Origin of the sequence: Mycobacterium colombiense, from assembly GCF_001672755.1 — a bacterium.
Taxonomy (GTDB): Bacteria; Actinomycetota; Actinomycetes; order Mycobacteriales; family Mycobacteriaceae; genus Mycobacterium; species Mycobacterium colombiense_C.
In genome coordinates this window covers 1-40,468 of record NZ_LZKI01000176.1, presented here as the reverse complement: position 1 = coordinate 40,468, position 40,468 = coordinate 1, and the positions used below count along the sequence as shown (strand labels likewise).

Here is a 40,468-nt window from a genome sequence, read left to right as displayed (position 1 = left end):
TCCCCATGACACGCCCACGAATTCGCGCGCGAGCGCCGCTGCGGATCTCGTTCGCCGGCGGCGGCGGAGCGTCCGGAGCCGGGGGCGGCGGCGGAGCGTCCGGCGCGGGGCCGGCGGCCGGCGCGTTGGGGTCGAAGCCCACCGCTTCCGGGTCCGCGTGCGCGGTGGCCGATGGGATGGTCACGAGCGTGCCCGTGACCGCGGCAAGAATGAGCGTCTTTCGGACGTTCTTCAAGTTTGTTCCTTTCGCGGTGCGCGCGCGCCAAAGCAAGCCCACGGATGTGGGCTGAAGCTGTCTGGTTGATGCCTGCTTTGAAACGTGCCGTCTGGGTCAGGCACGGCAGCGGCGGGCCAAGTCTGCCCGGTGGGCGTTACCCACCGACCACGGTCGGGCTTTCGCCGTCCGTGGCGCCGCTCGCACGCGGGTCCGTGGATTCAATTATCTGATTACTCTTCCGTAACCCGTTTTGGGCTAACACGGACCGTAGAAGACCCCGGCGCATTCGTCATCTTCGGAAATCGGATATCTCGTTTCGGTAACGCGCCGATCACGCCGTGATATCCCGATCATTTGTGCAGGTCATACGGGCTTTGTCGAATCGGCGCTCGGACGCAACGGCCAAACGAATGGTGAGCCGAATCACCTGCGTTTTGTGAGCTGGCGCACGTTTATTTGCCGTGCCGAGGCCGATTGGCCAGCGCTTCAACGGATCCGAACGCGCCGACCGCAAACCGGCGCAGCATACCGCAAGTCACGTTTGCCGCAACGCACCCACGCAGCCCGGCGGTCAAGAACGCCGGATGATATCGACTTCCACTGTGCACCAGCATAATTCGACTGAATACTTCGCGTGCGACCGCGTCTTCGACGCCGATAGCGCGCGCTCGACGTATTACCCTGCTCAACAACGACTTTCATTAATAACGCACGGCGGCAACGGCTTTCGAACGCCCCGAAGAGTCCAGGACTCACCATCGAGACCGGCCACGGCGCCGCCAACCGCCTAACGCCAATCGACAGCGGCGCGGAAGATTTCGAAAAGCCGATTTTGCTGAAACGGCTTACAGCTCTAGCGGAGGCTCCGGGCATGCTGCGCCGACCGAAACCGGCAGACACCATTGGTCGATCCTCAAATCGCTACTGCCGCAACAGATCACGATGACTGATCGGCAAATCTTCCGTATTGACGTCGTCGCCGCAATGCGGAAATTGCGCGGTGCGTATTTCAAGAATGGCGAAATAAACAAATGCCGTGTTTACGGCGCGGTGTCAGTGGCGTCGATTTGTCGAAACGTGGAGTCCGCCGGCTCGATCCGCCCGGCGCTCCGCCGTCAGCCCCGCGACTGCGCCAGAGCGAGCAGGTCGCTCTCCGTGTTGACGTTGGCCAGGAAGCGCGATTCAGGCAGCACGATCTGCTGGGCGTCCGACGCGTCGATCAGGGCACGCATGGAACGGGCGCCGCCGGCCACCAGGCCGTCGATCCGCTCGGCCAGATCGGTGCGGTACACGGCGGCCAGGTAGTGGCTGCGACCGTCCCACGGCAACACGATCTCGGCGTTGGTCTCGGTGGCCAGCTTCACCAGCTCGTCGATCAATTCCGCAGACAGCAGCGGCATGTCGACGGCGCAGACGAAGGCATACCGGGCGCCCGCCTCCGCGGCCGCCCGCAACCCGCGTCCGGTCGCCGGCAGCGGCCCCTGGCCGCGCACCTCGTCGCGGACGACCTGCGCATCCACCGCGGGCAACGGTTGGCCCGGCGCGGCCATCACGAAAACCGGCTCGCAGCGCTGCGCGAGGACCGCCGCAACGTGTTCGAGGAGCGTCGCGGCACCGCCGGGGCCGGGCAGGGTGGCCTTGTCACGGCCCATCCGCCGCGATTCACCGCCGGCCAGCACGATCCCCGCCAGCGACCCGGCCTTTTTCTCTGTGTCGGGCATCTGGTCGCCCACGTCAGTCGACGGTCCAGGTGTCGCGCCCGCGCAGCAGCGATTGCAGCGCGGCGGAGTCGAACGCCTTCGCCGACTGGGCCGCCTGCACCTGCGCGCGAGCCGCGTCGTCGTAGGTGGGCCGGCTGATGTTGCGGAAGATGCCGAGCACGGTGTGATCGAGGTTCTGGTCCGACAACCGGGACAGGGCGAAGGCGTAGGCCGAGTTGTCGCTGTGCGCGTCGTGCACCACGATCTCGTCGACCGACACGTCGGCCGTCTTGGCCACCTCCAGGCCGAAGCCGGACTTGACCACGCAGTATTCGCCGTTGGCGCCGAACACAATTGGCTCGCCGTGGCGGACGTTGATGACCCGCTCCTCGGCGCCTTCCTTGCGCAGCGCGTCGAACGAGCCGTCGTTGAAGATCGGGCAGTCCTGCAGGATCTCGACCACGGCGGCGCCCCGGTGGCCTGCGGCAGCGCGCAGCACCTCGGTCAGCCCGTTGCGGTCGGAGTCCAGCGCGCGGCCGACGAAGGTCGCCTCGGCGCCCAGCGCCAGCGATACCGGGTTGAACGGGTGGTCCAGCGATCCCATCGGGGTCGACTTGGTGACCTTGCCGACCTCTGACGTCGGCGAGTACTGCCCCTTGGTCAGACCGTAGATCCGGTTGTTGAACAGCAGGATGGTGATGTTGACGTTGCGGCGCAGCGCGTGGATCAGGTGGTTACCCCCGATCGACAGCGCGTCGCCGTCACCCGTGACCACCCACACCGAGAGGTCCTCGCGGGCCAGCGCCAGACCGGTCGCGATGGCCGGTGCGCGGCCGTGGATCGAGTGGAAACCATAAGTCTCGAGGTAGTACGGGAACCGGCTGGAGCAGCCGATGCCGCTGATGAACACGATGTTCTCGCGGCGCAGCCCGAGGTCGGGCAGGAAGTTGCGGATGGTGTTCAGGATGACGTAGTCCCCGCAACCCGGGCACCAACGGACCTCTTGGTCACTGGTGAAGTCCTTGGACTTCTGCGGCTGGTCCGTGGTGGGGACCCCGTCGTTTTTGGTCAACTTCGCGGTCACACCGAGGTCTTTGCCCGCCAGGTTGCCGATCACGTCAGTCACGAGCGTCGCTCCTCCTCATCGCTTCGCTCTGCATTGTTGCGGCGCATGTCACGAGCACCGCTCTGTCATCGCTTCGCTCTATGTTGTTGCCGGCCGGAACCACTGAGCTCATGCGCCGGCTCCAACCGTTACTGCCGCCATCTTGGCGACCATCGTCTTGTCGTTCTCCACTTCGGCCAGCGTCCCGCCCAGAGCGGCGCGGATGACGCGGCCGATCTCGTCGGCCAGGAAGGCGACGCCCTGCACCTTGCTCACCGATTGCACGTCCACCAGGTACTTGCCCCGCAGCAGGAACGCCAGCTGACCCAGGTTCATTTCCGGCGCCACCACCTGCGGGTAACGCCGCAGCACCTCACCCAGGTTGGCCGGGAAGGGGTTGAGATAGCGCAAGTGGGCGTGCGCCACCTTGATGCCCTTGCGCCGCGCGCGCCGGCAGGCCTCACCGATCGGGCCGTAGGAGCTGCCCCAGCCGATCAGCAGCAGCTCGGCGTCGCCGGTCGGATCGTCCACCTCCAGATCGGGCACCGAGATCCCGTCGATCTTCGCCTGCCGCAACCGGACCATCAGGTCGTGGTTGACCGGCTCGTAGGAGATGTTGCCCGAGCCGTTCGCCGCTTCCAGCCCGCCGATGCGGTGCTCGAGCCCCGGGGTGCCGGGCACCGCGAATTGCCGCGCCAGCGTCTCCGGGTCACGCGCGTAGGGCTGGAACGGCTCGTCCGCCTTGGCGAAGGTGTGCGTGATGCCCTGCAGCGTGCTGACGTCCGGAATGCGCCACGGCTCTGACCCATTCGCGATCGCCCCGTCGGACAAGACGATCACCGGGGTGTGGTAGGACACCGCGATGCGCGCAGCCTCGAGCGCGGTCTCGAAGCAGTCCGAGGGTGAGCGTGGGGCCAGCACCGCGACCGGTGACTCGCCGTTGCGGCCGAACAACGCCTGCAACAGGTCGGCCTGCTCGGTCTTGGTGGGCAGCCCGGTCGAGGGCCCGCCGCGCTGCACGTCGACGACGAGCAGCGGCAGCTCGGTCATCACGGCCAGCCCGAGCGCCTCGGACTTGAGCGAGATGCCCGGGCCGGAGGTGGTGGTGACGCCCAGCGCCCCACCATACGAGGCGCCGATGGCCGCGCAGATGCCACCGATCTCGTCCTCGGCCTGGAAGGTGATGACGTTGAAGTTCTTGTGCTTGGACAGCTCGTGCAGGATGTCGGACGCCGGCGTGATCGGGTAGCTGCCCAGCATGACCGGAATGTCCGCCAGCTGACCGGCCGCCACGATGCCGTAGGCCAGCGCGGTGTTGCCCGAGATCTGACGGTATTCGCCCGACGGCAGGGTCGCCCGGGACACCTCGTAGGTGGTGCCGAAAGCCTCGGTCGTCTCGCCGTAGTTCCAGCCCGCCTTCAGCGCCAGCACGTTGGTCTCGGCGACCTCGGGCTTGCGGGCGAACTTCTCCCGGATGAACTTCTCGCTGGTTTCGATCGGCCGGCCGTACATCCACGACAGCAGGCCCAGCGCGAACATGTTCTTGGCGCGTTGGCCGTCCTTCTTCGTGGCGCCGATCGTCTCGACCGCCCCGAGCGTCAGCGTGGTCATCGCGACGGAGTGCACCACGTAGTCCGACAACTCGTCGGTCTCGAGCGGGTTGGTGACGTAGCCGACCTTGGTCAGGTTCCGCTTGGTGAATTCGTCGGAGTTCGCGATCACCATTCCACCGCGGGGCAGGTCACCGATATTGGCTTTGAGCGCAGCGGGATTCATCGCGACGAGGACGTCGGGCCGGTCGCCGGCGGTCAGAATGTCGTAGTCGGCGATCTGAATCTGGAAGGACGAGACGCCGGGCAGCGTGCCTGCGGGGGCGCGAATCTCGGCGGGATAGTTGGGCTGGGTGGCCAGGTCGTTGCCGAACAGCGCCGCCTCGGAGGTGAAGCGGTCGCCGGTAAGCTGCATGCCGTCGCCGGAGTCCCCGGCGAAGCGAATGACGACTTGCTCCAGACGCTGACGTGCAGATCCGTTGGGGGAAGCCCCATGTGAGTCAGATCCGGCTCCGCTGCCGTTCGGATCCACGTCTTTGCCCTCCACTTTGCTCACCGGACAGACACTCCGCCGACGTTCCAGGTTACGCGCCATCGGAGCGGCCTCAGCGCACCAGCGCTTTATGTCACTGCCGGTATCAATTATGGCATTTCTTTGAGGGTTGCATGGCCGTCCCTTATGCGTGCCACGCCGCCGCATTGTCAGCAAAACCCGAAGTCAGCGACGGGCTACTGGCGAGTACCCGACCAAACTGTGTTGTTGGTCACGTATTGCGCGTTAGCTACTGTCGTCCATACCGTGCCCGCCTCCGGCTGCCGCGAATCCAGCGCCAGATCTTGTCGCCGCCGTTTCCGGCATCGCGATCAGATACAGCACGAAGCCGGCCGCGGCGACGGCACCCAGGAAGACGAACGCGGCGTCGTAGCCGGCCGCGACAACGATCGAGCCCGCGACGAGGTTCGACACCGCGGCGCCGGTGCCGGTCGCCGCCGTTATCGCCCCCAAGCTGATGTTGAATCGGCCGCTTCCGTGCGTGACATCCTGCACGACCAGGGGAAACAGCGCGCCGAACACGCCAGCTCCGACGCCGTCGAGCAGCTGCACGCCCACCAGCCAGTAGGAGTTGTCCGACCAGGTGTAGAGGAATCCGCGCGCGGCCAGGACGGCGAATCCGGCCAGGAAGATCGGCTTTCGCCCCCAGGAATCGGCCTTGGCCCCCGCGACGTAGGCCACCGGCACCATAACGACCTGCGCGGCCACGATGCAGCCGGCCATCAAGGCGGTCCCCACGTCCTTGTTGTGCAGCGCCAGGCGCTGACCGACCAGCGGCAGCATGGCCGCGTTGGCAAAGTGGAAGGCGATGACCGTCACGGCGAAGATGATCAGCCGCCGATTACCCAGCAGCGCGGTCAGCCGGGATGGCGGCGGGTGCGGTTCTCCGGCGAGATGGTCCATGCCCCGGGCCACGTCGTGGTCGATCGCGTCACCCGGAATCCACAGTGTCGCAACCACACTGGCCCCCGCCATGGCGGCCAGCACCCAGAACACCACCACCGGTCCGGAAACATAGGCCAGTGCGCCGGTGATCGCTGCGGCGCAGGCATTCCCCGCGTGGTTGAACGACTCGTTGCGTCCGATCCGCCGGGAGAAACGCCGGGAGCCGACAAGCCCCAGCGTGATGGCAGCCAACGCAGGCGCGAAAACGGATCCGGCGATCCCGGTCAGCGCTTGCAGCACCGAGATGGAATAGAAGCCGGGGAACAAGGGCATCGCCACCGACGCCGCCGTGATCGTCAACGCGCCGCCGATGATCAGCGCCCGCTTGGCGGTGGTTCTGTCCACCAGGGCGCCGGCCGGACCCTGCGCGACAATCGCCCCGATGCCCCCGACCGCCATGACGAAGCCGATCGACTCCTGATCCCAGTGATGGGTCAGCAACAGGTAGATCGACAGGTACGGGCCCAGGCCGTCGCGAACGTCGGCGAGCAGGAAGTTCAGCAGGTCCAGGCCGTGCGCAACGCGCTTGGGAACGCCACCGCTGGGTGTGCCGGTGCGCTCCAGGATCTACTTAAGCGCTCTTGTCGCGACGCTCGGAACGGGAAGGCTTGCGCGGCACGATCGTCGGCAGGACGTTGTCCTGGACGGTCTCCTTGGTCACCACGACCTTGGCGACGTCGTCGCGGCTCGGGATGTCGTACATCACCGGCAGCAGGACCTCTTCCATGATGGCCCGCAGGCCACGGGCGCCGGTGCCGCGGTGGATCGCCTGGTCGGCGATCGCTTCCAGGGCGTCGTCGGTGAACTCGAGCTCGACATTGTCCATCTCGAACAGCCGGGTGTACTGCTTGACCAGCGCGTTCTTCGGCTCGGACAGGATCTTGACCAACGATTCGCGGTCCAGGTTGGTGACCGAGGCGACGACGGGGAGCCGCCCGATGAACTCGGGGATCAGGCCGAACTTGATCAGGTCCTCGGGCATCACCTCGGCGAAGTGATCGGTGGTGTCGATCTCGGCCTTGGAGCGCACCTCGGCCCCGAAGCCCAGGCCGCGCTTGCCGACGCGCTCGTAGATGATCTTCTCCAGGCCCGCGAAGGCGCCGGCGACGATGAACAGCACGTTGGTGGTGTCGATCTGGATGAACTCCTGGTGCGGGTGCTTGCGGCCGCCCTGCGGGGGAACCGAGGCCTGGGTGCCTTCCAGGATCTTCAGCAGGGCCTGCTGGACGCCTTCTCCGGAGACGTCGCGGGTGATCGACGGGTTTTCGCTCTTTCGGGCGATCTTGTCGACCTCGTCGATGTAGATGATGCCGGTCTCGGCGCGCTTGACGTCGTAGTCGGCGGCCTGGATCAGCTTGAGCAAGATGTTCTCCACGTCCTCACCGACGTAGCCGGCTTCGGTCAGGGCGGTGGCGTCGGCGATCGCGAACGGGACGTTGAGCATCTTGGCGAGCGTCTGGGCGAGGTAGGTCTTGCCGCAACCGGTCGGTCCGAGCATCAAGATGTTGGACTTGGTCAGCTCGACCGGCTCGTGCCGCGAGTCCCGGCCCTTTTCACCGGCCTGGATCCGCTTGTAGTGGTTGTAGACGGCTACGGCCAGCGTCCGCTTGGCGGTGTCCTGCCCGATGACGTATCCCTCGAGGAACTCCCGGATCTCGATCGGCTTGGGGAGTTCATCAAGCTTCACGTCGTCGGCGTCGGCGAGCTCCTCCTCGATGATCTCGTTGCAGAGATCGATGCATTCATCGCAGATGTATACGCCGGGGCCAGCAATGAGTTTCTTGACCTGCTTCTGGCTCTTCCCGCAGAACGAGCACTTCAGCAGGTCACCGCCGTCTCCGATGCGCGCCATGGTGCTGAGGGCCTACTTCCTGTTCGCCGTTGGTCTTGCCTGTCCCCGCATGTATTCACCGACGCTACCCGTTTGTTCGGGCCCGACGCGACCATAAGGGCCGAATCGCGTCGGTGGTATTCATGCATGTCCGTATGGATGAAACATATAGCCAGACGGTGCCCGTCACTCGCGAAAGGCGCGCTTTGCGTGTCTTTGGCGTGTCGCGGTTGTGACGCGACCGAGGCTGGCCGCCCTCCGACCTTGCTTCGGTGTGGAGGTGCCAACCCAACGCCAACATTCACGCGAGGCCTGGGCGGACCCCCAAGATTTCACCCTACAGTGGCGTCGTGGGTTTGGCTGGGGGCTTTGCATGGCCCGGCGGATCCGTACTGCTCGATGGCGGCTTGGCCACCGAGCTCGAAGCGCGCGGCCATGACCTGTCCGACCCGTTGTGGTCGGCCAGGCTGCTCGCCGACGCCCCGCAGGCCATCGCCGCCGTACACGCCGCGTACTTCCGCGCCGGGGCCACGATCGCGACGACGGCCAGCTACCAGGCATCGTTCGAAGGGTTCGCCGCCCGCGGCTTCGATCGGCAGGACACCGCCAGGCTGTTGCGACGCAGCGTCGACCTCGCCAAAGCGGCACGGGACGAATCCGGCGGTAGTGGGCTGCTCGTCGCCGCCTCGATCGGACCGTACGGCGCGGCGCTGGCCGACGGATCGGAGTACCGCGGGCGCTACGGCCTGTCGGTCGCGGCCCTGGCGCGATGGCATCGCCCGCGGCTGGAGACCCTGGCCGACGCCGGCGCGGACCTGCTGGCGTGCGAAACCGTGCCCGACGTCGACGAGGCGCAGGCCCTGGCCGAGCTGGTGCACTCGGTCGGGAAGCCGGCCTGGCTGAGCTACACCATCGACGGCGACCGGACCCGCGCCGGGCAGCCGCTGGCCGACGCGTTCGCGGTGGCGGCCGGTGTCGACGAGGTCGTCGCGGTCGGGGTGAACTGCTGTACACCCGACGACGTGTTGCCCGCGATCGCGCGCGCCGCCGCCGTCGGGAAGCCCGTCATCGTCTACCCGAACAGCGGCGAACGCTGGGATGCATTGCAGCACAAGTGGATTGGCCCGTCACGGTTCAGGGCGGACCTGGCGGCGCAGTGGACCGCGGCCGGTGCCCGCATCGTCGGCGGATGCTGCCGGGTGGGGCCCGCCGAGATCGCCGACCTTCGCCGAAACCGCTAGGCCGTCTGCGCCGAAAGCTTCCGGTACTCCAGCACGGTGTCGATGATCCCGTAGTCCTTGGCCTCGTCGGCGGTCAGGATCTTGTCCCGGTCGGTGTCCTTGCGGACCGTCGCGGCGTCCTTGCCGGTGTGGCGGGCCAGGGTGGTCTCCATCAGCGTGCGCATCCGCTCGATCTCGGCGGCCTGGATCTCCAGATCGGAGAACTGCCCCTGGATCACGCCCTGCAGCGAGGGCTGGTGGATGAGCACCCGGGCGTTGGGCAGCGCCATCCGCTTGCCCGGTGTCCCGGCGGCCAGCAGGACCGCGGCCGCCGAGGCGGCCTGGCCCAGGCACACGGTCTGGATGTCGGCGCGCACGTACTGCATGGTGTCGTAAATCGCCATCAGCGAGGTGAATCCGCCACCGGGCGAGTTGATGTACATGGTGATGTCACGGTCGGGGTCCAGCGACTCGAGCACCAGCAGCTGCGCCATGATGTCGTTCGCCGACGCGTCGTCGACCTGCACGCCGAGGAAGATGATGCGCTCCTCGAACAGCTTGTTATACGGGTTGGACTCCTTGACACCGAAGCTGGAGTGCTCGATGAACGAGGGCAGGATGTAGCGCGCCTGGGGCTGGGTTTCGGGGTTCACTGGGCTTCTCCATTGGTGATGTGGGCGGCGCGGGTGATGATGTGGTCGACGAAGCCGTATTCCAGGGCTTCCTGCGCGGTGAACCACCGGTCGCGATCGGAGTCGGCCTCGATGCGTTCGATCGACTGGCCGGTGAACTCGGCGTTGAGCCGGAACATCTCCTTCTTGATGACGTGGAACTGCTCGGCCTGGATGGCGATGTCGGCCGCGCTTCCGGTCACCCCACCGAGCGGCTGGTGCATCAGGATGCGGGCGTGCGGCAACGCATACCGCTTGCCCTTGGTGCCGGCGGCCAGCAAGAACTCGCCCATCGAGGCGGCCATGCCCATCGCGTAGGTGGCGATGTCGCACGGCGCCAGCACCATGGTGTCGTAGATCGCCATCCCGGCGCTGATCGATCCGCCCGGTGAATTGATGTACAGCGAAATGTCCTTGGTGGCGTCCTCGGCGGCGAGCAGCAGAATCTGCGCGCACAGCCGATTGGCGATTTCGTCGCTCACCTCCGAACCCAGGAAGATGATGCGCTCGGACAGCAAGCGCTCATAGACCGAGTCCGTGAGGTTGAGACCCTGCGAGTTTGAACGCATGTCAGTCACGACTGGGTTACCTGCTTTCTCGAGATCCGTATTCACGACACTAACCAACCGAGCCCACTGTTTCGCGGCCACGCACCCCTGAAAAGGGCACGTTCGCTCACAGCGTCATGGCGCGGTCACTCCCCGGCGTCAGCCTCATCGGATTCGCCGGCCTCGCCCGAGTCCTCGTCGGCCCCGGCTCGCTTGCCGAAGAATTCACTGGTGTCGATGGCGTTTCCGGCGGTGTCGGTGACGGTCGCCGCCCGGATCACCTCGGCGATGGCCAGCGCCCGCCGCACATCGGCGAACATGGCCGGCAGCTGGTTGTTCTCCTGGAGGTAGGCCAACAGCTGCTGGGGCTCGATGCCGTATTGCCGCGACGTCGCCACCAGGCGCTCGGTCAGGTCGTCCTGGCCAACCTGCACCTCCAGGTCGTCGGCCAGGGCGTCGAGCAGCAGCTGCCGCTTGACGTCGGTCTCGGCCGCCGTGCGCGTCTCGGTCTCGAACTCCTCGCGGGACTTGCCCTGCTGGGCCAGCACTTCCTCGAGCTTGGACTCGTCGTGGTCGAGGCTGTGCAAGGCGTTGTGCAACGCGCTGTCGACCTGGGCCTTGACGATGGCTTCCGGCAGCGGCACCTCGACCTGCTCGAGCAGCGTGTCGAGGGCGGCCTCGCGAATGTTCTCGGCCTGCTGGGCGCGCTTGGTGCGGCCGACCTGCTCGCGCAGGTTGGACTTCAGCTCCTCGATGGTGTCGAACTCGCTGGCCAGTTGCGCGAACTCGTCGTCGGGCTCGGGCAGCTCACGTTCCTTGATCGACTTGACCGTGACGGTCACCTGGGCGTCCTTGCCCGCATGCTCGCCGGTCGCCAGCTGCGCGGTGAACTCCTTGGGCTCGTCCACGGACAGACCGACCAGCGCCTCGTCCAGGCCCGCGATGAGTCGGCCCGAGCCGACCTCGTGGGACAGGCCCTGCGCGGCGGCACCCGGAATCTCCTCGCCGTCGATGGTCGCCGACAGGTCGATCGAGACGAAGTCGCCGTCGGCGACGGGGCGGTCCACCCCGGTCAGGGTGCCGAATCGCGCACGCAGAGACTGCAGTTCGGCGTCCACGTCCTCGTCGCTGACCTCGATCGGGTCCACCGAGACCTTGAGCGCGCCGGGGTCCGGCAGGGTCAGCTTGGGGCGGACGTCGACCTCGGCGGTGAAGGCCAGCTCTTCGCCGTACTCCTTCTTGGTGACCTCGATTTCGGGCTGGCCCAGCGGGTGCACCTCGGATTCGGCGACTGCCTGCCCGTACCGCGCGGGCAGCGCCTCGTTGACGACCTGATCGAGCATCGCCTCGCGACCGAAGCGCGCCTCCAGCAACTTCGCCGGCGCCTTGCCCGGCCGGAACCCGGGCAGTCGCACCTGCCGGGCCAGCTCCTTATAGGCGCGCTGGAAGTCGGGCTCGAGTTCCGAGAAAGGGACCTCCACGTTGATGCGCACCCGGGTGGGGCTCAACTGCTCGACGGTGCTCTTCACGGGTGTGCTCCTCAGTGCTCGTTCTTTGCTCGTTGTTGGCGGTCGGTGGGTCGTGCGCATGGCACGGGGCCGGTCGTGCTGGTCGGGGTGACAGGATTTGAACCTGCGGCCTTCCGCTCCCAAAGCGGATGCGCTACCAAGCTGCGCTACACCCCGCGCTGACCTCGATGATCCTAAGGCCCCTCAACACCGGGTTGGCCACGGGCTGCGCAGCGACCTCGCAGACCTCACGGAGCGATCACAAAACCGAGTCGATTAGATTTGATCTTCGCCGCCAGCTACAGTCACGCTCGACTAAATACATGCGGGCGTAGCTCAATGGTAGAGCCCTAGTCTTCCAAACTAGCTACGCGGGTTCGATTCCCGTCGCCCGCTCGGGCTAACTATCTGCTCGATAGAAAGGCGCCATGAGCGACCTGACGACCGACGCGTCAATCCACGGGTCATGCGCCTCGGACTTTGCCGGAGTTCGCGACGCATTCGAGCGCAATTTCACGCTGGGCGATGAAGTCGGCGCCGCCGTCGCGGTGTGGTTCGACGGGTCTCTGGTCGTCAATCTGTGGGGTGGCTGGGCCGACGCGGCCCGCACCCGGCCGTGGCGGCAGAACACCCTGACCACCGTGTTGTCCGGCACCAAGGGCCTGTCGGCCACCTGCGTGCACCAACTCGCCGACCGCGGCGAGTTGGATCTGCAGGCCCCGGTCGCGCACTACTGGCCGGAGTTCGCCCAGGCGGGCAAACAAGACATCACGCTGGCGATGGTGATGAGCCACCGGTCCGGGCTGATCGGCCCGCGCACCCGGATGCGATGGGAGCAGGTCGCCGACTGGGACTACGTCTGCGAACAGCTGGCCGCCGCCGAGCCCTGGTGGGAGCCGGGGACCGCGCAGGGCTACCACATGACGACCTTCGGTTTCATCATGGGCGAGGTGTTCCGCCGGGTGACGGGCCGGACCATCGGCCAATACCTGCGCACCGAGATCGCCGAGCCGTTCGGCGCCGACGTCCATATCGGGTTGCCGCTGAGCGAGCAGCACCGGTGCGCCGAGCGGGTCAACAAGCCGCACGCCCGCGACCTGCTGGCCGAGGCGAAAGCCCCCGGCTACCCCACCAGCCTGGCCGAGCACCCCAAGGCGGGACTGTCCATCTCGATGGGGTTCGCCCCCGATGACGAACTCGGCTCGCACGACCTGAACCTGTGGCGCGAACTCGAGTTCCCCGGCACCAACGGGCAGGTCTCGGCGCTGGGATTGGCGACGTTCTACAACGCGCTCGCCCAGGAGAAGGTGCTCAGCCGCGAGCACATGGACCTGGTGCGGGTCTGCCAGGGCGGCCTCGACACCGATCTGGTGCTGGGCCCGCGGGTCGCCGACCACGGATGGGGCCTGGGCTACATGCTCAACCAGCGCTGCGTCAATGGACCCAACCCGCGGATCTTCGGCCACGGCGGGCTGGGCGGCTCGTTCGGGTTCGTCGACCTGGAGCACCGCATCGGCTACGCGTATGTGGCCAATCACTTCGACCCCACCAAGGCGAACGCGGACCCGCGCAGCCTGGTGCTGTCCAACGAGGTCTACTCCGTGCTGGGTGTCATCTAGCGACGCCGCACAGCGCTGAACGCAAACGCGCCCCGCCGTATCTTGGCGGGGCGCGTTTGCGTTGCGTGAGTTATCTCAGATCAGGGATGCCAACCGGGAGGCGGCGGCGGGCCGCCGGGCCCCCAGTGGCCGGGGCCGCCAGGACCCCACCCAGGGCCGCCGGGACCGCCGGGGCCCCAACCCTCACGGTGCCAGTCATGGCAGCCGTTCCAGTCCCAGTTGTCGCCCCAGCCCGGATCCCAATATTCACCCGGGCACCATTGCGGGAAGGGTCCGGGGTGGGCCTGCGCCTCAGTTGCGACGCCCAAGCCCCCCAAACCCAGCCCACCGATTGCGAGAGCCGTTGCGGCCAAACGTGGAAGAGTTTTCACAGGAGCTGTTTTACCCGCGTCGATGCTTTTGCTAAACAATTGGCACCAGTGTTTCGAGCTGAGAGTTTCCTGCCAATCCGCATGCTCTCCCCGGGGTGCGGCTCTGGACGGGCCCGGGCGGGTCACTTCTGGCAGGTCGGGCACCAGAAAACGTTTCGCCCCTCCAGCACCGTCGTGCGGATCGGGTCGCCGGACACCCGGCAGGGCTCGCCGGCCCGCCGATAGACGTAGGTGCGGGGCCGGTCGGGCCGGTACGACGGCGCGCCGTGGTCGTGTTCGGAGCGCACCACGATGATCTTCCCGCGCCGCAATCCGACCTTCATCAGCGCGACCAGATCGGTCCACGCCGCGTCGAACTCGTCCTCGCCGACGTCGCGGCCGGGCCGGAACGGGTCGATCCGGTGCCGGAAAAGCAACTCGCTGCGGTAGACGTTGCCCACGCCGGCCATCACGGTCTGGTCCATCAGCAGCGCGCCAATTGGTCTGCGCGACTTGGCAATCCGCTTCCACGCCCACGACGGATCGGCGTCGCTGCGCAACGGGTCGGGGCCCAGCCTGGCCAGGACGTCGCCGACCTGGCCCTCGTCGATGACCTCGCACACCGTCGGACCGCGCAGGTCGGTGCCGTAGCCGGCGCCGATCATGCGCATCCGCACTTGCCCGATCGCCTCGGGAAACAGGCCGTCGACGGGACGTTCCCATTCGGTGAAGGCGCCGTACAGGCCCAGGTGCACGTGCACGATCGGGCCGCCGGCGTAGTGGTGGAACAGGTGTTTGCCCCATGCGCTGGTGCGCTGCAACACCCGGCCGTCCACGATCGCGGCCGAATCAGCGAAGCGACCCTGTGGGCTGGACACCGCGACGGGCGCGCCGGCGTACCGGCGTTGGTGCAGCCGGGCCAACCGGTGCAGGGTATGCCCTTCGGGCACGCGCAGACCTTTCCGGCGTCAACCCACCGCGCCGGGAACCGGCGGGGCTTGGTGGGTGCGTTCGTATTCGGCGAGGATGTCGATGCGCCGCTGGTGGCGTTCGGCTTTCGACCACGGCGTGGTCAGGAAGGCGTCGACGATGGCCAGGGCCTCGGCCACGGTGTGCATGCGCCCGCCGATGCCGATCAGTTGGGCGTTGTTGTGCTCGCGGGCCAGCGTCGCCGTTTCGACGCTCCAGGCCAGCGCGCAGCGGGCTCCGGGCACCTTGTTGGCGGCGATCTGCTCTCCGTTGCCCGACCCGCCCAGCACGACGCCCAGGCTCTCCGGGTCGGCCACCGTGCGGGTCGCGGCGGCTATGCAGAAGGCCGGGTAGTCGTCTTCGGCGTCGTAGCTGAAGGCGCCGCAATCGATCGGCTCGTGTCCGGATTTCTTGAGGTGGTCGATGATCTGCTGTTTGAGCTCGAATCCGGCGTGGTCAGAGCCGAGGTAGACGCGCATGCCCGCAATCCTTACACAGCCACCCGCCGGGCCGGCGGCGGCGATCGCGGTGGATCGCCGCCCGACCGGCCTAGTCGAATTCGGGCTTCTCGGTGCGGCTGCGCTTGAGCTCGAAGAAGTGCGGGTAGGACGCGAAGGTGACCGAGGCGTCCCACAGCTTGCCCGCCTCCTCACCGCGCGGAATCTTGGACAGCACCGGCCCGAAGAACGCCACATCGTTGACGTGGATGGTCGGGGTGCCGACGTCGTCGCCCACCGCGTCCATGCCGGCGTGGTGGCTCTTGCGCAGCGCCTCGTCGTACTCCTCGCTGGTCGCGGCCTCCGCCAACTGGGCCGGCAGGCCGACGTCGTCGAGCGCCAGCTTGATCACGTCGTCCAGATCTTTGTTGCCCTCGTTGTGGATCCGGGTGCCCATCGCGGTGTACAGCGGCGCGAGCACCTCGGCGCCGTGGGCCTGCTCGGCGGCGATCGCCACCCGCACCGGACCGAACGCCTTCACCATCCGCTCGCGGTATTCGTCGGGCAGACCCTCGCGGTTTTCGTTGAGCACCGCCAGGCTCATCACGTGGAAGTTCACGTCGATGTCGCGAACCTTCTCCACCTCGAGGATCCAGCGCGAGGTGATCCAGGCCCACGGACACAGCGGATCGAACCAGAAATCGGCCTTGTTCTTCGCGGCGGCGGTGTCAGGCATGGCGGATCCTCTCGTCGATTGAAAGTCTGATCTGCACAACCGTAGGCGTCTGCATCCTGTTCCCGGTTTGCCCGACCCGTAAGTTGGACACGTGGCTCTCCCCAATCTCACCCGCGAACAAGCCGTCGAGCGCGCCTCGCTGATCACGGTCGCCAGCTATCAGATCGACCTCGACGTCACCGACGGCGCCGGCGCTCCCGGCGAACGGACCTTCCGCTCCATCACCACGGTGGTGTTCGACGCGCTGGCCGGCGCCGACTCGGTCATCGACATCGCCGCCGACACCATCCGCGGCGCCACGCTCAACGGGCGCGATCTGGACGTCTCCGGGTACGACGAGTCGACCGGTATCCCCCTGCGCGGGCTGGCCGACCGCAACGTCGTCGTGGTCGACGCGGACTGCCTCTACTCCAATACCGGTGAGGGTCTGCATCGGTTCGTCGACCCGGTCGACAACGAGACCTACCTGTACTCGCAGTTCGAAACCGCCGACGCCAAGCGCATGTTCGCCTGCTTCGACCAGCCCGACATGAAGGCGACCTTCGACGTGCGGGTGACCGCGCCCGCGCACTGGAAGGTGATCTCCAACGGCGCGACGGTGTCGGTGAACGACGGCCTGCACACCTTCGCCACCACGCCGCGGATGAGCACCTACCTGGTCGCCTTGATCGCCGGCCCCTACGCCGAGTGGAACGACGCCTACACCGACGAGCACGGCGAGATCCCGTTGGGCATCTTCTGTCGCTCCTCGCTCGCCAAACACATGGACGCCGACCGGCTGTTCACCCAGACCAAGCAGGGATTCGGCTTCTACCACAAGAACTTTGGCCTGCCCTACGCGTTCGGGAAGTACGATCAGCTGTTCGTCCCCGAATTCAACGCCGGCGCAATGGAAAACGCGGGCGCGGTGACGTTCCTCGAGGACTATGTGTTTCGCAGCAAGGTCACCCGAGCTTCCTACGAACGGCGCGCCGAGACCGTGCTCCACGAAATGGCGCACATGTGGTTCGGCGACCTGGTCACCATGGCGTGGTGGGACGACCTGTGGCTGAACGAGTCGTTCGCGACCTTCGCCTCCGTGCTATGTCAAAGCGAGGCAACCGAATTCACCGAGGCCTGGACGACGTTCGCGACCGTCGAGAAGTCGTGGGCCTACCGCCAGGACCAACTGCCGTCCACACATCCGATCGCCGCCGACATCCCCGACCTGGAAGCGGTCGAGGTGAACTTCGACGGCATCACCTACGCCAAGGGCGCCTCGGTGCTCAAGCAGCTGGTCGCCTACGTCGGGCTGGAACACTTCCTGGCCGGCCTGCGCGATTACTTCCGCGCGCACGCCTTCGGCAACGCCACGTTCGACGATCTGGTCGCCGCGCTGGAGCAGGCGTCCGGGCGTGATCTGTCCGACTGGGGTCAGCAGTGGCTGAAGACGACCGGACTGAACACGCTGCGCCCCGAGTTCGATGTCGACGCCAACGGCGATTTCACCCGCTTCGCGGTGACCCAGAGCGGCGCCGCCCCGGGCGCCGGTGAGACCCGGGTGCACCGGCTGGCGGTCGGGATCTATGACGACGACGGGACCGGGAAGCTGGTGCGGGTGCGCCGCGAGGAACTCGACGTCGAGGGCCCCGTCACGGAAGTTCCTGCGCTGGTTGGTGTTTCGCGGGGCCAGCTGGTTCTGGTCAACGACGACGATCTGACGTATTGCTCGCTACGGCTGGACGGCGATTCGCTGCGCACCGCGCTGGAGCGCATCGCCGACATCGCCGAGCCGCTGCCGCGCTCGCTGGTCTGGTCGGCCGCCTGGGAGATGACGCGCGAGGCGGAGCTGCGGGCCCGTGACTTCGTTGCGCTGGTGACGGGCGGCGTGCACGCCGAATCCGAGGTCGGCGTGGCGCAGCGGCTGCTGCTGCAGGCCCAGACCGCGCTGACGTCGTACGCCGAGCAGGGCTGGGCTCGTGAGCACGGCTGGCCGCAGTTCGCCGACCGGTTGCTGGAATTGGCGCGCGGCGCGCAGCCCGGCTCGGATCACCAGCTCGCCTTCATCAACACGTTGTGCTCGTCGGTGCTGTCGGTCGGCCATATCGAAACGCTGGCGGACCTGCTGGACCGCGACCCCACCGAGTTGGGGCTGGCCGGCCTCGAAGTCGACACCGACCTGCGGTGGCGGATTGTGACGGCGCTGGCCACCGCGGGCAGTGTCGACGCCGACGGACCCGCGACGCCGTTCATCGATGCCGAGATCCAGCGCGACCCGACCGCCGCCGGCAAGCGCCACGGCGCCCAGGCCGCGACGGCGCGACCGCAGCCGGCGGTCAAAGAGGCGGCCTGGACGACGGTGGTCGAGGACGACACCCTGGCCAACATCACCGCCCGCTCGATCATCGGGGGCATCGCCCCGCCCGGGCAGGCCGAGTTGCTCAAGCCGTTCACCGCGCGCTATTTCGAGGCGATCTCCGGGGTCTGGGCGCGCCGGTCCAGCGAGGTGGCCCAGACGGTGGTGATCGGGCTGTACCCGCACTGGGACATCAGCGAGGACGGCGTCGCCGCCGCGGACAGGTTCCTGTCCGACCCGGAGGTGCCGGCGGCGTTGCGACGCCTGGTGCTCGAGGGGCAGGCCGGGGTGAAGCGTTCGTTGCGCGCGCGCCGGTTCGACGCCGGCGAGGGCTGAGCCTTACGCCGCGCCGACGGTGGCGACCCGCCGCGCCCGGCTTACGCCGCGCTCGCGATCGCCACTAGGCGGGCGAAATCCCGGCGCTCAGCACGCGGATCGCGCTGACCAGGCCGTCGACCAAGTCGCCACGCTCGAACGCCGAGGACGCGGCGGCGACACCCAGCGGTGCGGCCGACTCGGCGCCCCGGCCGCGCACCTGCGTGCCGTAGACCACCTCGATGACCTTCTGGTCGGGTGAGACGGCCAGCAGCACCGCGTTGTCCGGCGTCGGCACGTCGGCCAAGATCTCGCGGGCCCGCGCGGCGGTGTCGCTGCCCAGGCCACCCAGGTAGATCGCGAAGCGCGTCTTGGACGCCCGGGAGCCGAATTTCAGCGCATCGTCGATGGCGACCAGGTCTTTGGTCGAAAACGGGAAATGCACCGACAGCTCGCCGGGCTCGGTGACACCGGAGATCCGTCCGCTGGTGGTGATGACCGAGCCATGCGGGAGCTCGGTGGGTTCCCTCGTCGCTACCTCACCACGTGCCACTGGCGCCACCTCCGACTGAGAATTCCGACGTGCCGTGCCCGCCGTGGGCGTGGCCGACGTCTTCGCCGGTGGCGGCCCACAGGATCGGCGGATGCGTCCACTCCTCGCCCAACTTGTAGGCCGCTGGGTGCGGTCCCTTGCGGGACCAGATCAGCACCGAAAGCAAAACCACCAGCAGCAGCGGTATTCCGACGATGAACAGATGGACATGCATAGGACTCACGACGCAAACCGTATCCCACGCAACGACCTACCCGCGTGACCGGACACCAGATTGGCGATCAGGCCGCGCCCTCGCCGAGATACCGGGCCCAGGCCGGATCCAGTTCCTTGACGGTCGACAGCAACCGCCAGTGCTGCCCGGTCGGCGGCAGCGGCGGTCGGCGCAGCGCCCAGCCGAGCTCGCTGAGCAGCTTGTCGCCCTTGCGATGGTTGCAGGTCGAGCAGCAGGCGACGCAGTTCTCCCAGGAATGGTCGCCGCCGCGGCTGCGGGGCAGCACGTGGTCGACGGTGTCCGCCTTCGCCCCGCAGTAGGCGCAGCAGAACCGGTCGCGGTGCATCAGCGCGGCGCGGGTCATCGGGACGCGCGCCCGGTACGGGACGCGGACGTAGGACCGCAGCTGGATCACCGAGGGCACCACGATCGAGCTGGTCGCCGAGTGGATGACGGGGCCGGCCGGGTCGTGGTGGACCACGTCCGCCTTTCCGCAGATCACCATCACGATCGCGCGGCGCATCGGCAGCGCGGTCAGCGGCTCGTAGGTGGAATTCAGCAGCAGGACCCGCCGGCGGCTCCAGATGGACGCGCCCTCGGGACGTGCGGGCGGATGGATCTCAACACTGTGCAGCGACGACGCGGTTGCGGGTCCGGTCAACCCTGCCGCGGCTACCTGACTGCGGTGGCTGCGGCGTTTCTTGCCCTGCGCCATAGATCCTCCGCGAACAGTCCACCATGATTCGCCGCCAATCGCACCCCTATTGCAGGTGAACGCCGTGTCGATCCGATGAACACCAGGCACGGGGTCGGGCCGCCTCCGCTTGGCGTCCCGAGGATGGACCACAATGGACGGCGATGGATCAGGTAGCAGAGTCCTTCTACGACGCGGTCGGCGGCGCCGAGACTTTCCACGCGATCGTCGCGCGCTTTTACGCCCAGGTTCCCGAAGACGAGATCCTGCGTGAGCTGTATCCGCTGGATGACCTCGAGGGCGCCGAAGAACGCCTGCGGATGTTCCTCGAGCAGTACTGGGGCGGCCCGCGCACCTACTCCGACCGGCGCGGACACCCCCGGCTGCGGATGCGTCACGTGCCGTTCCGGATCACTCCCCTGGCGCGTGACGCGTGGCTGCGGTGCATGCACACGGCCGTCGCGTCCATCGATTCGCAGACGCTCGACGACGAGCACCGCCGCGAGTTGCTCAACTACCTGGAAATGGCTGCCGACTCACTGGTCAACTCGCCCTTCTAGATACCTCGCAACCGAACGGAGCACTATGAGCCCCGCAGCATGGTGGTCGAACGCGGTCTTTTACCAGGTCTATCCACGATCGTTCGCCGACAGCGACGGCGACGGCGTCGGCGACATCGACGGAATCGTTGCCCATCTGGATCACCTGGAGGGGCTGGGCGTGGACGCGATCTGGCTCAGCCCGGTGACCGTCTCGCCGATGGCCGACCATGGCTACGACGTCGCCGATCCGCGCGACATCGACCCGCTGTTCGGCGGAATGCCTGCCATCGACCGGCTGATCGCGGCGGCACACCAGCGGGGCATCAAGATCACCATGGACGTGGTGCCCAACCACACCAGCTCCGCGCACCCCTGGTTTCAGGCCGCGCTGGCCGCCGGCCCGGGCACCGACGCCCGGGAGCGTTACCACTTCCGCGACGGCAGGGGGCCCGACGGGGCCCTGCCACCCAACAACTGGACGTCGGTCTTCGGCGGCTCGGCCTGGACGCGGGTGGTCGAGCCGGACGGTAATCCCGGGCAGTACTACCTGCACCTCTTCGACACCGAGCAGCCGGACCTGAACTGGGAGAACCCCGAGGTCTTCGAGGACTTCGCGACATCGCTGCGGTTCTGGCTGGACCGTGGCGTGGACGGCTTCCGCATCGACGTCGCGCACGGAATGGCCAAGCCCCCCGGCCTTCCCGACGCCAAGGACGACGCCAAGGTGCTGTCGCACAGCGACGACGACCCGCGGTTCAACAACGCGGGCGTGCACGACATCCACCGCAAGATCCGCAAGATCGTCGACGAGTATCCGGGGGCGGTGACCATCGGCGAGGTGTGGGTGATGGACAACCTGCTCTGGGCCGAGTACCTGCGGCCCGACGAACTGCATCTCGGCTTCAATTTCCGGCTGACCAAGATCGACTTCGACGCCGGCGAAATCCGTGACGCCATCGAGAACTCGCTTGCGGCCACCGCGATCTATGACGCCGTCCCGACCTGGACGCTGTCCAACCACGACGTGGACCGCGAGGTCACCCGCTACGGTGGCGGCGACGTCGGGCTGCGCAGGGCCCGGGCCATGGCGATGGCGATGCTCGCCCTACCGGGCACGGTGTTCATCTACAACGGTGAGGAGCTCGGGCTGCCCGACGTGCTGGACCTGCCCGAGGAGGTGCTGCAGGACCCGACCTGGGAACGGTCCGGGCACACCGAGCGGGGCCGGGACAAGTGCCGGGTGCCGCTGCCGTGGTCGGGCGAGCAGCCCCCGTTCGGGTTCTCGTCCTCACCCGACACCTGGTTACCGATGCCGAAGGACTGGGCGGCGCTGACCGTCGAGAAGCAGCGCGGCGATCCCGACTCCACCCTGTCGTTCTTCCAGCGGGCACTCCAATTGCGCCAGGGCCGTGTGGAATTCGACGGCGACACGATCGAGTGGCTGGATGCGTCCGGCGATGCGGTGATCTTCCGGCGCCCCGGTGGGTTGATCTGCGCGCTCAACAGCGGCGAATCGCCGGCGCCGCTGCCGGCGGGCGAGCTGATCTTGGCCAGCGCGCCGCTGCTGGAGGGCAAACTGCCACCGGATTCGGCGGCCTGGCTGGCGTAGCCGGTCCGGGTCGCGCCGCGCAAGCCTCGGTGGGCGTTTCGCGGCGGACTGCTCTATATGTTGTGCATGGCTTCCTACGAGTGGACAGTGATCGGTGCCGGACCCGCGGGCATCGCCGCGGTGGGACGGCTGCTGGATCACGGAGTCGCGCCCGAACGGATCGCCTGGGTCGACCCGGCCTTTGCCGCCGGCGACATCGGCCAGAAATGGCGGTCGGTCTCGAGCAACACCCACGTCGCGCTCTTTTTGGAATACTTCAACGGCTCCAAAGCATTTCACTTCGCCGAGGCACCACCCATGCCGCTCAAGGAGATCGATCCGCAAGAGACGTGCGCGCTGGGCCTGGTCGCCGAACCCCTGGTGTGGATCACCGAGCAGCTGCGTGCGCAGGTCGACGCCCTCAGGACGACCGCCACCGCACTGTTCTTGGAGAACAGGCGGTGGCGGGTCCAGACGGACCAACGCGACGCCTTCTCCACGAACGTGATCCTGGCCGTCGGCGCTGATCCCAAAAAGCTTTGCCACCCCGGCCTCGACGAGATCGAAGTCCAGGTCGCCCTCGACCCCGAGAAGCTCGCCGCAGAACCACTCGAGGGCGCGACGGTCGCCGTGTTCGGCTCGTCGCACTCGTCGATGATCGTGCTCCCGAACCTGCTACGTCATCCCGTCAAACGGATCGTCAACTTTTATCGAAGCCCACTGAAATACGCTGTCTATCTCGATGATTGGATCTTGTTTGACGACACTGGGCTCAAGGGCCGGGCGGCCGTCTGGGCGCGGGAGAACATCGACGGGGTGCTTCCCGACCGCCTGGAGAGGTGCTGGGTGTCGAGCCCGGAATTCGCCGAGAAACTGGCGCAGTGCGACCGGGCGGTCTATACCGTCGGCTTCGAGCGCCGGAAGTTGCCCGAGACCCCGCAGTGGGGGCAGCTGGACTACAACCGCACCAACGGAATCCTGGCCCCCGGCCTGTTCGGGGTGGGCATCGCGTTCCCCCAGTACGCCGAAGACCCGTACGGGTACGGGCAGTACCGCGTGGGCCTGAAGAAATTCATGGACCATCTGGACGCCGTGCTGCCGCTGTGGCTGCGGTACGGCCCGTGATCTGCGTGTCCCGAACCCGGCGGCGATCGCTTTAAACTCAGCCTGATCCGTTCGGGAAATCGCCTGCCGCCGACCGCGTCAGCCCAGCAGCAGCGCGGGATCGCCGCGGCGGCGATACACCGAACCGAACCGCGCGTCGAGACGCAGCCACGTCGGCAGTATCCGGACGCGGATCAATTCGTCGGCGTCGACCGCATCGGGTGACTGCGGCAGAAAACCCATCGCGGTCAACGCGAATACGCAGCGCATCGGCAGCCCGACTTGCACGTCGGGCGCGCTGACCTGGATGACCTCCTGGTCGAGCAGCGACACCGGCGGGCCGTGAGAGCTGCTGTGCTCCTTGGCAAGTTGCGCACCGCGTTGCGCGAGGTCGAGCATCACCCGGGCCGGGATGTCCTCGAGGTGGGTGAAGCCGGATTCCGGCGGCAACGCACCCCGCCACGCCGAATCCATCGCGAAGCCGGGATCGACGTAGCCCGATTGATCCATCGCGGACAGGCCGCGCGCCAACGCGTCCGCGCCCACCGACAGATCGCCGGGCCGCACCTCCCCGACCACCACCCTGCTGGCCAGCACGTCGAAACCCGTTGCGACCCAAGCGGTCAGCAGTCCCGGGGATCGAGTCCGGAATCGGATGATCGCGGCGTCGTCGAGCCGCAGCGCGCGATCGACGAACGCGGCCAGATCCGCGCGGTGGGCGTCCCTGGAGTCGGGGCCCAGCCATAGTCCTCGGTCGGCTACCTGATCCACCGTTGTAGATACTCCCGATGTTGTGGTGAGAGGCGCACCAGCCGCTCCTCCTCGATATGCACGGCGGCCAGTTGCGACTCGGCGACGACGGCGGGCTTCGACTCCGGATCGGCGCTGACCGAGCGCACCTCGTAGCCCAGCGTGAAGTCGACCGCCCGCAACCGCTTGGTCCACATGGTCACCTGCAGCGGTGAATCCACCAGCCGCAGCTGACCTTTGTAGGTCACCTTCACCTCGGCGATGAGCAACCCGATGGTCAAGATGTCGACCTCGAACGCCTCACGCAGGAACTGGACGCGCGCCTCCTCCAGGATCGTGACCATGGTGGCGTGGTTGACGTGCTGATACATGTCGATGTCCGACCAGCGCACTGGCACGGGCGCGACGAAGCCGACGCTCAACTTGATGATCCTCTTCCACTGGTACGGGTCATGCGACGGATCTGTCGCGCGGCGACGGACAGCGTAGCGAGATCCTTGTCCCCGCTTTCCTGGATCTCGATGAGTGTGCGGCGGGCCCGTTCGACCCTGGAGGCACTCAGGTGTTCCCACTCGGCGATCTTCTCTTCACCACTTTCGTCGGGCTCCCCCACGGCGAGCACATCGAAACACAGCGACCGCAGCGAGGCATAGATGTCGTCACGAATGGCCAAGCGCGCCAAGGAGTGCCAGCGGTCCCGGCGGGGCAGTTCGGATACCGCCGTCAAGAGCCCGTCGGTGCCGAGCCGGTCCATGAGCGCGAAGTAGGTGTCGGCGACCTCGGCGGCGTCGATGTCGTTGATGTCGCCGATGTCGATGATGTCGAGCAGGCTGAAGCGGTACAGCCCGGCGGCCACCGAATAGGCGAGGTCTTCGGGTGCGCCCTGGGAGGTGAATTCCGCGGCTTCCTTTTCCACGATGGCCTTGTCGTCGCCGCGCAGCCACTCGGACATGCGCGGGGTCAACGCCTGGACCTTGGCGGCGAACCGGTTGATCTCGGCGCCGACCGCCAGCGGCTGCGGGCGGTAGTTGAGCAGCCAGCGTCCGGCGCGGTCGATCAACCGCCGGGTATCCAGGGTGAGCCGATCCGACAGTGCCACCGGCAAATTCGCCGCGCGGATGCGCCGCCACGTCCCTCCGACCCCGAAGATCGCGTCGGTGGCAACGTAGGTGCGCACCGCGTCGACCGACCCGACACCGACGTCCTCGACGATCCGGAAGGCGTAGCTGATCCCGGCGGCGTCCACCAGGTCGTTGATCAGCATGGTGGTGACGATCTCGCGGCGCAGCTGATGCGTGCGGATCTCCGGAGTGAACCTCTCCCGCAACGGTTTCGGGAAGTACAGGGGCAGCCGGGAGGCGAACACGTCCTGCTCGGTCAGCTCGGTCTCGAGCATCTCCTCCTTGAGCCCCAGCTTCACGTGCGCCATCAGGGTGCACATCTCCGGTGAGGTGAGCCCGATGCCGGCCTCCGCGCGCCGCGCGATCTCCTTCTCCGACGGCAGCGCTTCCAGGTCGCGGTGGATGCCGCGCTCGTCGACCAGGTACTGAATCAACCTGGCGTGCACCGGTAATAGGCTCGCCGCGTTCGCGCGGCTGGTGCCGATCAGGTCGTTCTGGTCGTCGTTGTCGGTGAGCACCAGCTGCGCGACCTCGTCGGTCATCGACTCCAGCAGCGGTTTGCGCTCCTCCGGCTTGACCTTGCCGGCGGTCACCAGTGCGTCGATCAAGATCTTGATGTTGACCTCGTGGTCCGAGCAGTCCACACCGGCCGAGTTGTCCATCGCATCGGTGTTGATCCGGCCACCCGCCAAATCGAACTCGACGCGCCCCAGCGCGGTGACCCCGAGGTTGCCGCCCTCACCGATCACCTTGGCGCGCACCTGACTTCCGTTGACCCGGACCGGATCGTTGGCGCGGTCGCCGACGTCGGCGTCTGATTCGGACTCCGCCTTGATATAGGTGCCGATGCCGCCGTTGAACAGCAGATCCACCGGCGCCTGCAGGATCGCCTTGATCAGGTTGGGCGGCGTCATCTCGGCGACGTCGTCATTCGAGCCCTCGATGCCCAGCGCGTCGCGAACCTGGGAGCTGACCGGAATCGCCTTGTGCTCGCGGCTGTACACGCCGCCGCCCGCACTGATCAACGACGCGTCGTAGTCCTCCCAGCTGGACCGCGGCAGGTCGAACATCCGCTGGCGTTCCTCCCACGAACGCGCGGCGTCGGGGTCGGGGTCCAAGAAGATGTGCCGGTGGTCGAAGGCGGCGAGCAGCCGGATGTGCTTGCTCAGCAGCATGCCGTTGCCGAAGACGTCGCCGCTCATGTCGCCGATCCCCACCACCGTGAAGTCCTCGGTCTGCGTGTCGATGTCCATCTCCCGGAAGTGCCGTTTGACGGCCTCCCACGCGCCCTTGGCGGTGATACCCATGGCCTTGTGGTCATAGCCGACCGACCCACCGGACGCGAACGCGTCACCCAGCCAGAATCCGTAGGACTTCGCGACGTCGTTGGCGATGTCGGAAAAGGTGGCGGTGCCCTTGTCCGCCGCCACCACCAGGTACGCGTCGTCGCCGTCGCGCCGGATGACTTCGGGTGGCGGGCTGACCTTTCCGGTCGCGTGGTCGACGTTGTCGGTGACGTCGAGCAGGCCGGAGATGAACAGCTGATAGCAGGCGACGCCCTCAGCGCGACTGGCGTCGCGGTCTGCGACGGCGTCGCCGGTGGGCAGCGGCGGCCGCTTGAGGACGAACCCACCCTTGGCGCCCACCGGCACGATGACGGCGTTCTTCACCGCCTGCGCCTTGACCAAACCCAGGATCTCGGTGCGGAAGTCGTCTCGCCGGTCCGACCAGCGCAGGCCGCCCCGGGCCACCGGGCCGAACCGCAGGTGGACGCCCTCGACGCGGGGGGAATAGACGAAGATCTCGTATTTGGGGCGTGGCAGTGGCAGCTCGTCAACCAGCTGGGCGTCCAGCTTGATCGCCAACACATTGCGAGCCCGGGCCGAACGCTGGCTCGTGACAAAGTAATTGGTTCGCAGCGTGGCCTGCACCAGCGATGCGAAGGCGCGCAGAATGCGGTCGGTGTCCAGGCTCACCAGCGCGTCGATGTCGGCGGCGACCGCAGCGGCTGCGGCCTGCGCGTCGCGGCTCGCCGAGGAATCGGGGTCCGGGTCGAACAGCGCCTCGAAGAGCGCGACGAGTGATCGCGCGGTCGAGGGATGCTCGTTGAGCACCGACTCGATATAGGACTGGCTGTAGGGAAAGTTCGCCTGCCGCAGGTACTTTGCGTAGGCCCGCAACAGCACGACCTGCCGCCATCGAAGGCCCGCGCGCATCACCAGCTCGTTGAACCGGTCGATCTCGAGCCGACCGTTCCAGATCGCGGTGACCGCGTCGGCGAACCGCTCGGCCATTGCGTCGCGCTCCTGCTGCGTCGACGCCAGCCGGATGGTCGGGTGCGGCGAGATCTTGAACTGATAGATCCACACCGGCAGCCCGTCGGACCGGTTGACGGTGAAGGGGCGCTCCTCGAGCACCACCACACCCATGCTCTGCAGCATCGGCAGCAGCTGGCTCAGCGAGGCGGTGCGCCCGCCCAGGAACCAGGTCAGCTGGGCGGTCCCGTCCTCGGCCTCGGCGAACACCAGCTTGACCGAGTTGTCTTGCAGCTCATTGATGATCGCGATGTGCTCGATCGCGTCGGCCGGGGCGACGGCCTGCCTGTAGACCTCGGGGAACGCGGCCGCGTAATACTCGGCGTCGACGTGGCCTATTACGGAGCCGTCCGCGGCGGCGGCGACGAGCCGGTCGGTCCAGGTGCGCGCGGCCTCGCTCAGCAGCGCCTGTATGCGGACCCGGTTGTCTTCGGACACGTCGACCGGCGCGGCGTCGGGGCCGTCGGACGGCAGGCGGACCATGAAATGCATCAGGGCCCAAGGTGATTCGCTGACCCGCGCGGTGAATTCCAGCCGGGTGCCGGCGAATTCGTGGACCAGAATGTCTTCGATCTGCAGCCGCACCGCCGTCGTGTAGCGGTCGCGGGGCAGATACACCAGGCAGGAAACGAAGTACTGCAGCCGGTCGGCGCGCAGGAACAGCAACGCGTTTCGCTGCGGTCCCAGGTCCACCACCGCTTTGGCCATCGCCAGCAGTCGTTCGGCGCTGAGCGTGAACAGCTCCGAGCGTGGCACGGTCTGGATGACGTCGAGCAGCAGCTGGCCCGGGTGGATCGGGTCGCTGTCGGCCATCGCCAGGGCCTCCCGGACCCGGCGCGAAATCGTCGGGATTTCCAGGACATCGGCGTTCATGGCGGCCACCGTGAACAGCCCGACGAAGCGGTGCTCGATCACGGTGCCGTTGACGTATTCGCGGACCGCGATGGCGTACGGGTAGGCGCCGTAGCGCAGATAGCTGCCCACCACCGATTGCGCCAGCACCAGCAATCTGTCGTCGTCGGTCAGCCGGGGGCGCGAGCCGGTGCGGGTGCGCAGCACGCCGAGCCCGGGTGTGCCGTCGCCGGAGACCTGGCCGTCGTGCACGTGGCAACGCTGATAGCCGAGCAGCAGGAAGTTGCCGTTGCCCAGCCAGCGCAGCAGTGCCGCGACGTCGTCGCGGTCCGGCGCCGAGAAGTGGTCGTCGGCGTTGGCTTCGACCTGCGCGGCCAGATCGTTCAGCGCCGCGATCAAGGCCGACGCGTCGCTGGCGACCTGTTGCACGTCGGCCAGCACTTTGGGCAGCAGCCGTTCGACCTCGGTGAGTCCCTTGCTGTCGACCGACGGCAGCAGCTGCACGTGAATCCACGCCTCGCCGGCGTATTGCGAAGCGCCTTCGGCTTTCGCCTCGACGCGCAGCAGGTCACCCTCGGGGCTGCGCTGCACTTCGAACACCGGCGTCATGATGGCCGTGTAGGGGACGCCGAGCCGGTGCAGCAGCACGGTGACCGAATCCATCAGCATGCCGCCGTGATCGGTGACGACCTGCAGGGCGGGCCCGAAGCCGGCGGGGTCTTCGGCCGGGTACACCGCGACACGGCTCTCGCCGGCGGGGCGGTGCAGGCCGAGGCGATAGTGCGCGCTCAGCACGGCCGGCGTCACGATCGCCGCCGGCAGGGTCAGGTCGATGGGCCTGCTTTCGGCGCCCCCCGACTCGTCGCTGTGCGGGCCGCGATAGCTCTCGACGTAGGCCCTCGAAATCCACTCAGGGATGTCCTGCTGCCGGGTGAAGGTCGTCCACGGCTCGAGATCTTGTCTGGCTCCGGGATCGATCGTCATGCCGATAGCTCCCAACTGGCGACGGTTGTCAGTGCGCTCGGTCGCCCCGTTGCCTGGCGGCCCGGGGCAGAGCTGACACTAGTCGCGCGTTAGCTTGCGGTGGGTCACCCTGTGCGGCCGCGCTGCTTCGGCGCCGAGGCGTTCGATCTTGTTCTCCTCGTATGCACCGAAGTTGCCCTCGAACCAGAACCACTTGGCCTCGTTGTCGTCGTCACCCTCCCAGGCCAGGATGTGCGTGCAGGTGCGGTCCAGGAACCACCGGTCGTGCGAGATCACCACCGCGCAGCCGGGGAATTGCTCGAGGGCGTTCTCCAGAGAACTCAGCGTCTCGACGTCGAGGTCGTTGGTGGGCTCGTCGAGCAGGATGAGGTTTCCGCCCTGTTTGAGCGTCAGCGCGAGGTTGAGCCTGTTGCGCTCGCCACCGGAGAGCACGCCGGCCGGCTTCTGCTGGTCCGGTCCCTTGAACCCGAACGCCGACACGTAGGCCCGCGACGGCACCTCGGTCTGGCCGACGACGATGTGGTCCAACCCGTCGGAGACGACTTCCCACACGTTCTTTTTGGGATCGATTCCGGCGCGGGTCTGGTCGACATAACTGAGCTTGACCGTCTCGCCGACCTTGACCGTGCCGCTGTCCGGCTGCTCGAGCCCGACGATGGTTTTGAACAGCGTGGTCTTCCCGACCCCGTTGGGGCCGATGACGCCGACGATGCCGTTGCGCGGCAGGGTGAAGGACAGGTCCTTGATCAGGGTGCGGCCGTCGTAGCCCTTGTCGAGATGGTCGACCTCGACCACCACGTTGCCCAGCCGCGGGCCGACCGGGATCTGGATCTCCTCGAAGTCGAGCTTGCGCGTCTTCTCGGCCTCGGCGGCCATCTCCTCGTAGCGCTGCAGCCGCGCCTTGCTTTTGGCCTGGCGCGCCTTGGCGCCGGAGCGCACCCACGCCAGCTCCTCGGTCAACCGCTTCTGCAGCTTGGCATCCTTGCGGCCCTGCACCGCGATCCGCTCGGCCTTCTTCTCCAGGTACGTGGAGTAGTTGCCCTCGTAGGGGTAGGCGCGGCCGCGGTCCAGCTCCAGGATCCATTCGGCGACGTTGTCCAGGAAGTACCGGTCGTGGGTGACCGCCAGGATCGCGCCCGCGTAGGAGGCGAGGTGCTGCTCGAGCCACTGCACGCTCTCGGCGTCCAGGTGGTTGGTGGGCTCGTCGAGCAGCAGCAGGTCGGGCTTGGACAGCAACAGCTTGCACAGCGCGACGCGGCGGCGTTCACCACCGGACAGATTGGTCACCGGCTCGTCGGGCGGCGGGCAGCGCAGCGCGTCCATGGCCTGCTCCAGCTGCGAATCGAGGTCCCACGCGTCGGCGTGGTCCAGCTCCTCCTGCAGCCGACCCATCTCCTCCATCAGCTCATCGGAGTAGTCGGTGGCCATCAGCTCGGCGACCTCGTTGAACCGGTCGAGCTTGACCTTGATCTCGCCCAGGCCTTCTTCGACGTTGCCGCGAACGGTCTTCTCCTCGTTCAGCGGGGGCTCCTGCAGCAGGATGCCGACGGTCGCGTCGTTGGCCAAGAAGGCATCACCGTTGTTCGGCTTGTCCAGGCCCGCCATGATCCGCAAGACGCTCGACTTGCCGGCGCCGTTGGGGCCGACGACACCGATCTTGGCGCCTGGATAGAAGCTCAACGTGACGTCGTCCAGGATCACCTTGTCGCCGTGCGCCTTGCGGACCTTTTTCATCGTGTAGATGAACTCAGCCATGCCGCGGTTGTGCCTTTCTGGTTTGCGAAGTGATCTCGCGGACCATCCTAGGCATCGCCCGCCGGCGGCAGCCCCGCGCCGACCAGGCTCAGGCGGGGATGGACAGCGGGGCCTGCTCGGCGGTCGCATCACCGGTGCCGGCCGGATCGTCGCCGACCAGCTGGTCCTCGCTACTAACGTCCACACCGTCCACGGGAGTTCCCGGGGCCGCGCCGTCCTGCCCGGCGTTGGGTCCGGTGTAGCCGGGCTTCTCGATGCGCACGATGACGCGGGACAGGTCCGGCCCGACCGCGGTCGCCCGCATCTCCACCGACGAGCGGCGGTTGCCGTCGCGGTCCTCGTACTCGCTGGTGTACACGTGACCCACCACGATCACCGGCGCGCCCTTGCCCAGCGCGGCGCCCACCCCGGTGACCAGCTTCCCCCAGCAGTTGACGGTGACGAACAGCGAGTGCCCGTGTTCCCAGCCGCCGTCGCCGGTGCGGCGGCGCGAGTTGCTCGCCACCCGGAACTTGATGACCTCCTGGTCGCCGACCTTGCGGCGGGCGGGGTCGTTGACGATGTGACCGACGACTGTAAGCGGGGTTTCGAACATGGGCTGATCCCTTCTCGATTGCATTGGCTATGGCTGCCAGTAGGCGCGGCGCCACCGACGAACGCCGTGGGGACAACCTCGAATCGGCCGTCGCTGTGGAAGAAACTCCGACTGTGGATCAGTCGGGATCGGCGGGGGCCTGGCCGGATCGCTTGGGCGTCTCGCCCTGCGCCAGCTGCGCCAACATCGCGTTGTAGGCGACCAGCTCGGCGTCATCGTCGCGGTCGGCGGCCCGGTCCAGCCGCTTGGCGGTACGGCGATCGCTGCGCGCCCACTGGATCAGCAGCGCGAGCATGACGATCACCAGCGGGAACTCCCCCGCCGACCAGGCGATGCCCCCGCCCAGGTGCTGATCGCCCAGCAGATCGGTGTGCCAGCTCAGGCCGAGGGAACGGTAATAGTCGCCGCCGAGCACCTTCTTGGTGCCCATCAGCACCACACCGAAGAAGGCGTGCAGCGGCAGCGACGCGAACACCACGGCCACCTTGGCCAGCGGCGGAATCGGTCGCGGCGTCGGGTCCACCCCGATCACCACCCAATAGAACAGGTAGCCGCTCACCAGAAAATGCACGTTCATCGCCAGATGCCCGGCGTGGCTGCTCGCGGTCGTGTCGAAGAGGTTCGACAGGTACAGCCCGTAGAACCCGGCGACGAACAGCACGGTGGCCACCACCGGGTTGGTGAGGAATCGGGAGACGCGGCTGTGCAGCGCGGCCAACAGCCACTCCCGCATGCCCGGCGGCTCGTCACGGCCCGCCGCCGGCAGCGCCCGCAGCGCCAGGGTGACCGGGGCGCCGAGCACCAGCAGGATCGGGATCAACATCGACAGGCACATGTGCACCACCATGTGCATGCTGAACATCGCCGGCATGTAGCGCCCCACGCCCGACGACGTCACGAACAGCAAGACCAGGCAGCCGAGCAGCCAGGAAATGGTCCGACCCGGTGGCCAGGTGTCGCCGCGCCGATGCAGCCGCACCAGCGCCACCACATACAGCGCGGCGAAGACGAGGGCGGCGGAGCCGAAGATCAGGTCGAAGCGCCAGTCGAACAGGATGCGCGCCACGGTGGGCGGCCCGTCGAAGTCGTAACCGATCTCGGCCTCGGGGATCGAAGGCAGCCGGGCCGGCGGTGGCGGCGGCGGGGTGCGGCCCAGCCCGACGGCGATGCCGAAGGTGAGGCCGAAAATGGCGGCCTCGATCAGGGTCAGCCGCAGCAGCGCACCACGTGCCCGCGCCGGAGTCGGATCCGCCTGCAACGCAGCCACACTCACGCGCCGCTGGCGCCAGCCGAGGCCGCCCAGCAGGCACAGCGCGACGAACTTGGCGGTGACCAGTCGGCCGTAGTCGGTGCTGAACAGGTCGGCCGGCTGCACACGCACCAGGGCGTTGACCACTCCGCTCACCGCCATCGCGACCCAACACCAGAGCGCGATCATCGAGAAACGCCGGGCGGCCAGCCCGAGGTGGCCGCCGCCGCGCAGGGCGTGGGCCAGCAGGGCGAGCAGACCACCGGCCCACAGGCTGGCGGCGATCAGGTGGATCAGCAGGCCGTTGGTGGCCAGGTCGTGCGAACCGCCGGCCGACGAATGACCGGTCAGGCCCAGCGGAATCAGCGTCATCACCGCCGCGGCGGCCAGCGCCGGCGTCCACGACCAGCGCAGCACCGACAGGCTTGCCAGCGTGATCACCGCGGCCATGATCGCGGTCCAGCGCCAGGCCGAGGCGTTGGTGATCAGACCCGCCAAGGACCACATCCGCATCGGCGGAATGTCGGCGACCGGATGGCCGGATACGTCGGAAATGGTCAGCGGGACCAGCAGGGCGGCGCACACCGCCCAAACCCCCGACGCCACCGTCCCGAGCCGAAGCGCCCGATAGCCGTCGGCGTCGAGGACACCGTTGCGCTGCGGCGGCACCAGGAACGCGGCGAACAGGAAGGACCCGACCGCGAGGACGGCGGCGATCTCACCCGCGGCGCGGACGAACGGCAGCCCGAGCGTCGTCACCTGGCCCGGGTCGGGCAGGCCGGTCACGGTCAGCGCGCTGGCCAGCGAGAGCGTCCCGATGCCGGCGGCCGTGCAGCCCGCCAGCACCGCGACACCGGCCAGCACCGGCCACACCAGCGCGCGGCGTTGGGTGGCGGCCTCGGCCGGGGCCTTGCCGGCCGGCGGGGCGACGGTCATAAGTCCAGGGTATGGGCGGGCCCGCCGGCTACAGAGTCTGGCCGTCCAGAAGGTCCTGGCGCGCCTTGGCCTCGCGGGCCACGAACTGCTCGCGCGCGATCTGGCCGACGTAGTTGAAGTCTTGCAGGATGTCGCGCAGCTCTTGCAGGAAAGCGGCGCGCCTGTCGGCCAGGTCCGGGGCCGGCGCGATCAGATTTTGATCCTCGACGACTTGGCGGGCGGTGGCGAACAGCAGCGTCGACACCGATTCGCTGCTGCGGATCCGGGTCTGCGCCACATACTGTCGGCCGACGCCCAACGCCAGGTCGGTCAGCTCCTTGTGTCCGATGTCCGCGGGCGCGTCACGCAGCACGTCGGCGACGATCTCGTAGGCCTCGAAGAACACCCGAAGCATCGCGTCCGCCATCAGCGGACGCTTGGCGAACAACAGCGCGCGGATCTCGTCGCCTCCAGCGGACACGTGGGCTGCCCAATTGTTGTGCCACGCCATCTCTTCGGCGATGTTGTCCCGGAAGGTCGCCGAGTCGGCGAAATAGAAGTCGAACTTCAGCAGATCGCGCAGCCGCATCGCCTGGGTCCAGAACGCCTCCATGCGGTCGCCGTCGACGTGGCGGGCGTGGGCCAGCGCGAGTTCGACGATCGAGGTCTCCAGGAACGCGTGAATCACCGAGTTGCGGTAGAAGGCCGCGGCGTGCTGCTCGTCGGGTGCGATGCGCCACACCGGTTCCCGGCCGCCGTCGACGCGGGTGATGGGGTGTCCGTTGGATAGCGCGTCGACCGCCGCGCGCACCCCGTCGTGCGTGCGCAGCCGCAACGCGCTGGTGGACATCGGGTTTTGTTTGCGTTCCAGGTAATCCAGCGAGTCCTGCAGGGTGTGGTGCAGCTGGCCGAGCGTCAACGCAGCGCCGCGGGTGGTCAGCAGCAGCGCGCACACCAGGCCCGTCGCCGTGACCGGCGTCGCTTGCAGGATCCGCCAGGCGACCTCAAACGACATTTTCTGCAGTGCAAGCCTTTTGGCGTCCGGGTCCTGCGTCAGCGGGCCGTGCGGGACACCCAGGTACTGGCGCATCGACACGGCTTCGGGGAATCGGACGTAGATCTTGCCGTAGTTGCGCTCGCCCTGCGCGCGGATGAAGTTGTACAGCCAGCCGACGCCCTCGGGTGTCTTCTCGCCTCCACGGGCGTAGGCGGCGTACTCGGCGGTCTCGTGCAGCTGATCGAAGCTGATCGAGACCGGTTGCAGCAGAATGTCTTCGCTGCGGCCGTCCAGGTAGGCGTCGGCGACGTAGGCCAGCAGACCCAGCTTGGGCGGCAGCATCTTTCCGGTGCGCGACCGGGTACCCTCGATCGACCAGCTCAGGTTGAACCGCTTTTCGACTATGTAGCCGACGTACTCGCGCAGCACGTACTTGTAGAGCTGGTCGTTGCCGATGTTGCGGCGGATGAAGATGACACCGGAGCGCCGCAACAGCGGGCCCATCGCGCCGAACGACAGGTTGATGCCGGCGAATACGTGCACCGGCGGTAATCGGTTCTCCTGCATGGCGACCGGCACCACCGCGCCGTCGATGTAGGACCGGTGGGAGAACAACAGCACCGCCGGGTGCGCTTCCAGGCCGGCCCGCATCGCCGCGACCTGGTAGCCGTCGTAGTCGATCTCGGGATCGAACCCGCGGCTGAGCATCCTGCCGAGAACCCCGACGAGGTCGACCGAGGCCCGACTCCACCCGGTGGCGAGTTCGTCGAGCATCTTTCCGGCCTCGTCGACGGTGGCGCCTGGGATCTTGGCCAGGCCCGCGCGAAACCGGTTCGAGGCCAGTATCTCCGGCTTCACCAGCCGCGGTGACTTGTACTGCGGCCCGAGGATCCGGTACTCGACGCGCTCCATCGCCAAGATGGCGCGGCGGATCACGAATTGGACGAAGTCGTTCTTGTCGTCCCCGACCGTGGTGTCTCGCCATTGCCGGCGCAGCTCGGAGACGGTGGCCGCTTCACCGGCCACCACCCGTGCGCGCCAGGGGGCGGTCCGCACGATCCGTTCTTGCTGGCGTTGGTTGGGGTGGTAGGGATCCCGGCCGGGGAGCAGGCCGGCCAGCTTGGCCACCCGGCCGCGATCCGGCTCGGGCAGCCAGAACACCCGCACCGGCACGATCGAGCGGTCTTTCCCGGATTCGAGCTGTTCGGCCAGGACCGTCATCGCTTCCGGCGGCGCGTCGAGCGGGGGCAGTTTCACCAGGCCGAAGTTCGCCCCCTCATGCGCGGTGCGCTGCTGATCCATCCACGCCGTCACCAGTTGCATCTCGACCGGCGAGGCCATCGACGCCAATATCAGCGAGTCTCGTCCGGCAAGGACCGCGCTGCTATCCGCGGCCGGTTCGGTCACGGATGCCCTCGGGGCGGCGATTCGGGTGGCTCCGCGTTGACGGCCGCCGCCTCAGCGGCGGGTCGTTGTGCCTCACCGTCTTTGAGGGCGGCCTGGGATTCGTGGGGGTTTGCCTTGGGCGGCTTGGCTTTTGAAGCCGCCTTCTTTGCCGGGGCTTTCTTCGCCACCGGGGTCTTCTTTGCCGGGGCCTTCTTGGCCGCAGCCTTCTTCGCCGCCGCCTTGTTGGCCGGTGCCTTGGCTGTGCGGCTCTGCGCCTTGTCTGCCGCCTTCTTCTCGGCGTACAGGTCGACCTCGGGCAACTCGCCGACGGGCCAGTTGGCGAGCGTGTCCAGGTACAGCTGACGCACCTCGGCGATGCGCTCCGGCAGCGTGTCAAGCGTCCAGTCCTGCACCGAGATCGGCGGAAAGACCGCGACGTCGACGGTGCCCGGGTTGATGACGGTCGAGTTACGGGCGGCGACGAGCTCGGCGTTGCGGATCACGATCGGGACGATCGGGATGCCCGCGGCCATCGCAATCCGGAACGGCCCCTTCTTGAACGGGCCGACCTCGGTGGTGTCGACCCGGGTGCCCTCCGGGGCGATCACTATCGAAAGCCCCCTGCGCGCACGGTCTTCGACCTCGTGCAGCATCTCCACCGCGGCGGCCTGATCGTCGCGGTCGATGAACACGCCGTCCACCAGCCTGCCCAGCGTGCCCATGACGGGGTCTTTCTGCAACTCCTTCTTGCCCACACCGACCCAATTGTCACGCACCAGCGCGCCGGTGATGACCGGGTCAACTTGGTTGCGGTGGTTGAAGATAAAGACCGCCGGCCGTTGCGCGGTCAGGTTCTCCCTGCCGATGACGTTGAGCTGCACGCCGGCGATCGCGAGCGACAACTGAGAGAAGTTGGAGGTGAAGAAGTTGACGCCGCGGCGCCGGTTGCGGGTCAGCACCCCGATGCCCACCGCGCCGGCGGCGACGGGGAACATCGAGCCGAAGCCGGCGAGCGTGCGCAGCTGGCGCCGCAATCCCACCGGGCCGCGGCTGCTGAACCGCAGGATAGGCCAACCGCGGCGCTTGGCCACCGCGGCCATCTTGCCCTCGGGATTCGTCGGCCGCGGATTACCCACCAGATACATCAGGGCGACGTCCTCGTCGCCGTCGGCGTAGAAGTAGCTGTCCTTGAGATCGATGTCGTGCTCGGCCGCAAAGCGTTGCACCGCAGCGGCTTTGCCCGGACCCCACAGGATCGGCTTCTCGACGCCGCCGGTGAGCATGCCGTCCTCGGTGGTCTCGAACTTGTTGGTGAGCATGTTGGGAATGCCGAGGAAACGCGCGACCGGGTTGACCTGGATGGTCAGCGCCGACGAGCTGAGCACCACGGTGTGGCCGCGTGCCATGTGGGCGCGCACCAGCTCGCGCATCTCCGGGTAGATCCGCGACTCGATCCGCTGGATGAACATCCGCTCGCCGATCTCTTCCAAGTCGTCGAGCAGCCGCCCGGTGAGCGCCGCGGCGGCCTTGCCGATCAGGTCCTCGAATTCGATGCGACCGAGGGTGTGGCTCAGCCCGGCCTGCACCATGCCGAGCAGCTCCCCCACGCCCATGTCGCGGCGCAGCAGCCGCTCCTGGGTCAGGATGATCGCAGTGAACCCCGCGACCAGCGTGCCGTCCAGGTCGAAGAACGCACCGATCTTGGCACCGGCGGGGCTGGCCATGATCTCGGCCACCGAGCCGGGCAGCCGCATGTCCTGCCCTGGAGTTTCGCCCTTATCGCCCTGCTCGTTCGAGGCGCTCACGAGCCCGCCACCGATCGGGTGGACACGGCCGGCTCGGCGAACGAGGCGGGCACGGCGCGCGGTGGCGGATCGCCGGCCAGCGCCAGGATCTCGTCGAAGCCGTCCAGCAGGCATTGGGCGAACAACGCCTCGTTTCGCACCGAGGCCTTGTCGTAGCGCACGGTGATGGTGCACCATCCGCCCCGCGAAATCAGCACCACCATCATCGCCACTCCCGGCAGCGGACCGATACCGTACTGCCGCAGGACTTTTGCACCGGCGAGGTAGGTGTCGCCGGGGAAGACCGGGACGTTGCTGGCCTGCACGTCGGAGCCGATCACCGAGCCGGTGATCCCTTCCAGCACCGCGGTGGGCAACACACTGAGCACCGGCGCCATCGAACCGATGATGTTCATCGCGGGCTCGTCGCGACGCTGCGTCATCTGGGCGCGAATCTTTTTCATCCGGGAGACGGGGTCGGCGGTCCCGATCGGCGCGGCCAGGTTGACGCCGGTGAACCGGTTGCCGCCGGCGGTGTCCGCTTCGGCCCGCAGGCTGACCGGCACCGCCATCGGCAGCGTGCTGATCGGCACGCCGAACGCCTGGTGGTAGCGGCGCAAGGCGCCGCAGAGGCCGGCCAGGTAGGCGTCGTTGATCGACCCGCCGCCGGCCTTCGCGGCCTTGTGCAGGTCGGCGAGCGGGATATCGATCGCCTCGCTGCGGGTCGCCAGGCTGCGCCGCCGCAGCAGCGGCGACGGCTCGGCGGCCCGGTTGAGCACCCGCATGCCCGACATGGCGTACCCGACGATCCCGGACACGGTGGCCGTCGGTTCCAAGACCGCCCGCCCGGCGGCCGAGACCGCACCGGACAGCGCGTTCATGACGCCGCCGACGACGGCGAAGGGCAGGTGGTTAATGCCCTGGCGCATCAGATCATTGGATGTCAGGTCCTGCGGGACGGGCAGCGGCAGTGTCGGCTTGGCCGGCGGATTGCGCTCGAGGTCATAGATCTCGGCGAACATCTGGACCCCACCCACGCCGTCGGTGACGGCGTGACTGACATGCAGCAGCGTCGCGGCCTGGCCGTCGGCCAGCCCCTCGACCAGGGTGGCCGTCCACAGCGGCCGCGAGATGTCCATCGGCGACTGCAGGATGACCTCGGCGAGATCGAATACCTCACGCAGCGTGCCGGGTTCGGACACCCGCACGCGGCGCACGTGGAAATCCAGGTTGAAGTCGGGATCGACCACCCAGCGCGGCGACGCTGTCGGCAGGGTCGGCACGACGACCTTTTGCCGCAGCCGCAACACGCGTCGCGAGGCGCTTTCGAGTCGGGCGCGGAATTGTTCCCAGTCCGGCGTGCAGTCCAGGAGCTCCAGCGCCATGATCCCGGACCGGGTGCGGGGATTCGCCTCTCCCCTGTGCAGCAGGTAGTCGACCGGCCCGAGCTCGTCGGACAACTTAATCGCCTCGACAGACTCAGTCATGGTCATCAGCTCGACGCGTCAACGTTGTCACCGTCGATCAAGCCTCCTGCCTTTGGACCCCACCAACCCCAATGGTCCACCCAACGCTAGTCGGGTTACCGCGCTGGTGAAAGGACCGGCAGGTTCCCCGGCCAGGGCTCAGCTGGCCGAAGTGGCCGACAAGGGCAGCGAATCCAGCAGCGAGCTGACGCGCCGCCCGTAGACGACCCCGAGGAAATCGGCGACGGCGTCAGCTGCGAGCCGTGATCGAACCGTCGGGGTGATGTCGAAAGCGTGGTGCGCGTTGCCGAGTTCGGCGTGGGCCACCGTGGCCGCCCCGGCCGCGCGCAGCGCCGCGCAGAACGCGCGAGCCTGGCCGCTGGGCACCAACTCGTCCTTCTCGCCGTGCAGCACGAAGAAGGGGGGTGCGTCGCTGTGCACGTAGGAAACCGGCGACGCCGCCGTGAAGCGCTCGGGCTCGTCGGCGTAGCGGGCCTTCATGACGAACTGTTCGAGGAACGGCAGCATCAGCGGGTGCATGTTCTCGAAATCGGTGAAGTCGTAGACGCCGTAATAGGGCGCCACCGCTTGCACGGTGGTGTCGGCGTTTTCGAAGCCCGGTTGGAAGGTGGGGTCGTTGGGGGTGAGCGCCGCGAGGGAGGCCAGGTGCCCGCCCGCCGAGCCGCCGGTGATCGCGATGAAGTCGGGGTCGCCGCCGTAGTCGGCGATGTTCTCCCGCACCCAGGCAATTGCCCTTTTCACGTCGATCAGGTGCGCGGGGAAGGTGGCGCGCGGGCTCTTGCTGTAGTCGATCGAGACGCAGATCCAGCCGAGTTGAACCATTCGGCTCATCAGCGTGTAGGCCTGCGGGCGCCGGCCGTTCAGCGTCCACGCCCCACCCGGCACCTGGATCAGCACCGGCGCCCGGCACCCGGGGGCCAGGTCGTCGCGTCGCCAGATGTCGAGCAAGTGGTCGCGTGTGCTCGGGCCGTAGG

General features: G+C 67.5%; 30 protein-coding genes, 2 tRNA genes and 1 pseudogene. 7 read left to right on the top strand and 26 right to left on the bottom strand.

Translation table 11 applies throughout. The features are described 5' to 3' along the window. The 6 genes and pseudogenes from A5708_RS26510 to clpX all read right to left on the bottom strand — a co-directional run. Positions 1 to 235: pseudogene (locus tag A5708_RS26510) on the bottom strand (hypothetical protein); the annotation flags it as partial. Positions 236 to 1,332: 1,097 nt separating this feature from the next. Further along, on the bottom strand, positions 1,333 to 1,938 hold the full coding sequence (gene mobA / locus A5708_RS22685) for a molybdenum cofactor guanylyltransferase (RefSeq protein ID WP_065030773.1): 606 nt from the start codon (positions 1,936 to 1,938) through the stop codon (positions 1,333 to 1,335). A gap of 13 nt (positions 1,939 to 1,951) precedes the next feature. After that, a complete protein-coding gene (locus tag A5708_RS22680; RefSeq protein WP_065030770.1) occupies positions 1,952 to 3,043 on the bottom strand; it encodes a 2-oxoacid:ferredoxin oxidoreductase subunit beta in 1,092 nt (363 codons plus the stop codon). Between the two features lie 108 nt (positions 3,044 to 3,151). Next, positions 3,152 to 5,104, bottom strand: a complete 1,953-nt coding sequence (locus A5708_RS22675; RefSeq protein ID WP_155766148.1) for a 2-oxoacid:acceptor oxidoreductase subunit alpha — start codon at positions 5,102 to 5,104, stop codon at positions 3,152 to 3,154. A gap of 246 nt (positions 5,105 to 5,350) precedes the next feature. Continuing rightward, positions 5,351 to 6,634, bottom strand: a complete 1,284-nt coding sequence (locus A5708_RS22670; RefSeq protein ID WP_065030769.1) for an MFS transporter — start codon at positions 6,632 to 6,634, stop codon at positions 5,351 to 5,353. 7 nt (positions 6,635 to 6,641) lie between these two features. Next, positions 6,642 to 7,922 carry an ATP-dependent Clp protease ATP-binding subunit ClpX gene (gene clpX, locus A5708_RS22665; protein ID WP_064953001.1) on the bottom strand — a complete coding sequence of 427 codons (1,281 nt, stop codon included), beginning with the start codon at positions 7,920 to 7,922 and terminating at the stop codon, positions 6,642 to 6,644. Positions 7,923 to 8,251: 329 nt separating this feature from the next. Between clpX and mmuM the strand changes: the two genes are divergently transcribed. Continuing rightward, on the top strand, positions 8,252 to 9,142 hold the full coding sequence (gene mmuM / locus A5708_RS22660) for a homocysteine S-methyltransferase (protein ID WP_065030768.1): 891 nt from the start codon (positions 8,252 to 8,254) through the stop codon (positions 9,140 to 9,142). Here the strand turns inward: mmuM and clpP2 are convergent. From clpP2 to A5708_RS22640, 4 genes are all read right to left on the bottom strand, one after another. Further along, the gene (gene clpP2, locus A5708_RS22655; RefSeq protein WP_065030767.1) at positions 9,139 to 9,774 is read right to left on the bottom strand and encodes an ATP-dependent CLP protease proteolytic subunit ClpP2; all 636 of its coding nucleotides are present in this window, start codon (positions 9,772 to 9,774) and stop codon (positions 9,139 to 9,141) included. The two genes, mmuM and clpP2, sit on opposite strands and share 4 nt — an antisense overlap. Next, positions 9,771 to 10,361, bottom strand: a complete 591-nt coding sequence (clpP1, locus tag A5708_RS22650) for an ATP-dependent CLP protease proteolytic subunit ClpP1 (RefSeq protein WP_065030766.1) — start codon at positions 10,359 to 10,361, stop codon at positions 9,771 to 9,773. Before clpP1 ends, clpP2 begins: the two co-directional genes overlap by 4 nt. Before the next feature lie 125 nt (positions 10,362 to 10,486). Further along, a complete protein-coding gene (tig, locus tag A5708_RS22645; RefSeq protein ID WP_065030765.1) occupies positions 10,487 to 11,869 on the bottom strand; it encodes a trigger factor in 1,383 nt (460 codons plus the stop codon). A gap of 79 nt (positions 11,870 to 11,948) precedes the next feature. Further along, a tRNA-Pro gene (locus tag A5708_RS22640) sits at positions 11,949 to 12,025 on the bottom strand. Positions 12,026 to 12,173: 148 nt separating this feature from the next. Between A5708_RS22640 and A5708_RS22635 the strand changes: the two genes are divergently transcribed. Beyond that, a tRNA-Gly gene (locus A5708_RS22635) sits at positions 12,174 to 12,244 on the top strand. A gap of 32 nt (positions 12,245 to 12,276) precedes the next feature. After that, positions 12,277 to 13,467 carry a serine hydrolase domain-containing protein gene (locus A5708_RS22630; RefSeq protein WP_065030764.1) on the top strand — a complete coding sequence of 397 codons (1,191 nt, stop codon included), beginning with the start codon at positions 12,277 to 12,279 and terminating at the stop codon, positions 13,465 to 13,467. Positions 13,468 to 13,960: 493 nt separating this feature from the next. On the opposite strand, the gene A5708_RS22625 is transcribed toward A5708_RS22630, so the two are convergent. The 3 genes from A5708_RS22625 to A5708_RS22615 form a co-directional block, all read right to left on the bottom strand. Beyond that, positions 13,961 to 14,767: an Fpg/Nei family DNA glycosylase gene (locus A5708_RS22625; protein ID WP_065030763.1), complete on the bottom strand. Its 807-nt coding sequence runs from the start codon at positions 14,765 to 14,767 to the stop codon at positions 13,961 to 13,963. A gap of 18 nt (positions 14,768 to 14,785) precedes the next feature. After that, a complete protein-coding gene (locus tag A5708_RS22620; protein ID WP_065030762.1) occupies positions 14,786 to 15,265 on the bottom strand; it encodes a ribose-5-phosphate isomerase in 480 nt (159 codons plus the stop codon). Positions 15,266 to 15,335: 70 nt separating this feature from the next. Next, positions 15,336 to 15,959, bottom strand: a complete 624-nt coding sequence (locus tag A5708_RS22615; RefSeq protein ID WP_065030761.1) for a DsbA family protein — start codon at positions 15,957 to 15,959, stop codon at positions 15,336 to 15,338. A 91-nt stretch (positions 15,960 to 16,050) separates the two neighbouring features. Here A5708_RS22615 and pepN point away from each other — a divergent pair, with 91 nt between their 5' ends. Then, complete coding sequence (gene pepN / locus A5708_RS22610; RefSeq protein WP_065030760.1) at positions 16,051 to 18,630, top strand: aminopeptidase N; 2,580 nt, start codon at positions 16,051 to 16,053, stop codon at positions 18,628 to 18,630. A gap of 64 nt (positions 18,631 to 18,694) precedes the next feature. Here pepN and A5708_RS22605 read toward each other — a convergent pair whose 3' ends face one another. The 3 genes from A5708_RS22605 to A5708_RS22595 all read right to left on the bottom strand — a co-directional run bounded on the left by A5708_RS22605 (position 18,695) and on the right by A5708_RS22595 (position 20,091). Next, positions 18,695 to 19,162 (bottom strand): DUF5130 domain-containing protein, encoded by a 468-nt coding sequence (locus A5708_RS22605; RefSeq protein ID WP_065030759.1) that lies wholly within the window; start codon positions 19,160 to 19,162, stop codon positions 18,695 to 18,697. After that, positions 19,149 to 19,376 (bottom strand): hypothetical protein, encoded by a 228-nt coding sequence (locus tag A5708_RS22600; RefSeq protein ID WP_065030758.1) that lies wholly within the window; start codon positions 19,374 to 19,376, stop codon positions 19,149 to 19,151. The genes A5708_RS22605 and A5708_RS22600 overlap by 14 nt, the downstream gene beginning before the upstream one ends. A gap of 67 nt (positions 19,377 to 19,443) precedes the next feature. Next, complete coding sequence (locus tag A5708_RS22595; RefSeq protein ID WP_065030757.1) at positions 19,444 to 20,091, bottom strand: HNH endonuclease; 648 nt, start codon at positions 20,089 to 20,091, stop codon at positions 19,444 to 19,446. A 143-nt stretch (positions 20,092 to 20,234) separates the two neighbouring features. On the opposite strand from A5708_RS22595, the gene A5708_RS22590 reads away from it, so the two are divergent. The 3 genes from A5708_RS22590 to A5708_RS22580 all read left to right on the top strand — a co-directional run bounded on the left by A5708_RS22590 (position 20,235) and on the right by A5708_RS22580 (position 23,325). Then, positions 20,235 to 20,630 carry a globin gene (locus A5708_RS22590; protein WP_007774129.1) on the top strand — a complete coding sequence of 132 codons (396 nt, stop codon included), beginning with the start codon at positions 20,235 to 20,237 and terminating at the stop codon, positions 20,628 to 20,630. Between the two features lie 25 nt (positions 20,631 to 20,655). Further along, positions 20,656 to 22,221: a glycoside hydrolase family 13 protein gene (locus A5708_RS22585; protein ID WP_065030756.1), complete on the top strand. Its 1,566-nt coding sequence runs from the start codon at positions 20,656 to 20,658 to the stop codon at positions 22,219 to 22,221. Between the two features lie 87 nt (positions 22,222 to 22,308). Further along, positions 22,309 to 23,325, top strand: coding sequence for a pyridine nucleotide-disulfide oxidoreductase (locus tag A5708_RS22580; protein ID WP_065030771.1), 1,017 nt, complete (start codon positions 22,309 to 22,311; stop codon positions 23,323 to 23,325). Positions 23,326 to 23,403: 78 nt separating this feature from the next. Here the strand turns inward: A5708_RS22580 and A5708_RS22575 are convergent, their stop codons facing one another. From A5708_RS22575 to A5708_RS22530, 10 genes are all read right to left on the bottom strand, one after another. Continuing rightward, entirely contained in the window at positions 23,404 to 24,075 is a 672-nt protein-coding gene (locus A5708_RS22575) for a hypothetical protein (protein ID WP_065030755.1), read from the bottom strand. Then, on the bottom strand, positions 24,063 to 24,476 hold the full coding sequence (locus A5708_RS22570) for an acyl-CoA thioesterase (protein ID WP_065030754.1): 414 nt from the start codon (positions 24,474 to 24,476) through the stop codon (positions 24,063 to 24,065). Before A5708_RS22570 ends, A5708_RS22575 begins: the two co-directional genes overlap by 13 nt. Continuing rightward, positions 24,473 to 29,326, bottom strand: coding sequence for an NAD-glutamate dehydrogenase (locus A5708_RS22565; protein WP_065030753.1), 4,854 nt, complete (start codon positions 29,324 to 29,326; stop codon positions 24,473 to 24,475). The genes A5708_RS22570 and A5708_RS22565 overlap by 4 nt, the downstream gene beginning before the upstream one ends. 78 nt (positions 29,327 to 29,404) lie before the next feature. Then, complete coding sequence (ettA, locus tag A5708_RS22560; RefSeq protein WP_065030752.1) at positions 29,405 to 31,081, bottom strand: energy-dependent translational throttle protein EttA; 1,677 nt, start codon at positions 31,079 to 31,081, stop codon at positions 29,405 to 29,407. Between the two features lie 88 nt (positions 31,082 to 31,169). Further along, positions 31,170 to 31,676 (bottom strand): single-stranded DNA-binding protein, encoded by a 507-nt coding sequence (locus A5708_RS22555; protein ID WP_065030751.1) that lies wholly within the window; start codon positions 31,674 to 31,676, stop codon positions 31,170 to 31,172. A gap of 118 nt (positions 31,677 to 31,794) precedes the next feature. After that, positions 31,795 to 33,861: a cytochrome c oxidase assembly protein gene (locus A5708_RS22550; RefSeq protein WP_065030750.1), complete on the bottom strand. Its 2,067-nt coding sequence runs from the start codon at positions 33,859 to 33,861 to the stop codon at positions 31,795 to 31,797. Positions 33,862 to 33,889: 28 nt separating this feature from the next. Then, entirely contained in the window at positions 33,890 to 36,244 is a 2,355-nt protein-coding gene (locus A5708_RS22545) for a glycerol-3-phosphate 1-O-acyltransferase (RefSeq protein ID WP_065030749.1), read from the bottom strand. Continuing rightward, complete coding sequence (locus A5708_RS22540) at positions 36,241 to 38,028, bottom strand: HAD-IB family hydrolase/lysophospholipid acyltransferase family protein (RefSeq protein WP_065030748.1); 1,788 nt, start codon at positions 38,026 to 38,028, stop codon at positions 36,241 to 36,243. The genes A5708_RS22545 and A5708_RS22540 overlap by 4 nt, the downstream gene beginning before the upstream one ends. Further along, positions 38,025 to 39,494: a WS/DGAT/MGAT family O-acyltransferase gene (locus A5708_RS22535; protein ID WP_155766145.1), complete on the bottom strand. Its 1,470-nt coding sequence runs from the start codon at positions 39,492 to 39,494 to the stop codon at positions 38,025 to 38,027. Before A5708_RS22535 ends, A5708_RS22540 begins: the two co-directional genes overlap by 4 nt. Positions 39,495 to 39,632: 138 nt before the next feature. Then, on the bottom strand, positions 39,633 to 40,468 hold an 836-nt coding region (locus A5708_RS22530; protein WP_065030746.1), incomplete at its 5' end, for an alpha/beta hydrolase.

Bases quoted from the DNA above. Each gene is read 5' to 3' on its own strand.
- mobA (WP_065030773.1), bottom strand. From the start codon at position 1,938: ATGCCCGACACAGAGAAAAAGGCCGGGTCGCTGGCGGGGATCGTGCTG.
- clpX (WP_064953001.1), bottom strand. From the start codon at position 7,922: ATGGCGCGCATCGGAGACGGCGGTGACCTGCTGAAGTGCTCGTTCTGC.
- clpP1 (WP_065030766.1), bottom strand. From the start codon at position 10,361: ATGCGTTCAAACTCGCAGGGTCTCAACCTCACGGACTCGGTCTATGAG.
- A5708_RS22630 (WP_065030764.1), top strand. From the start codon at position 12,277: ATGAGCGACCTGACGACCGACGCGTCAATCCACGGGTCATGCGCCTCG.
- A5708_RS22620 (WP_065030762.1), bottom strand. From the start codon at position 15,265: ATGCGCGTCTACCTCGGCTCTGACCACGCCGGATTCGAGCTCAAACAG.
- A5708_RS22615 (WP_065030761.1), bottom strand. From the start codon at position 15,959: ATGCCTGACACCGCCGCCGCGAAGAACAAGGCCGATTTCTGGTTCGAT.
- A5708_RS22600 (WP_065030758.1), bottom strand. From the start codon at position 19,376: ATGCATGTCCATCTGTTCATCGTCGGAATACCGCTGCTGCTGGTGGTT.
- A5708_RS22595 (WP_065030757.1), bottom strand. From the start codon at position 20,091: ATGGCGCAGGGCAAGAAACGCCGCAGCCACCGCAGTCAGGTAGCCGCG.
- A5708_RS22590 (WP_007774129.1), top strand. From the start codon at position 20,235: ATGGATCAGGTAGCAGAGTCCTTCTACGACGCGGTCGGCGGCGCCGAG.
- A5708_RS22585 (WP_065030756.1), top strand. From the start codon at position 20,656: ATGAGCCCCGCAGCATGGTGGTCGAACGCGGTCTTTTACCAGGTCTAT.
- A5708_RS22565 (WP_065030753.1), bottom strand. From the start codon at position 29,326: ATGACGATCGATCCCGGAGCCAGACAAGATCTCGAGCCGTGGACGACC.
- ettA (WP_065030752.1), bottom strand. From the start codon at position 31,081: ATGGCTGAGTTCATCTACACGATGAAAAAGGTCCGCAAGGCGCACGGC.
- A5708_RS22555 (WP_065030751.1), bottom strand. From the start codon at position 31,676: ATGTTCGAAACCCCGCTTACAGTCGTCGGTCACATCGTCAACGACCCC.
- A5708_RS22550 (WP_065030750.1), bottom strand. From the start codon at position 33,861: ATGACCGTCGCCCCGCCGGCCGGCAAGGCCCCGGCCGAGGCCGCCACC.
- A5708_RS22535 (WP_155766145.1), bottom strand. From the start codon at position 39,494: ATGACTGAGTCTGTCGAGGCGATTAAGTTGTCCGACGAGCTCGGGCCG.